Source organism: Lysinibacillus sp. FSL P4-0201 (assembly GCF_038593425.1).
Lineage (GTDB): Bacteria > Bacillota > Bacilli > Bacillales_A > Planococcaceae > Lysinibacillus > Lysinibacillus capsici.
Window position 1 is genome coordinate 2,533,640 of sequence record NZ_CP151995.1, and the last position, 56,005, is coordinate 2,589,644.

Annotated in this window: 76 protein-coding genes and 1 pseudogene (1 of these 77 only partly in view); 19 read left to right on the plus strand and 58 right to left on the minus strand. The window is 35.2% G+C overall.

Annotated elements, in window-relative coordinates; all coding sequences use genetic code 11:
• The 11 genes from MKY76_RS12635 to MKY76_RS12685 form a co-directional block, all read right to left on the minus strand.
• Positions 1 to 242: the beginning of a putative phage tail protein gene (locus MKY76_RS12635; RefSeq protein WP_342556635.1), read on the minus strand. It extends 415 nt beyond the left edge of the window; the window shows 242 of its 657 coding nt (coding positions 1–242); the start codon lies at positions 240 to 242; its stop codon lies off the left edge, out of view.
• A complete protein-coding gene (locus MKY76_RS12640; protein ID WP_342556636.1) occupies positions 239 to 1,330 on the minus strand; it encodes a baseplate J/gp47 family protein in 1,092 nt (363 codons plus the stop codon). Before MKY76_RS12640 ends, MKY76_RS12635 begins: the two co-directional genes overlap by 4 nt.
• Entirely contained in the window at positions 1,323 to 1,739 is a 417-nt protein-coding gene (locus MKY76_RS12645) for a DUF2634 domain-containing protein (RefSeq protein WP_342556637.1), read from the minus strand. The genes MKY76_RS12640 and MKY76_RS12645 overlap by 8 nt, the downstream gene beginning before the upstream one ends.
• On the minus strand, positions 1,733 to 2,173 hold the full coding sequence (locus MKY76_RS12650) for a DUF2577 domain-containing protein (protein WP_342556638.1): 441 nt from the start codon (positions 2,171 to 2,173) through the stop codon (positions 1,733 to 1,735). Before MKY76_RS12650 ends, MKY76_RS12645 begins: the two co-directional genes overlap by 7 nt.
• The gene (locus MKY76_RS12655; protein ID WP_342556639.1) at positions 2,170 to 3,135 is read right to left on the minus strand and encodes a hypothetical protein; all 966 of its coding nucleotides are present in this window, start codon (positions 3,133 to 3,135) and stop codon (positions 2,170 to 2,172) included. Before MKY76_RS12655 ends, MKY76_RS12650 begins: the two co-directional genes overlap by 4 nt.
• Position 3,136: 1 nt before the next feature.
• Entirely contained in the window at positions 3,137 to 3,835 is a 699-nt protein-coding gene (locus MKY76_RS12660) for a LysM peptidoglycan-binding domain-containing protein (RefSeq protein ID WP_342556640.1), read from the minus strand.
• Positions 3,832 to 6,360, minus strand: a complete 2,529-nt coding sequence (locus tag MKY76_RS12665; protein WP_342556641.1) for a tape measure protein — start codon at positions 6,358 to 6,360, stop codon at positions 3,832 to 3,834. The genes MKY76_RS12660 and MKY76_RS12665 overlap by 4 nt, the downstream gene beginning before the upstream one ends.
• A 41-nt stretch (positions 6,361 to 6,401) precedes the next feature.
• Positions 6,402 to 6,764 (minus strand): hypothetical protein, encoded by a 363-nt coding sequence (locus MKY76_RS12670; protein ID WP_342556642.1) that lies wholly within the window; start codon positions 6,762 to 6,764, stop codon positions 6,402 to 6,404.
• Positions 6,765 to 6,881: 117 nt separating this feature from the next.
• Positions 6,882 to 7,145, minus strand: a complete 264-nt coding sequence (locus MKY76_RS12675) for a hypothetical protein (RefSeq protein WP_342556643.1) — start codon at positions 7,143 to 7,145, stop codon at positions 6,882 to 6,884.
• Between the two features lie 165 nt (positions 7,146 to 7,310).
• The gene (locus tag MKY76_RS12680; protein ID WP_342556644.1) at positions 7,311 to 8,051 is read right to left on the minus strand and encodes an ORF6C domain-containing protein; all 741 of its coding nucleotides are present in this window, start codon (positions 8,049 to 8,051) and stop codon (positions 7,311 to 7,313) included.
• Between the two features lie 14 nt (positions 8,052 to 8,065).
• The gene (locus tag MKY76_RS12685) at positions 8,066 to 8,326 is read right to left on the minus strand and encodes an XRE family transcriptional regulator (protein WP_342556645.1); all 261 of its coding nucleotides are present in this window, start codon (positions 8,324 to 8,326) and stop codon (positions 8,066 to 8,068) included.
• A 148-nt stretch (positions 8,327 to 8,474) separates the two neighbouring features.
• On the opposite strand from MKY76_RS12685, the gene MKY76_RS12690 reads away from it, so the two are divergent.
• Positions 8,475 to 9,212 (plus strand): hypothetical protein, encoded by a 738-nt coding sequence (locus MKY76_RS12690; RefSeq protein WP_342556646.1) that lies wholly within the window; start codon positions 8,475 to 8,477, stop codon positions 9,210 to 9,212.
• Between the two features lie 433 nt (positions 9,213 to 9,645).
• On the opposite strand, the gene MKY76_RS12695 is transcribed toward MKY76_RS12690, so the two are convergent.
• From MKY76_RS12695 to MKY76_RS12785, 19 genes are all read right to left on the minus strand, one after another.
• Positions 9,646 to 10,047, minus strand: a complete 402-nt coding sequence (locus MKY76_RS12695) for a phage portal protein (protein ID WP_036075119.1) — start codon at positions 10,045 to 10,047, stop codon at positions 9,646 to 9,648.
• Between the two features lie 14 nt (positions 10,048 to 10,061).
• Entirely contained in the window at positions 10,062 to 10,529 is a 468-nt protein-coding gene (locus MKY76_RS12700) for a phage tail tube protein (RefSeq protein ID WP_205443772.1), read from the minus strand.
• Positions 10,530 to 10,546: 17 nt separating this feature from the next.
• A complete protein-coding gene (locus tag MKY76_RS12705) occupies positions 10,547 to 11,842 on the minus strand; it encodes a phage tail sheath subtilisin-like domain-containing protein (RefSeq protein WP_342556647.1) in 1,296 nt (431 codons plus the stop codon).
• The gene (locus MKY76_RS12710; protein WP_342556648.1) at positions 11,842 to 12,039 is read right to left on the minus strand and encodes a hypothetical protein; all 198 of its coding nucleotides are present in this window, start codon (positions 12,037 to 12,039) and stop codon (positions 11,842 to 11,844) included. Before MKY76_RS12710 ends, MKY76_RS12705 begins: the two co-directional genes overlap by 1 nt.
• Positions 11,993 to 12,451 (minus strand): DUF6838 family protein, encoded by a 459-nt coding sequence (locus MKY76_RS12715; protein ID WP_342556649.1) that lies wholly within the window; start codon positions 12,449 to 12,451, stop codon positions 11,993 to 11,995. The genes MKY76_RS12710 and MKY76_RS12715 overlap by 47 nt, the downstream gene beginning before the upstream one ends.
• Positions 12,444 to 12,842, minus strand: a complete 399-nt coding sequence (locus MKY76_RS12720; protein WP_342556650.1) for an HK97 gp10 family phage protein — start codon at positions 12,840 to 12,842, stop codon at positions 12,444 to 12,446. The genes MKY76_RS12715 and MKY76_RS12720 overlap by 8 nt, the downstream gene beginning before the upstream one ends.
• A complete protein-coding gene (locus MKY76_RS12725; protein ID WP_342556651.1) occupies positions 12,842 to 13,234 on the minus strand; it encodes a hypothetical protein in 393 nt (130 codons plus the stop codon). The genes MKY76_RS12720 and MKY76_RS12725 overlap by 1 nt, the downstream gene beginning before the upstream one ends.
• A 1-nt stretch (position 13,235) precedes the next feature.
• Complete coding sequence (locus MKY76_RS12730) at positions 13,236 to 13,580, minus strand: hypothetical protein (protein WP_342556652.1); 345 nt, start codon at positions 13,578 to 13,580, stop codon at positions 13,236 to 13,238.
• Between the two features lie 11 nt (positions 13,581 to 13,591).
• A complete protein-coding gene (locus tag MKY76_RS12735) occupies positions 13,592 to 13,774 on the minus strand; it encodes a hypothetical protein (RefSeq protein ID WP_342556653.1) in 183 nt (60 codons plus the stop codon).
• A 12-nt stretch (positions 13,775 to 13,786) separates the two neighbouring features.
• Positions 13,787 to 14,803, minus strand: a complete 1,017-nt coding sequence (locus tag MKY76_RS12740) for a major capsid protein (RefSeq protein WP_342556654.1) — start codon at positions 14,801 to 14,803, stop codon at positions 13,787 to 13,789.
• A gap of 29 nt (positions 14,804 to 14,832) precedes the next feature.
• Complete coding sequence (locus MKY76_RS12745; protein WP_342556655.1) at positions 14,833 to 15,147, minus strand: hypothetical protein; 315 nt, start codon at positions 15,145 to 15,147, stop codon at positions 14,833 to 14,835.
• Positions 15,148 to 15,159: 12 nt separating this feature from the next.
• Positions 15,160 to 15,747: a phage scaffolding protein gene (locus MKY76_RS12750; RefSeq protein ID WP_342556656.1), complete on the minus strand. Its 588-nt coding sequence runs from the start codon at positions 15,745 to 15,747 to the stop codon at positions 15,160 to 15,162.
• A 75-nt stretch (positions 15,748 to 15,822) separates the two neighbouring features.
• Entirely contained in the window at positions 15,823 to 16,836 is a 1,014-nt protein-coding gene (locus MKY76_RS12755) for a minor capsid protein (RefSeq protein ID WP_342556657.1), read from the minus strand.
• The gene (locus MKY76_RS12760; RefSeq protein ID WP_342556658.1) at positions 16,829 to 18,274 is read right to left on the minus strand and encodes a phage portal protein; all 1,446 of its coding nucleotides are present in this window, start codon (positions 18,272 to 18,274) and stop codon (positions 16,829 to 16,831) included. Before MKY76_RS12760 ends, MKY76_RS12755 begins: the two co-directional genes overlap by 8 nt.
• Before the next feature lie 9 nt (positions 18,275 to 18,283).
• On the minus strand, positions 18,284 to 19,558 hold the full coding sequence (locus tag MKY76_RS12765) for a PBSX family phage terminase large subunit (protein ID WP_342556659.1): 1,275 nt from the start codon (positions 19,556 to 19,558) through the stop codon (positions 18,284 to 18,286).
• Positions 19,551 to 20,378 carry a phage terminase small subunit gene (gene terS / locus MKY76_RS12770; protein ID WP_342556660.1) on the minus strand — a complete coding sequence of 276 codons (828 nt, stop codon included), beginning with the start codon at positions 20,376 to 20,378 and terminating at the stop codon, positions 19,551 to 19,553. Before terS ends, MKY76_RS12765 begins: the two co-directional genes overlap by 8 nt.
• A gap of 179 nt (positions 20,379 to 20,557) precedes the next feature.
• Positions 20,558 to 20,824 (minus strand): hypothetical protein, encoded by a 267-nt coding sequence (locus MKY76_RS12775; RefSeq protein ID WP_342556661.1) that lies wholly within the window; start codon positions 20,822 to 20,824, stop codon positions 20,558 to 20,560.
• Between the two features lie 219 nt (positions 20,825 to 21,043).
• Positions 21,044 to 21,598: a hypothetical protein gene (locus tag MKY76_RS12780; protein ID WP_263081756.1), complete on the minus strand. Its 555-nt coding sequence runs from the start codon at positions 21,596 to 21,598 to the stop codon at positions 21,044 to 21,046.
• 468 nt (positions 21,599 to 22,066) lie between these two features.
• A complete protein-coding gene (locus MKY76_RS12785) occupies positions 22,067 to 22,552 on the minus strand; it encodes a sigma-70 family RNA polymerase sigma factor (protein ID WP_257522291.1) in 486 nt (161 codons plus the stop codon).
• A 439-nt stretch (positions 22,553 to 22,991) separates the two neighbouring features.
• Between MKY76_RS12785 and MKY76_RS12790 the strand changes: the two genes are divergently transcribed.
• From MKY76_RS12790 to MKY76_RS12800, 3 genes and pseudogenes are all read left to right on the plus strand, one after another.
• On the plus strand, positions 22,992 to 23,279 hold the full coding sequence (locus MKY76_RS12790; protein ID WP_257522292.1) for a hydrolase: 288 nt from the start codon (positions 22,992 to 22,994) through the stop codon (positions 23,277 to 23,279).
• Between the two features lie 462 nt (positions 23,280 to 23,741).
• A pseudogene (locus MKY76_RS12795) lies at positions 23,742 to 24,224 on the plus strand (bclA protein); the annotation flags it as partial.
• A gap of 222 nt (positions 24,225 to 24,446) precedes the next feature.
• Positions 24,447 to 24,992 carry a collagen-like protein gene (locus tag MKY76_RS12800; protein ID WP_342556662.1) on the plus strand — a complete coding sequence of 182 codons (546 nt, stop codon included), beginning with the start codon at positions 24,447 to 24,449 and terminating at the stop codon, positions 24,990 to 24,992.
• 196 nt (positions 24,993 to 25,188) lie between these two features.
• On the opposite strand, the gene MKY76_RS12805 is transcribed toward MKY76_RS12800, so the two are convergent.
• From MKY76_RS12805 to MKY76_RS12870, 14 genes are all read right to left on the minus strand, one after another.
• Entirely contained in the window at positions 25,189 to 25,932 is a 744-nt protein-coding gene (locus MKY76_RS12805) for a hypothetical protein (protein WP_342556663.1), read from the minus strand.
• Between the two features lie 2 nt (positions 25,933 to 25,934).
• A complete protein-coding gene (locus MKY76_RS12810; RefSeq protein WP_342556664.1) occupies positions 25,935 to 26,480 on the minus strand; it encodes a Holliday junction resolvase RecU in 546 nt (181 codons plus the stop codon).
• A complete protein-coding gene (locus MKY76_RS12815; RefSeq protein ID WP_342556665.1) occupies positions 26,470 to 26,658 on the minus strand; it encodes a DUF6011 domain-containing protein in 189 nt (62 codons plus the stop codon). The genes MKY76_RS12810 and MKY76_RS12815 overlap by 11 nt, the downstream gene beginning before the upstream one ends.
• 12 nt (positions 26,659 to 26,670) lie before the next feature.
• The gene (gene ssb / locus MKY76_RS12820) at positions 26,671 to 27,255 is read right to left on the minus strand and encodes a single-stranded DNA-binding protein (protein WP_342556666.1); all 585 of its coding nucleotides are present in this window, start codon (positions 27,253 to 27,255) and stop codon (positions 26,671 to 26,673) included.
• Entirely contained in the window at positions 27,248 to 27,550 is a 303-nt protein-coding gene (locus tag MKY76_RS12825) for a DUF6877 family protein (protein WP_342556667.1), read from the minus strand. Before MKY76_RS12825 ends, ssb begins: the two co-directional genes overlap by 8 nt.
• Positions 27,537 to 28,658: a DNA replication protein DnaD gene (locus MKY76_RS12830; protein ID WP_342556668.1), complete on the minus strand. Its 1,122-nt coding sequence runs from the start codon at positions 28,656 to 28,658 to the stop codon at positions 27,537 to 27,539. Before MKY76_RS12830 ends, MKY76_RS12825 begins: the two co-directional genes overlap by 14 nt.
• Before the next feature lie 190 nt (positions 28,659 to 28,848).
• Positions 28,849 to 29,568 (minus strand): ERF family protein, encoded by a 720-nt coding sequence (locus tag MKY76_RS12835; RefSeq protein WP_342556669.1) that lies wholly within the window; start codon positions 29,566 to 29,568, stop codon positions 28,849 to 28,851.
• A 104-nt stretch (positions 29,569 to 29,672) separates the two neighbouring features.
• Positions 29,673 to 29,837 (minus strand): hypothetical protein, encoded by a 165-nt coding sequence (locus tag MKY76_RS12840; RefSeq protein ID WP_342556670.1) that lies wholly within the window; start codon positions 29,835 to 29,837, stop codon positions 29,673 to 29,675.
• Between the two features lie 184 nt (positions 29,838 to 30,021).
• The gene (locus MKY76_RS12845; RefSeq protein WP_255409617.1) at positions 30,022 to 30,156 is read right to left on the minus strand and encodes a hypothetical protein; all 135 of its coding nucleotides are present in this window, start codon (positions 30,154 to 30,156) and stop codon (positions 30,022 to 30,024) included.
• Positions 30,157 to 30,216: 60 nt separating this feature from the next.
• On the minus strand, positions 30,217 to 30,492 hold the full coding sequence (locus MKY76_RS12850) for a hypothetical protein (protein WP_342556671.1): 276 nt from the start codon (positions 30,490 to 30,492) through the stop codon (positions 30,217 to 30,219).
• Positions 30,480 to 30,755 carry a helix-turn-helix transcriptional regulator gene (locus tag MKY76_RS12855; protein ID WP_205443823.1) on the minus strand — a complete coding sequence of 92 codons (276 nt, stop codon included), beginning with the start codon at positions 30,753 to 30,755 and terminating at the stop codon, positions 30,480 to 30,482. The genes MKY76_RS12850 and MKY76_RS12855 overlap by 13 nt, the downstream gene beginning before the upstream one ends.
• 135 nt (positions 30,756 to 30,890) lie before the next feature.
• Positions 30,891 to 31,199 carry a hypothetical protein gene (locus MKY76_RS12860; protein ID WP_342556672.1) on the minus strand — a complete coding sequence of 103 codons (309 nt, stop codon included), beginning with the start codon at positions 31,197 to 31,199 and terminating at the stop codon, positions 30,891 to 30,893.
• On the minus strand, positions 31,196 to 31,933 hold the full coding sequence (locus MKY76_RS12865; RefSeq protein ID WP_342556673.1) for an ORF6C domain-containing protein: 738 nt from the start codon (positions 31,931 to 31,933) through the stop codon (positions 31,196 to 31,198). Before MKY76_RS12865 ends, MKY76_RS12860 begins: the two co-directional genes overlap by 4 nt.
• An 86-nt stretch (positions 31,934 to 32,019) precedes the next feature.
• The gene (locus tag MKY76_RS12870) at positions 32,020 to 32,244 is read right to left on the minus strand and encodes a helix-turn-helix transcriptional regulator (protein WP_312126315.1); all 225 of its coding nucleotides are present in this window, start codon (positions 32,242 to 32,244) and stop codon (positions 32,020 to 32,022) included.
• Between the two features lie 166 nt (positions 32,245 to 32,410).
• On the opposite strand from MKY76_RS12870, the gene MKY76_RS12875 reads away from it, so the two are divergent.
• From MKY76_RS12875 to MKY76_RS12915, 9 genes are all read left to right on the plus strand, one after another.
• Positions 32,411 to 32,773, plus strand: a complete 363-nt coding sequence (locus MKY76_RS12875) for a helix-turn-helix transcriptional regulator (RefSeq protein ID WP_342556674.1) — start codon at positions 32,411 to 32,413, stop codon at positions 32,771 to 32,773.
• 473 nt (positions 32,774 to 33,246) lie between these two features.
• On the plus strand, positions 33,247 to 34,305 hold the full coding sequence (locus MKY76_RS12880; protein ID WP_342556675.1) for a DUF4236 domain-containing protein: 1,059 nt from the start codon (positions 33,247 to 33,249) through the stop codon (positions 34,303 to 34,305).
• The gene (locus MKY76_RS12885; protein WP_342556676.1) at positions 34,302 to 34,913 is read left to right on the plus strand and encodes an excalibur calcium-binding domain-containing protein; all 612 of its coding nucleotides are present in this window, start codon (positions 34,302 to 34,304) and stop codon (positions 34,911 to 34,913) included. Before MKY76_RS12880 ends, MKY76_RS12885 begins: the two co-directional genes overlap by 4 nt.
• Positions 34,914 to 35,468: 555 nt before the next feature.
• The gene (locus tag MKY76_RS12890; protein WP_342556677.1) at positions 35,469 to 36,683 is read left to right on the plus strand and encodes a hypothetical protein; all 1,215 of its coding nucleotides are present in this window, start codon (positions 35,469 to 35,471) and stop codon (positions 36,681 to 36,683) included.
• The gene (locus MKY76_RS12895) at positions 36,628 to 37,149 is read left to right on the plus strand and encodes a hypothetical protein (protein ID WP_342556678.1); all 522 of its coding nucleotides are present in this window, start codon (positions 36,628 to 36,630) and stop codon (positions 37,147 to 37,149) included. The genes MKY76_RS12890 and MKY76_RS12895 overlap by 56 nt, the downstream gene beginning before the upstream one ends.
• 17 nt (positions 37,150 to 37,166) lie before the next feature.
• Positions 37,167 to 37,748, plus strand: coding sequence for a hypothetical protein (locus tag MKY76_RS12900; protein ID WP_342556679.1), 582 nt, complete (start codon positions 37,167 to 37,169; stop codon positions 37,746 to 37,748).
• A 93-nt stretch (positions 37,749 to 37,841) separates the two neighbouring features.
• Positions 37,842 to 38,342 (plus strand): ImmA/IrrE family metallo-endopeptidase, encoded by a 501-nt coding sequence (locus MKY76_RS12905; protein ID WP_342556680.1) that lies wholly within the window; start codon positions 37,842 to 37,844, stop codon positions 38,340 to 38,342.
• Between the two features lie 136 nt (positions 38,343 to 38,478).
• Positions 38,479 to 39,648, plus strand: coding sequence for a tyrosine-type recombinase/integrase (locus MKY76_RS12910; RefSeq protein WP_342556681.1), 1,170 nt, complete (start codon positions 38,479 to 38,481; stop codon positions 39,646 to 39,648).
• Between the two features lie 951 nt (positions 39,649 to 40,599).
• The gene (locus MKY76_RS12915) at positions 40,600 to 40,842 is read left to right on the plus strand and encodes a hypothetical protein (protein ID WP_342556682.1); all 243 of its coding nucleotides are present in this window, start codon (positions 40,600 to 40,602) and stop codon (positions 40,840 to 40,842) included.
• Between the two features lie 368 nt (positions 40,843 to 41,210).
• Here the strand turns inward: MKY76_RS12915 and MKY76_RS12920 are convergent, their stop codons facing one another.
• From MKY76_RS12920 to MKY76_RS12950, 7 genes are all read right to left on the minus strand, one after another.
• Positions 41,211 to 41,801, minus strand: a complete 591-nt coding sequence (locus MKY76_RS12920) for a DUF4355 domain-containing protein (RefSeq protein ID WP_342556683.1) — start codon at positions 41,799 to 41,801, stop codon at positions 41,211 to 41,213.
• A gap of 257 nt (positions 41,802 to 42,058) precedes the next feature.
• Positions 42,059 to 42,577, minus strand: coding sequence for a hypothetical protein (locus tag MKY76_RS12925; RefSeq protein WP_313869755.1), 519 nt, complete (start codon positions 42,575 to 42,577; stop codon positions 42,059 to 42,061).
• Positions 42,578 to 42,689: 112 nt separating this feature from the next.
• Positions 42,690 to 43,052: a hypothetical protein gene (locus tag MKY76_RS12930; protein WP_232540661.1), complete on the minus strand. Its 363-nt coding sequence runs from the start codon at positions 43,050 to 43,052 to the stop codon at positions 42,690 to 42,692.
• A 537-nt stretch (positions 43,053 to 43,589) separates the two neighbouring features.
• A complete protein-coding gene (locus MKY76_RS12935; RefSeq protein WP_313869758.1) occupies positions 43,590 to 43,868 on the minus strand; it encodes a hypothetical protein in 279 nt (92 codons plus the stop codon).
• Positions 43,869 to 43,872: 4 nt separating this feature from the next.
• A complete protein-coding gene (locus tag MKY76_RS12940) occupies positions 43,873 to 44,181 on the minus strand; it encodes a hypothetical protein (RefSeq protein WP_326140931.1) in 309 nt (102 codons plus the stop codon).
• 65 nt (positions 44,182 to 44,246) lie between these two features.
• A complete protein-coding gene (locus MKY76_RS12945) occupies positions 44,247 to 44,774 on the minus strand; it encodes a GNAT family N-acetyltransferase (protein WP_313869760.1) in 528 nt (175 codons plus the stop codon).
• Between the two features lie 72 nt (positions 44,775 to 44,846).
• Complete coding sequence (locus MKY76_RS12950; RefSeq protein ID WP_342556684.1) at positions 44,847 to 45,281, minus strand: hypothetical protein; 435 nt, start codon at positions 45,279 to 45,281, stop codon at positions 44,847 to 44,849.
• A 138-nt stretch (positions 45,282 to 45,419) separates the two neighbouring features.
• Here MKY76_RS12950 and MKY76_RS12955 point away from each other — a divergent pair, with 138 nt between their 5' ends.
• The 3 genes from MKY76_RS12955 to MKY76_RS12965 all read left to right on the plus strand — a co-directional run bounded on the left by MKY76_RS12955 (position 45,420) and on the right by MKY76_RS12965 (position 46,942).
• Positions 45,420 to 45,656, plus strand: a complete 237-nt coding sequence (locus MKY76_RS12955) for a hypothetical protein (RefSeq protein WP_313869762.1) — start codon at positions 45,420 to 45,422, stop codon at positions 45,654 to 45,656.
• A gap of 103 nt (positions 45,657 to 45,759) precedes the next feature.
• On the plus strand, positions 45,760 to 46,269 hold the full coding sequence (locus MKY76_RS12960) for a DUF3231 family protein (protein WP_342556685.1): 510 nt from the start codon (positions 45,760 to 45,762) through the stop codon (positions 46,267 to 46,269).
• 256 nt (positions 46,270 to 46,525) lie between these two features.
• Positions 46,526 to 46,942, plus strand: coding sequence for a DUF3888 domain-containing protein (locus MKY76_RS12965; protein WP_342556686.1), 417 nt, complete (start codon positions 46,526 to 46,528; stop codon positions 46,940 to 46,942).
• Between the two features lie 1,373 nt (positions 46,943 to 48,315).
• Here the strand turns inward: MKY76_RS12965 and MKY76_RS12970 are convergent.
• From MKY76_RS12970 to MKY76_RS12990, 5 genes are all read right to left on the minus strand, one after another.
• Entirely contained in the window at positions 48,316 to 49,128 is an 813-nt protein-coding gene (locus MKY76_RS12970) for an aminoglycoside adenylyltransferase domain-containing protein (RefSeq protein WP_342556687.1), read from the minus strand.
• 454 nt (positions 49,129 to 49,582) lie between these two features.
• Positions 49,583 to 50,404, minus strand: a complete 822-nt coding sequence (locus MKY76_RS12975) for a DUF2785 domain-containing protein (protein WP_342556688.1) — start codon at positions 50,402 to 50,404, stop codon at positions 49,583 to 49,585.
• A gap of 65 nt (positions 50,405 to 50,469) precedes the next feature.
• Entirely contained in the window at positions 50,470 to 50,790 is a 321-nt protein-coding gene (locus MKY76_RS12980; protein ID WP_342556689.1) for a hypothetical protein, read from the minus strand.
• A 106-nt stretch (positions 50,791 to 50,896) separates the two neighbouring features.
• Positions 50,897 to 51,067, minus strand: coding sequence for a hypothetical protein (locus MKY76_RS12985; protein ID WP_158539189.1), 171 nt, complete (start codon positions 51,065 to 51,067; stop codon positions 50,897 to 50,899).
• Positions 51,068 to 51,437: 370 nt separating this feature from the next.
• Positions 51,438 to 52,037 (minus strand): undecaprenyl-diphosphatase, encoded by a 600-nt coding sequence (locus MKY76_RS12990; protein ID WP_342556690.1) that lies wholly within the window; start codon positions 52,035 to 52,037, stop codon positions 51,438 to 51,440.
• A gap of 282 nt (positions 52,038 to 52,319) precedes the next feature.
• Between MKY76_RS12990 and MKY76_RS12995 the strand changes: the two genes are divergently transcribed.
• Entirely contained in the window at positions 52,320 to 52,523 is a 204-nt protein-coding gene (locus MKY76_RS12995; protein WP_231595622.1) for a hypothetical protein, read from the plus strand.
• Positions 52,524 to 52,544: 21 nt separating this feature from the next.
• Here the strand turns inward: MKY76_RS12995 and MKY76_RS13000 are convergent, their stop codons facing one another.
• Complete coding sequence (locus MKY76_RS13000) at positions 52,545 to 52,793, minus strand: hypothetical protein (protein ID WP_054550260.1); 249 nt, start codon at positions 52,791 to 52,793, stop codon at positions 52,545 to 52,547.
• Positions 52,794 to 52,977: 184 nt separating this feature from the next.
• Here MKY76_RS13000 and MKY76_RS13005 point away from each other — a divergent pair, with 184 nt between their 5' ends.
• Positions 52,978 to 53,175: a hypothetical protein gene (locus MKY76_RS13005; protein ID WP_054550261.1), complete on the plus strand. Its 198-nt coding sequence runs from the start codon at positions 52,978 to 52,980 to the stop codon at positions 53,173 to 53,175.
• Between the two features lie 215 nt (positions 53,176 to 53,390).
• On the opposite strand, the gene MKY76_RS13010 is transcribed toward MKY76_RS13005, so the two are convergent.
• Positions 53,391 to 53,711 carry a DUF1827 family protein gene (locus MKY76_RS13010; protein WP_048392662.1) on the minus strand — a complete coding sequence of 107 codons (321 nt, stop codon included), beginning with the start codon at positions 53,709 to 53,711 and terminating at the stop codon, positions 53,391 to 53,393.
• A gap of 593 nt (positions 53,712 to 54,304) precedes the next feature.
• On the opposite strand from MKY76_RS13010, the gene MKY76_RS13015 reads away from it, so the two are divergent.
• Positions 54,305 to 55,522, plus strand: a complete 1,218-nt coding sequence (locus MKY76_RS13015; RefSeq protein ID WP_103118236.1) for a type I restriction endonuclease — start codon at positions 54,305 to 54,307, stop codon at positions 55,520 to 55,522.
• Positions 55,523 to 56,005 lie beyond the last annotated feature (483 nt).

Below are 56,005 nucleotides of genomic sequence, written 5' to 3' on the forward strand. Positions count from 1 at the left end.
GCAAGTAACCTTAGCTTACGAAACTTTAATGTTTCACTTTTCAAGTCCGCACGAATCCCGAAATCTTTTTCTCTCATCGCAACAGCTGTCTCGCTTGATGTTAAAATAAACTGATCATTTTCTACATCAAAAAGAGCTTCGTCAAGTTGGTCCCAACATACTGTAACTGTGTTGGACATCTCGCGAAACTCTCTAATATTTCTATAGTAAGGCGGTAATTCCTCTAAAAAGGGATTGGTCATATACTCACTTCCCTCAGTATAACTTGTGAGAGAACAGGGATATCTTCAATCAAATTGATGTTCTTATCAAGCCCATTTAACGTGGTTGAAGCAATATCCTCTACTCCTTCGATTTCCAAAAGTCTCGCTTCAATATGGGTAATCCGCACATTTATGTCTAAATCCTTATACCAAATTGCACGTAGTTCTGCAAAATATTCTTTTAAAGTTTCATTTATTTGTGCCTCAATTTGCCCAATTGTTACCCCATTAAGAATTAGTTCACTTTCAACAACAATATCGTTTTTTCCTACACCTTCAACCGTGACCCCATGGCCAATAGGTGCCGTGCCGTAACCCTCACCTTTGAACTCGATTGGATCTATAATCTCTTGAACATAGGAAACAAACTCTGGTGTCGGTACATTAAAATCAGAATCAATAATAATAGCTTTTACTGTTCCTCCTCCAAATGGCGCACGTCGTAAACGGACACCACCTACACCTTGAATGGCCCTTAACTTTTTCTTATAATCAGCACGATTCCCTCCAAAAGCTTTCTCACGAATATGGTCTAGAAACTTTTGATAAAGGGATTCGTCTGTTTCATCATCTTCACCAGGCACAAGGACATCTGCTAAAATCGCTTTCCCTAACTGATTGTTTGCCTCTAAAGGGAGCATTTCACCATAATCTTTATTTCCAACGGATCCAGCTGTTTGAGCTTCTGCTTTAAAATCACCCGCTTCTATCCGTTCAATTATCGTATATACAATTTCATCTAAACGATATTGGCTACTTATTGACACATCAAGTGGTTGTCCATCACCATCTGTAAACAAAGCACGACGAATAGCTTTACCTGCTTTTTTTCGTTCAACTCCATGCTCATTTACACGTTTTTCAAGATCTTCACCATCTGCTGTAGCAGCAAAAGTGCGACGATAGAGCACAGCCATATCCCAATAAGTCTCAGCAAGTTTCAACGCTGATGGAGCAAGTGCATCGTATATGACACTACCCTCTCGCTTATCAACGTCATCTGGAACCCGTTCAAGCAATGCTGTTAGGATACTATCAAAAGATTGAGCTTCTAAGTAATCAAGCAATTCTTATCGCCTCCTTCAAGAGACTTACATCACCATAAATAGTGCGAGCAATAAAAGTCACTAATACATCTTCCTTTGAAGTAAATTCAAGGCTGAAATTTTCTAATGATGTAATACGCTCATCTTGTAAGACTGCATCATGAATACGCCTAGCTAAGTCCCCACGTACATATAATTCATCATAACCAACCATATTTTGAAAACCGTAGTTATTTGTATAGATAAGATGATGGAAGCGGATCGTATTAAGAGCTTTAAAAATTGCTTGCTCCATTGCTTTCTGACCATCAATAAATCCTCTACAACACCCTTTTTTGAAATCCAAGTGGTATGTTCGTGTCGGTAATTCAACGGTATCGATTACCTCAATTTCTGGTGTTATTGTTATTGCCTCTGTTGGGACTACCATACGCTATCACCTTCCTTGTATCTGTCGGAAACAAAATATTTTTGACCGCCCTGTACCCTATGCAGCACAACTTTATCACCAATTTTAAGTCCATCTTCATAAATAAACTGTGCATACTTCATCTCGTATTTTTCATAAGGATTAGGTGCAGATTCACCTATATTTTTCCGTGTAGAACTTGTTTGTTTCAATGCATCTCCTATACGACCACTAGAAAAATTTTGTACATGTTCATAAGAAAGCGAAACTATACGTTCATGCCTTGTCAAATGCTCTGCAACAAGCAAAAACTCATCCGTTAAGATGAGCTTGGAATGGACTTCTATTTTCAGGGGCTTCGATTCAATTACTTCACCTACAACAATATTAACTGGATTGGATGCTTGGAAGGCAGCCATGGCTGTTGTTTTGATTAAATCTAGTAAACTCATCATATCACCTTCAATTCTAATGACATTGTATGAACTTTAGGTGTCCACTCATGGGTACAAGCATCCACCAAAAACAATTGCTTTAACCCTAGCTTTTCGATGAAGATAAACACCATTTTGCCTGCTCGTACACGCCAGTCACCTAAACATTTCAAAGATAGTTTCTTTTTTTCTTTATTGTGTACAGCTAGTAACGCATCTAACAGACTCTCAACTTGCGCTTTCGTCATATTTTCATCTACTTTTTCGTAATACTGCAATTGTCCCCATTTAGCGATATTGTTACTATCCTGCGCTATAAATACCCGTCTCTTTGATGCCTTTTTATCATCTAAAACGAGCTTAATGCGATTGTAACTATCATCTATAGAGATGGAATAATCATAATCATACAAAAGACTTTCTTCACCTATATAAAAATCAGTAGGTGGGATTATTAAATCTTTAATGTTATGAAGCTCAAGTGAGCCAAAATCATCCATGAAAACAAAGCTTTGGTTGGTTGCGACAATAGCAGAATCAATATACTTCATAATGACATCTAATGCTTTTTTATCTTCCTCTATCATTGCTGGTGCTTTATAACCTGTCTTGGTAGATACACTTAATTTTAATTTAGCTTGGCTGCATATTTGAGCTATAGCCGCCTCAGACTGCATTGATTTCATGACAAACGTGTCATTGAACATTAAATACCTCAGTTGGTCATAAGCAGTAATCTTAAATTCGCTGCTTTTCCCCAGTTCAGCTTTAAATGAATAACCATAAAAAATTTTGTGCTTCTCATCAGTCACCCTTACAATCGCACCAGATATAATTTTATTTTCGAGTGGCTTAGGATTTAACAGATTAACATTCAGTTCAGAAGCTTTTCCTGTTTTTTCTGTTTTCCAACTAATTGACGTGACAGGGATTTCATATATCTTTCCATCACGATTGTCGATTAATACTTCTATACCTGTCACCTCATTTCTTAGCTGTCCACTCAGGCGGTATTTTTACTTTTAGGCCAATAGGTAATTTTCTTAACTCACTGTCCTTTATTCCATTCAACGATTGTAGAGCCTTGTAGTTTGCTCCATTCCCTGTATACTTTTGAGCAATCTTCCATAGAGAATCCCCTTTTACTAAACTATAAGTCTGCGGAACAGGTTTAGGATTATCTCGCGGAGCTTCCTTTTTAGCCACTGTTACTGGTTGTTTAGTGGCCACTACCTTTTTAGTAGCACTCTTTTTTACTACTTCCATCTTTTTAAAACCAAACGGCACATGTTTTTTAAAAGAAATTGTGTAATCCACATCTTCTGTGCCAAATTGATCCTTTGGTTCAAAGCTTTCAATTGTCACCAACTCATTAATAGAAAAGGAACCACCAACATAAATAAAGCGGATAACCGTTTCTGCGGCCATCCACTTGTTTATCTGGTCTATATATATTTGAGGTTCTCTGAACTGAGTTTCTGCATAGTGTGTATCATCAGCAGGGAAAAATGATGAGAAAGCAAACTCTGTTAGTTTCATTGGTTTAGGTACATTAACAGTTCCCTTTTTAGCGATAGAAAACTCTTCACCATCAGCCGTGTTTTTAAAAGGGAGTTCAGGCGGATTTACAGGGATACGAAAGCCCTCGGTATCATTCTTAGCACTAAGATAGATGCCTATCATGTATATACCCCCTCAACCGAACGATCTTGCTCATCTTTTAACCACTTCACAATTTGTTTGATTAGTTCCTGCAAGTCCACATCTTTATGAATATCACCTGAAAATTCGATTTTAGGTTCACTCTTAACATGCTGAACTATGGTCTTATTACTGTTTGTAATAGGTGTAGAAGATACTTTTTCTCGTACATCTTTTGAAACTGCAATATCATCTCTAGCTGGAGCATTTAATGTGTTTGATACAAGGTCATTGATTTCACCCGATTTCCCCCCTACTCTGGATAAATCATCATACTTATTAAGGAGTTTTTCCATCTTACTACCTGTTGTATCTTCAAAGTTATTATGGACTTGTAAATGAGGTGTAAGTGAAATAATGTTATTGATGGCCTTTCCTTCTGCAATATCTTTGAATACTTCAAGATATTCATCAGCAAGATTGATTTTATCCTCAATTTTTTTTACTTTATCGAGTTTTCCACCCTTTAATTTTCCTTTGTCGGGGTCGCCAGCTGCACCTAGACCTGATTCAGAAGGAGCGGTTTTTACAACGTCGTCCATTAAGCTTGCTTTATCAAGAAAAGGATTTTCTTTATTTTTATCATCTTTACCTAATCCAGCCAAACTTTTTGCCTTATCAACTAAGCCACTTACTTTATCGGCAGCTCCCATCATACCGTCGTATGCCCATTCGTTTGCTTTATTAAAAGTATCTGGGATACTAAAGAGCTTGGTCTTAGACAAACTAACTACGTTTTTATCACTGGTTGGAGCTTTAATATTTGCAGCAAAGTTCTGCCAATGCTTTGTAATGACATTTGATTTACCAGTCTGTAACTCTCCTATTTTACCGAATTTAACACCAGGTATTTTATTAACTAGGGTAATTAATCCATTTACGGCCTTGATGGCAATGTTAACGCCTGCAACAAAGGCATTCCCTAACGCTGTTGCAGCACTATCAAAACTCCCTGTCATAGCTGACATATTTTCCACTACCATCATGACCAAATCATAAAATAATTTTTTTACTGCATAGACGGGATCAATAAATAAATTAATAAAGAATTCGGCAAAAATTGTTAAGAAATTTGCTATATTTATAAATTGATTAAGGATATAGGCTCCTAATGCTGCGAAAATGCCTGCTACAAACCCAACTACCGTGGCAGTCTCTTCACCCCACATAACCATGGCCATCACTACTAAGGCAATTACGGTAATGATGGCAATAAGTACCCACGTTATCGGATTTGAAAGAAATGCAGCATTTACAACCCATTGAGCCGCTGCCCAAGCAAGAGTGGCTACTCTAATTAAACCTAATATTGCATATTTAGTTGCTAGTATTGCTACTATTGATCCTATAATCGTTCCTAAAATCACTAAAATAGGTACCACCAAACTAGCATTATCATACATAAACTGCCCTATAGCCCCAATCATGTTATACAATGCCTCAAGAATCGAGAATACGAATGATAGCCCTGATACAAAAAGATTAATAAACACCATTGCATGCCCTGCTAAAATTCCGAAAGCATTGGAATTTACAAATTGTCTAAAACGTACAAATAACGGCTCGAAAGCTCGCTGTGCCCAGTTATTAAAGACTGTCATAGCATCAGCAAATGTCAGTGGCATTTTATTGAATTTGTCTTCAATTTCCGTAGCTGCTGCAAACAAAGATTTTTTAATAATATCAGCAGTAATTTCACCATCTGACGACATATCCTTCAAGCCTTCCATTCCAACACCTGTAGCATCAGCAATCGCTTGACCTAGGAGCGGAGCATTTTCCATTATTGAACGGAATTCATCGCCCTGTAGTCGCCCTGAAGCCATCGCTTGTGTCAATTGGTACATACCTGCTTGTTTCTCTTGCGTCCCCGCTCCTGATACGCTAAATGATTTATTCATAAGCTCTGTAAAACGTAAAGCTTCATCATTGCTTGCAAAAGCATCTTTAGCTAATAGATTTAACTTAGCAACACTTGACGCTGTATCGTTATACGAACTTAAACTTCTTTGAGATGCCCTATAAATCTTGTCTTGTAACTCCTTCTGGGTCTGCAATCCGTCGTTAATATTAGCTAAACGGGCATTAGTATTTGAATAATTATCAGAAGCTTGTGTAAATTTACTAAACCCGTTAGTAATGCCTTGAATAGATAAGTACGCAGTTGTAAAACCCAATAGATTAGTTAACAACATACGTACGCTACTGGTGGCAGAATTCGCACTATCCCGGACTCCATTTAGACTATCTCTTAATCTATTTCCTGAAGTTTGCCCCTCGCTCCCTGCCAACCTAGCACTTGATCTTAAACGTTCAAAAGAAGCACTTGCACTTTCTATGTCTCGCCGAGCCCTCTGCAAACTGCGCATATCACTAGCTCTGTTAGATGCTGTGTGCATTTGTTCCATTGCTCTAATGATACTATTCATTGCTTTCATCATTTTTTGAAGAGTGCCAGTCATTTTATCTGTTAATGACATCGTTGTGCGTACAGACAGTTTAATCATCCTCCTCTCTAGCCAAAATAAAAAGCACTCAATAAGAGTGCTTAAAACATTTTTTGCATCAATAACTTATAAATTTTTTCATTAACTTCAATCAAACTTTTCTTGCCATCTTTGAACTCAATAACCAATGTATGTGTACCTTTATTTTTTGCAGATAAGCCTGCTAAGAGTCCGACAGGTCCTAATAATGCTCCGCCAACTAATCCCCGAGTCACGCCGCTTACTGCACTTTTTCTATGTTCTTCTGTAATTAATTCATAAGAATCAACAGTTTCTTTATTTAAAGGAAACTTTTTAGTAAATCCTGTGAATAAAAAAACCTCTTCTTTACTGAAGAACCCCTGTTGGCCAATCATTATGTTTTTTCCTTCATAATCTCCCGCAAGTACCTTATTTTGAGCCATGTGTATCCCTCCTCATACACAAATATACAGAATATGAAGAGATTACACTATACCATTTATATACACATCACCCCTTTCAATGAAAAAACACCCTTAAATGAGAGTGTTTAATATAATTTATATTACATAAACTGATTGATTTATCTGTAATTTACGTTTTTCTAATTCATGAAACAGTTTAGAAACAATTTCGTCATTCCCTAATTTATTCTCTAGAGCACCTTTCAGAGCAAAGTATAATAAACACACATCTTGCTCCTGCAATTCATAAACAACTTTGCTCCACCAATGTACAATGTTGTCAGACCATGGTGGTGTTACATTGAAAAAATCCGAGAAATCGAAAATAGCTTTTAATAACTTTCCATTAGTAATTTTCATAATGTCCTCCTATTAGGGGTAACATCCACTTCATATCGTAACAAATTTATGTTACAATTTGTTGTGCTGAAACATATAGAGTGGATGTCACTCAAATTTGTATCACGATCTAAGTTGGCGCTTAGATTGTGATTTTTTATTTTCTTGAAGCATTTATGATACCTCTTATGCTTTCACGAGTTTTAATTGAACTTGACGATTATACTGTTCTATCTCTAATCTCAAAGATGTTGATGGCTGCCACATAGAGATAAACTTTTGACCTTCCTCATAATTTATTTTTGGTAACTCACTGTAACGTGGAATACTAAAATATCTGTTAAATTCACCCCATAAAGATTTAAAAACTTTTCTACTAATCTTGTTGTATGCAGGAGAATCTTTTCCACCCAGGGCTTGCATTACTTTGTAAGCTCCTTTTTGCTGAATATTTTGCTGCTCAACCCCATCAATTCGCATTTGACTAACAACCTTATCTAACTTACTTTCAATCATATCTACACGCTCGCTTGTTTCAATGGACAACTTCAAATGTTCACGTCTTTGTTGTTCAACTGTTAAAATTGGTTGTGATAGTTGTTGAATGAATTCTTTCATTCTCTTAAATTCTTGAATGAACTTCACTTTCATTTTCATTGCCGAGGGAGTTACATAAGACATTACCACAATAGCAAAACCATCTTCTGTCAAATTATATTTTTGATACCATTGCTTGTTTTGAGGGTGTTGATATTGGGTAGCGTCAAAGTTGGCGACACCCCATTCACCTTCTCCTGCTTCTTTTAATTTAGTAATTTGATTTTCGATATCACGAACAACTTTATCATGTGCCTTCTCGAACATCTCAGCAATAGCCAAACTGTCAGTAACAACCTCGTTGTTTTCAATAAATACTAATTGATTCATACTAACTCTCCTTTTTATAAAATTAATTTCTCTAAAACATCTTTCGGAATTTTTTCCCGATATGCAGCCACTTTCAATTCTAATTTATCAATCCCCAATACTTCTGAGATTGCATCATTGATTCGTTCACCTGCTGGATTAATTTTTCCGTTTTGAAGTTTACTAAGATAAGATTTATCAATGTTCACTCCTTTCTTCTCTAATCTTCTAGTTATTTGAGCCAAAGAAAGATCTGATTCAATTATGCTTTTTCGCAGTATATCTGAATACTTCACTACCCAACCCCCTTATAGTTGTTTTCATAAAAACAACGTTGTTATATTTACCACTATATTTCGTTGTGTTATAAAAGTCAACTGCATAATATAACAAAATTTTGTTAATATTTATTGTAGTAATAAAAACAACGATAGGAGAGATCTCATGAATTATAGTGAACTTTTAAGCTCCTATATAAAAAATAGTAAAATGAGCCTTTCAGAAATATCACAAAAACTTAAAGAAAAAGGCTTTTCTACGGATAAGACATACTTAAGTAAATTACAAAATGGAAAAATTCCTGCTGCCGGAGAAAAAATCAATACTGCTCTTGCTGAAATACTCAATGGTGATGCAACAATGCTAGAATTATTGGCATTTGTAGATAAATCACCTGATATTATTAAACTGGTACTTACTAATTTCGATAAAGAGTTTCTTGAACTTCTTGCTGAATTAATGAAGAAATATCCGGAAATCCCAATTGATTTATTAGGTACAAACATACTAAATATTGAATACCCAGAAGAGATACAAAAAATAAATAACCATTCACATGAAATTATTTTCAAATTATTAAGTAGTGGACAGTCTGATTATATTAACGAATTAACACTAATAAGTTTAAAAGAAAAATTTGACGGTCTTCTTAATTTTAAAAAACACGAAAATAGTATTCGAGAAACCTTAAAAAACAAAGGCTTAGAATCTACAATTAATCTTATTAATACACTTATATCAAGTGATATTATTTCTAGGAAGTTACTATATACAAAGAATGAATCCAATGTACAAATTAAAGATACAGAGCTATTAGAATGGTATCAATCGCTTCCTCGAGCTGGTGAAAAAAAATTGCGCAAATTACGTGCTATATGGGAAATGATGCAAGATGATGAATAAACTATTCTTTTTATAAGAAGTTATATTTTTTTACCATTACCAACAAAGTATTGTTGTAATTGAACAATATTTTGTTAGCTACTTCTTAGTCACAAGCAGTTAGCAACTACAAAAAAGCACCGCAAACATACTGATTCCTCAGTTGTGTACGGTGCTTCCGACTATAATTTATAATTTAGTTGTAATTAATTTTATTATTGCTACAACTAATATTAAAGCAGCTTTTATAATTTGGCAACTATTTTTTATCGCTTTCAATTCTATTTCTTAGCCGCTTCTGCTTCTTTTTCCAGCTCTATATCCAAGCTCGCAATGATAAATGCCTTCTCTTTACGATCCATATTCAAAAAGCTATTGGGCAGTATATTGAACCGATGAAGCGCAACGTGTGCATAGAAAGCTAGTCCGTCACGCTCATCCTCACCGCCCTGTATTAGTTTTTTGCTTCTTCTATTTCATCTTCTAAAGCATGATCTAAACCACTAATCTCTGATACTTTTTCAGAAATTTGAGATGCTTCTCCAACCCAGAACATTGCACCAAACAATTGCTCAGCACCTTTTACTCCATATGATTTTTGTAACTCTGTATCGTTTAAATCCGGATAAATAATCGAAGCAACACTAATACCCCTGTTATAAGCGACTGGATCAAACACACGCTCTTGGCGCCCTTTTCTACCAGGCTTATTTTTAAAGCAACGGTCATTAATTAAATCGGACTCCGCAGATGTTAAAGGACGTAATTTAATTGATTCTGTAAATCTTTCTAATTTCAGTTCTACTGGATCTGCCTGACGTACATTTTCTTTCATAAAAGCTTTAAAATTACTCATTTATAAGTTCCTCCTTATTGGATAACACTGAATTGGTTTAAGATTTCAAAATCGTCAAATGTGAATGGGAATTCGTCTTTTAATGTATCAGCGCTATCTGCATCAAGCATTGCCAATAGGGTTTTGTCTGGTACAATGTTTCGAATATCTACTGTTTGTTTACCAGCTGCACTTGTAATATCTGCGTTGACGATTGTTGCATCAAACATCGGTGACTTCCCTGATCGCAAATAATCCGAAGCCATGGCGCGAATTTCTGGACGATGATAGTACATAGTCATCTCTCCAACACCTTTAGCTCCAACAATTTTCGAACCTTCCATGCGAGCATTTAGACGCTTTACTTCCACCTTGTTATATTCTACTTCTGCTTTAAATTTTAGAATTTCTGCAATTTCAAATGTTTGACCCTCAATATTAATAAACACCAAGCCCTCACGTGAGGACATAGCGTCTTTTGTTTGCATAACGTTTGGTGCCATCAAGCCTTACCTCCTTCTTATTTGCACTCTACACGCATATATAATTTTTCCATGGCATCAATAAACTTGATACCTAATACTGCTAATACTGCATCTTTTTCATCGCCCTGTTCAATCACTATATCTTCTGGCATGTATGGATCAATTACCCCTAGTCTTACATAAGGATCAAGAACAGTTTTCATAAGTTGTTTCTTAAATAAATCTCGGCCATTCGCATCATTATTCACTTTACCAATGAAGTATTTACGGAAAATATGACGAGCGTTGTTCTCGATAATCGACATGCCACGATCAATCTTCCCCTTCCGGAAATCCTGATTTTTTTTCGGTGTGAATGAACGGAATGTGTTAATATCTTGCTCCACCACAACCTCATCATTATTGAATGAATAGACAATATGGCCGTCTTTTAATGCTTGAATAATTTCATCATTGGTCATTGTTTCTGCCTCAATAGCCCCTGGATATGTCGCATAGGTAAGCGATCCTACTGTTGAAGCGGCAAATGCTGCAGCAAACCAATATACAGCATCTTTTGCTGTTAGCACTTCTCCACCATCCAAAGTGACGCCATTTTTAATGGATACGGTACTTTCATGGTCTGCTGCATTGTAATTGTTCGTTACCAATGTTACACGTTTACCTGCCTGCTCCCGAAATTCCTTCACTTTAAGAGCAAGCAAGGACTTGATGGTATGATCATCTGTACCGTATGCAACTGTTTTAAAATCTAAGGAATCTAAAGCTGAGGCAAACTCTGAAATAGATTCGTTCGTTGCTGCTACAGTTGCCCCACCCCCAAGTGTCAAAATCGCATCAGCTCCAGGAAGGCTTCCCGTAAAAATAACAAAGTCATTTGCTTTCAATTCCTCAAAACTCGCTACCTTTTGAGAATCTACTTGTAAAGCTTCAAAATACGTTTTAATAGTTACAGCACCATCTAAACCAACAGTGACGGTTACATGAATCTTATTTCCGTCTGAGCCACCAAATAGTGCTGTTGCTGTAAGTCCTTCTGCTGTGGCTTTTGCCTTTTCCCCTAAACCATTAATGTTATATAAGAAAATGTTACTTGTTGCTTTAAAGGATTCTCTTACTGGTAAAATCTCTGCAAGTGACTTGCCAAATAGTGCTTTGAATTTTGTATTGGTAGATAGTTTAATAAATTTACCTACCTCACCCCAATCAAGCGCAACAGGAATAGCTAATGCTCCATTTGAATCTAGCCCCATTGTATTAAGACTATTGGTTTCAAAGTTAATGTACGCATCTGGCCGTACCTTGTTTTGTGTTTCCCAAATACCACCCATTAAGCCTTCACTCCTTTCTTTTTCCATTCATCGACAAGTCTATCCGCTTCACTTTTGGTATAACTCTTACCATCTTCAAGCACTACCTCATACTCTAACCTTGCCTTTGTGGAAGAAGTGGACTCTAAAAAAGCAACCTTGGAGAACTTTTTATTCCCCGGTTGCTTCGCCGTTTTGTTTGTTGTCTCTTGTGTCAAAATCAACGCCCTCCAATGTTCTCATTTTCACTTCTTCTAATATGTCGTGTAGACGAGCTTTCACTTGATATTTCATAACTAATATTTCATCTACTATTTCACCTTCAATTTCATGTACATGAAACCTACCAGCAAGGTACTTAAAGTTGTTTTGCACGACTTCTAATACATTTAGGCATTCTTCGTCTGTATCGTCTGTAGCAGGGAAATAGACCATGCTAAAAGAATAGGTTCGATTGGCTTGATACTTCATACCTCGCTCTTGGTGTACATTAAAAATACGTACTAAAAAAGCAGGTACTTTTAAGCCCTGCTTCACTGGTTTATCGTACACTTTCATTGTTGGGTAAAGAGAACGTATTTGCCTAATTGCAAGTGTCTTAATACCTTCTGTTACATTTACATCACTCACCTAGAATACGCCTCCATTCTTTCTCAATTTCACGCTCCCAAATTCGTGGCGCCAGCCTTTCCATTTCTTGTTCTGTCAGTTCTAACATAAACTGACCATCCACAAACCCTACTGTACGGCCAGCTATTACAATACGGTGGCCTTTCTCTACAAAAAGCGCATACTCCAAATTGTTATAGATAATAATTTTGTACGTATCGCCTTGCTTAATGATGTGATACTTCCAGTTATTGCGTAAATCACCCGTACCAACAGGCGTGAGCATTTTAACCTTACGGATGGTTAATTGAGCAATTCTTTCTGCCACTTTTTTATGGATCTTGCCCGAAGCAATGGTGAGCTCTTTCATCTTTTCTGCTAGTTGTTTCACTTCTTCAAATTCAAAAGCCATTAAGCATACACCTTCTTCTTCAAAAGCACTTCCTGATGTGTTACATAAAGAAAAGACTCTTTAGTAGACGTAAATTCATCCGTCATGATCAGCTCGCAATCTTCAAATAGCTGAACCGTTATTTCATCCCCAGCTAAAATATCAACGGTTGAAGAAAGAAACAGCTTGGCATCATATAGGATCTGATTTGCTTCTCCTTCCACAGTATTATTAAGTGTCTGCATTCCTACTGTAGATAAACGGCAAGGCACATTGGCATGCTTTGTAACCCATTTCTGTCCGGTTGAACCATTAGGCTTTTCATACTCTTCATACCGCTTCACTGTCGCCTCGCGATCATACATGAGCTCAACAGACTTTGTAGCTACAGCCAATAGCTTTCGAATGTTCAATCTACCACCTCAATTTCCGGAAGCGGTTAAGCTGAGATGTGTAGTTAGTGAGTATTTGCATAGTTTCTTGTTCACTTGTCGTTGTACTGGAACCTAATTCAACGGTGACATCGCCCTCTTTAACAGACTTTGCAACAGCAAAATCGGATGGATTTAACGATTTCATTTCATAGTTGATTAGATCAAGTGTCATATTCGCATGCAAGAATTTTATGTCGTCCGGAATGTCACTTCGGTTACAATACGTTTTAATCATTTGAGCTACCTCTTCAATTTTTAGAAGTAGCTCCTCTGTAGTAAATGTATCTGGTTGAACTTTACTTTTTACGATATCAAATACGTTCAAGTTAAAACCTCCTATTCAGTAGGTTCCGTAGATTTCGTACTGCGTTTCTTCGATGCTTCTACTACTGATAAGATTTCAAAACTAGGATGCTCAGCGTGTTCACTAAGTACCTCTAATTCTTCACCAACTTTGTACACTTCGTCATTATAGCGTACAGGGAAGCTGTTCTCTTTGACTTTCACAAGAGTTTTCATTTAGCAACCTCCTTATATTGTTTGAGCTTGGAAAACGTTATCGGCAGCATGGAATGATGGAATAGCTGTAGCGGCTGCTTTTGTCCAAGTCGAAACTGGGTCTTGTCCTTCTTCAAACACCATTGTGATGATTTTACCCACGCTTGACACGTCTGCACATTCTCGCAACATACGACTTTCTTCTGGTGTTGGTCCATATAACGTTTCACCTAAAGTTCCATCACCAAACATGACGAATTTGTCTTCATCAAGGTAACGATGTGATGTGTAAGATCCATTGGCTGCTTGCTTACGATACTTTGCATCATATACTGCAATGACAGGCAAATCATGTTGTTGTAAAAAAGCGTTTAAATCTTGTCGTGTTGGAATACGACCTGAATCTTTACCAAATAAAGCAGCAATGATTTTAGCATTCCGTAAAACCGAACGAAGTATTTTAGTAGATGTTAATGCTCGTGTAGGTTTATCAGTTAAAGTATCTGCCCAACGTTCCATATCACCGATAATGTCAGCTGAATCAGCTGTCCATAGCCCAGCACCACTTAAAGCTTCTTGGTGGTCAGGCGGCACATGGTAATTGACAGACATATTAAGTCCATTTTCATTCAACGTCACTTTACCTTTTGATAACGCTTCGATCCGCATTAATTCAACACGGGCGCGTACACCATTCACAAGTGTATCAACATCATTAAATACATTTTGCATTAAGTAATTCTTTTCTGCTTCATTGCGAGGTTGAGCCAATGCAATTAAATCTTTCTCAGTAATTTGCATTTTACGTTTAATATAGGCTGCCTCTAAAGCTTGCTTAGAAGCTTCACGACTACCAATTTCAGCCTCTGTGTCAAATGCATGTACTGATGCAATTGTCGGTAATGAACTTCCACCTTTAATCATGTCAAACTCAAGCGTAGAGTGCTTAACCTCTGGGAAAAGTGTTTCTCCTAGTAACGGCTTATACTCCCGTGTTTTTGAGTAATCAAGCATAGTTTTTTGATTGAATAATTCTAATACATCTGGCATATTTGTTTACTCCTTTCAAATGGCCGTTATTAACGGAATGTAATATTCTTTAAAGTTGTTTTCGCTTCTTCTGAAGGTGCCGTGTGTAACCGAGCTTCTAAAATGTAAGCTTGATCAATTAACGAACCAGGTTGTGGTCCGTTTGTTACATCCACATCGGTATACAAAATACCTTTCGCAGTACCGTCATTTGCAGGTAGTACTGTCCCTGCTTTAACAATCTTTTTACCGTTTGAATCTGCAACTACGCCTACATCACTTACCTGATACGTGAACGATTGCACCTTTGATGATGCTAAAAAATTTACACGTTCTGCTTTTTGTACATTACTTACATATGGCATATAATGTCCTCCCTAATCCCAAATAGTTTTTGATTCACTTGACTGACTGCGTGTGTTTAATTGTTGAGCGATTTGAGCACTGATTGATGTAGATGGTTTATCGTCAGTTTTACCTTCACCCGGTTTAGTTCCCTTTGGTAGCGGCTTTTCCTCAGTTTCAGGTGTAAATAAAAAGGCTTTAGATTCGCGCAGTGTTTTAATCTGCTCATCTAAGCCTTTTTTTACGTTACCTTCTTCGTCCAATTCAATTGTTGATTTATCAATAAGACCTGTAACGAGATCAGTATCATGTACTTTACTGGCAAGCGCTAATTTCAAGGCACTTTTAAGTTGAGTATCTTTGATTTTCGCTTCATATTCAGCCTTGTCAGTTTCGTTTTGTTGCTGCAGCTCTTCAATTTTTGTCTGTAACCCAGCAGCATCAATTTTTTTCAAATCATTTAGCTGAGTATCACGGTCTTTCAATTGAGTTGTTAGGTCCTTTACTTCGTTGATTTTATCGTCAAGACGACTTTTAGGAACCATTGTACCAAAACCTGCTATTACTTTATCTGCCTGTTCCTCTGATAAACCTAAAGCAATTAAATCTTCTTTTTTCATCGTATAGCCTCCTATTTCGCCGTTCTAGCTTTGAATCTTTTACGTCTGCAAAGCGAAAAAGACGCAAGATCAATTTTATGAAACATACCTCTCTTCCCATTCTTTATAGTTCATTTTCTTAATCCTACCGTTAGCAGAATTTCTTGTTTCATAAGCCATATACTCAGCTTCAGCAAAATATGGAATAGTCGTAGTTCTGCAACGCGCATGAAATGGGGGTGCATTAGTACCTGGCTGGTAATTCTTCACAAAGTAAATATTCATATCCTGCTCTTGGCAAATTTCAGATGTGCGATTGTCCAAAGTAGCAAGGATTTGATAACGTTCCAGATCCGCTTCAATGTATGAGTTATTAGCGGCAATGTTATGAAAGAAGTTAGCTTCTGTTCTTACCAGTGCCTCTGCCCGACTTAATACCACGTCAGTAGCTTTGCTGATTTCCCTTGAGGTTTTACTAAGAGAGCGGCCTTGCCTAAATGACTTTTCTAACTCATTTCTAATCGTAACCATAGTTGCCGCTTCATGACCCCAGATACGCTTTGAAAACTCCTTACCTGACCAGTTATAGGTTAGTACTTCTTTCATAACGCTATCCGTTAACCTAGTGATAGGCTGATAAACAGCAGTGAATGTGGCAATGTCATATAACCCTTTATAATAAGAGTTTTCGTATACTTCTGTTAAACCTGTATACGTATAAGCTTGTAACCCATTCGCACCACCATATAACTCAAGCATCTGCAATTGAATCTGTAAATGGAGCATCTCTAATCGAGAGATACGAGCCCGATAGCCAATTGCTTCTAATATGCGATCATATTCTCGATTCCCTGACAACGAAAGAGATTTGTATTGTTGCAATGTAATATTACGAAAATCTTTTAACTCTTTGGCCGTTAAATACTTCTTAGCCTCTGCATAGGAAATTTTATTATCAATAGCATAACGAGAATAAAACACCTCAATCTGCTGTATGATGTTCACTTGTGCTATGCGTAGCTGTTCTTCCATGCGAGCAAGATACTTACTGGCAATAAGCTGTGATTCCAATTCACGTTGTGCAGCACGATTTTCCCAATACTTACTCATTGTCAGTCACTTCCAATTTAGACTGGCGCTGTTTCTCCAAAGTCTCTTGATACTCATCTATCTCTTTCTGTTCTTCAGCTTTTTGTTTGGCTAACCTATCTTCAACTTCTGGCGTGTACCATGGATGATTTTCGCGGTTGGTTTGATCATCAATAATCCCTACTGACTTCTCGCACATTTCAACCGCTTCTACTTCATTAATAATAATGTCACGATTGAAAACAAACTTTACTTTTTCTTCAGTAAAATCGCCCTCTCCAATCATTTGAAAATAATGTGTAATGAACCACATCATGTGCTCGATACTCGACTGCATTTCACTCTCTAAAATATTGCAATCCATATCTAAATCACTGTAGCGGAATTTAAGTGCTACCCCAGATGCATTGCCCAAATTTTCATGTAATGAATCAACTCCACGGCCAAGCTCATAAATAGCTCTACGTGTACGTTCAAGTTCTTTTTCGTTAGCTTCAGTTTGAATCTCAGCCGATAATTTATCAACATCACCATTTTCATCCGTTTTGACTGCACGATAGACATTAAGATCGTGAAGAAACTCTTTTAAATCGACTCCACCATAGTTAATGAGTTTATAGATAAAATTAGGAATATCCGCAAGCACATCTGCATTTGTCGAAGCTTGTGTATTGTAATTGTCGACGAGTGATTTAATCAGCTCAATCAAAGGCTGCTCTTCTTCGTTATACCTGAAATGAATAAGGGGTATCTTTTCCCACAGCACCGGTTGATCACCTAATAAAAAGTGATAGCCTTGTTTTCCTCCCGCTGGAACATCTGGGATGAGTGTCGAACCTTCAAATACGTAGTGATCAATCCCATCACTGTGATAATGTTCTACCTTTTTCAACGTCTTTTTGGTCGTACCATCATAATGATTGGTTTCATACACCCGTATAAACGACTCAATTTTCATATTTTCAGAGTCAGCATAAAACGGTATGATTTGCTCGGATGGAAACCGCATAAAGCTCAGCTGCCCAACTTCATTAAAGTAAGGATGTAGGTAAGCAACACCTTTGTTAATGGCCTCTTTTCCTACTTTACGTAAGCGGTTAATCATGCCAGCATCAAATATGTCATCTAACTTTTTCTGATAACCTTCATTTTCACTAGTGACTGAAGGTTGCTTCGAAAGAACATAGCCAATCTTTTGATCAACAAGTTTCTTCACGTAGCCATGTATCAGCTTTAAGTTGGACTTCCACTCTGCATCCCGCTTCTTTTCTTCAATGTCCATCTTATTTTTGTAATACCTGTCACCTGTTAACATGAGCTTCCGTTTCGGAGAATCCTCCCACTCCTTTATCTCATTAAGCAACACTTGTTCATTTTTAATAACGCTTTCCACCATTCGTTTTATCACCTCCTCCATCTGTTCATGCCAACGTGGTCTATATAAATCTTCAATTAGCATTTAATCACCTCACTTTAGAACGGATAAACCACCTTTTTTAAATACGACCGTGTTAACAAAATATCTATCACTATCCATCTGGTGATCATTATGTTTTACTGGCTTATCCTCGCCACGATCTGCCGCTTTTTCATCCCAAATGTAAGACGAAAACTCACGAAAGGTTTCTTTACAGCAATCGTTATACTTGATTAAACCGTTAATAAGCGCATTGCCAACATTTCTAATACCTTCTAACACATCGTTTTTCGCCTTTATCACACGTATACCATTCTGTTTTAGTAGTGTGATGAATGAAGAAGCGGACGGGTCAACAATAACACCTTGGAAGTTTTCAACGCCTTCTATGAATTTTAACAAGTCCATATAATACTCTTGGTCCGTCTTTTGTTTACTTCTTTTACGACCGTCATAATGATATTCCTTAACCTTGTACCAAATCCCATCAAAAAAGCCCCACAGACCAAATGTTGTAGGGTTCTGTGTGCCATAGTCGACACTCACATAGTAATTGGAATATTTGCGTTGCTCTGTTTTCACACTGTGTAAAGCCTCATCAAACATATCGTAAATGATACCTTCAGCAAGTACCCATAACCCAAGTATAAATCGTTGATAGAACACACCTTTATACATGCGTTTATACCGCTCTTTTATGCGTTCTGACAACGATAAGTTATCATCCATTGTAAAGTGTAAGTGCAACATATTCTTATCTTCTAATTGGTCCAGATATTCTAATTTGAACCAATGGTAAGGACCAGCTGGGTTACAGTTAAACCAAAACTTAGCTCCATCAACAGAACATCGAGCAGTTGCTTGGTTAACAAATGATTGAGGCATCAGTGCTACTTCGTCAAAGAACATTCCAGCGAGTGTAATCCCTTGAATAAGATCCTGTGACGCCTCATCTCTTCCACCGAAAATATAAAAATAGTTCACCTTGCCATTTCGAGTGACAGTGAACATATTTTCTGAACGATATTCTTTTACTTTATAACCACGGGACTGCAGCATCCGCTTCAAAGGTTTGAAAACGTTACGCCTGAACGAACCGATTGTTTTACCGGCCATACCAAGGTTTTCATCATCAAACGTTTCCATTGCCCACATAACGAACGATAGAGACATAACGATTGTTTTCCCAGCACGAACAGAACCATCACAAATAAGTCCATCTTTATCCTTGTGAGGGGAATCAGATTGCCACCATTTGAGTACTTTGAGTTGTTTCTTGCTAAACGGCTTGAATTTGAATAGAGCGGGTTTCTTCCGTTTACTCATCCCAATCCACTTCCGTTCCCTTCAGCGCCTCTAGGAAGCCATCATCTTCGAACTCATCTTCGTCATCACCATTTTCTTTACGAATAGCGATTTCCGATAGTTCGATGTCTGCTTTTGTTTTCTCCATGTTAAGCTGCATCTGTTCCAGTTTGATCCTGCGTTCATCATCATAATCCGCCATCTCAACAAATTGACGAATAGAAGAACGCAACTCCCCAATTGCTCTCGATTGAGCAGTGAGTAGTTGCGCCTGTCGTTCCCAAGAAAATTGGAAGTTATATTCCACCTCATCCAATGTACGTTCGTATTTTGATTCAGTTTTACCATCTTCATTCGTTGTCTCAACTTCTGAATAGCTATACTTTTCTTTTTTGATTTCTTTAATCATTTCGTCTTTCGATTCAACATGCATGATTCGTTGAGCCCTAATGATTGCAGCATACTGTATTTGTATTTGATCCCAAATTAAATCAGCAGGAGAACGCTCGTTCATCGCTTCCATGATTTCGAGTGTTTCTTCTGGCAAGAACTTAGCAAAGAAGCCATGAGTTGTTGCATTCTGATTTTGCTTAGGTGCACCATGGCCCTTTGCGTTATTGTTGCCTGCAGGAGCACCTCTACTTCGTTTAGTAACGTTACCATTGGATTTAGTAACGTTACCTTTCAATTGGTCATCCCATTTATCTTGGTTCTTCCACTTTCGAATTTGTGAGTCGGATAAATCTAGTTGTTCAGCAATATCCTTCAAGAGCGATTGCCCTTTGCTTTCAAGCCACATTTGAAACGCTTCATCACGTTTCGGATTTCTCGGTCTAGCCATATCTCATACACCACCACCTCCATCGTCATTTGTTTGTTTTGTAATCACCCCATTATGCTAGTTGCTAATTTAATGAAAATAAAAAACCACGCTCGAATGAACGTGACCTGAAAGCTATATTTTATTTATAAAACTAAAAAAACACTTTGAAACATAAAGTTTAAATGAACTTCTGTATTTTATTTATACGGTAATGTCTCTATGGAATCACCTTTATTACAAGTAATGAGCTTAGCCTTAAATTCTATACTTGTTGAAAGTTTCTGCAACTTCCTTAATTCGATAGCCAACTTTTCTACTCCAACCAATCCTTCACTTTGCAATTCAGTAATGACCAACTCAAGTTGTTTTAATGACTGTTGAATTAATTCTATATTTTCCCTATATTTTCCTAAAACCTTTTCAGTAACCAATATTTCACCCTGATTGTTTGTGTTTTTAATCATTTGAGCGACTCTTCCTTTCTCTCTATAAAGTCATCATTACGGTGTGGTCTTTGAAACACGAGATATTAATAAACATCTTAGGATATGGCATGAAACCATCTATTTAATCATATTTAATTAGCACTATTATAAAGTGGTTTAACTTATTTAACAATTTAATTTATTTTTATTAATTCATAATAAAAAGCCATACCTACTGGATATGGCTTGGTAATTTATTTAAGGAAGTACATACATAACTGTTACTGCTGCTCCAAACGGAAGTGCCCCATCCCCTGTTACAATCCTTACAGATAATAGGTCGCATTTATTTATAGCATAGTTAGCTGTTGTTGAACCACAACAATTGGGGTTTGCAGCAGTATTTGGCCCTGTTACTGATGCAATAACACCTGTTGAAATCGGGTCAGTAAAACCACAGCTTCTACTAATAACTACTTCAGCCGTTACTGTATCTGCAGCTGTTAATGGATTATCACGTACATTTAAAACTAATCCAGTTATAATTGCGTTTTCTGGTATAACAACCGTATTTCGCGGGAATAGCGCGGACGCGGTACCTAATCCTAAATATTGACCATTTGCTATTGCTTCATCTGTTGCTAAATAAATTTCACACACTCTTGCGTTATTAATTGGTGGTGGTGGAGTTACTCCATTCATTTCTGGTATACATGGTGCTTTGAATCTAAAGAAACACTGATTTTTTTCACAACCGCACATATTGTTTGCATGGTGGTGATTCCAAGCTTTATTACAATTTCTACATCCCATTTTTAAAATCCCTCCTTGTTTTTACTACACTATTCAATTAGGGATAAAGGAAATAGACAATTATACTATGTACAATTCATTTAGTTAGTTTTTTATAATAATACAAAAGACCACTAATAATTGTGGTCTTTTAACAAGGGGATAAAAAAATGTGTTTAAATAATTCTAGTGGTTACTCAAGCCACTTCTACATCCTATTCCTCACAAGACGTTTCTCATAGGTAAAAGCCTATGGCATATACACAGATTATGGTTCTAAATAGTGCATTACCGCGAACTTTATTGTTAGTTAATTGAATTAAATGGAAAGTGGACAAAAGTTCACATAAAAACCACTTCTTTATTATTAATTAAGACATCTAATCACTTAAAAAATATAGGCTGGCCGTTGGTCTGTTTTCCTCTAATATTTAGGTTTTTATAAATACCAAGGGAGGAAAACCTTATCGCACCGTCCTGCCTCCCATTTTACATTGCAAATTTTTCGTAGGTCAAAATAGTACTTATTTGGCTATTTTGGCTAATCTGGCTAAAAATGATTTGTTTCTTTAACCGCACATAATCTTTAGATGCTGATAGATGTTCAGCGATTTGTCTGTACGTCATTCCATCAAGTAAGCAATCATAAATGGTTTTAAGTTGTTCATCGTCAATTAGATTGTAAGCTACCTCTAACGCGTATACATAAGTACGTAGCTTTTCTAATCGCGCTATCTGACCACGTTCACGTACATCCATTCTTTTAAGCTCTTCTACGCTACGAATCAAACTCCCTTTTGGCATTGCTGCATCTATTCCATACTGAGCTACCCCCCAAGAAACCATTGAGCTTGAACTACCATATAAAACTCTTTCTAACCGATTAATTTCTTTCTTCCAGAAACGATAGTTTTTCACTAGATAATCAATGTCTGCCTCTGACCATACTTCTTTTACTGTTTGAGCTGTTAACATAGGTTTGGCCTCCTAAGTTGTGTTATAATGACTTATCTGTGAGGCCATCAAAGGGCATAAACCATTTCTAGCTGTAGCGTGAGTCGACGCTACGGCTTTTTTCTTTTTTTCAAAAATATCTCGAACATACTAAACCTAGAAGTTTGGTAAGTATAATTATTACCAAACTTTTTCATTAAATTTAAGTAAATATTAGTTTATTGTAGTTTATAAAGATACTTAGTTTATTCTGCGTTTCATATTAACTTTTAATTCCAAAATAGTTATAAAATAACATTAGACTATTAACTATACACAAATGTTTATATTTGTTCTGTACTTTATTTATAAAATTATTTATTGCAGAATAGACAAATTACCAGCCAATTTACAATCCTTTTCATAGATTAAGAATATAAGGTTACGATACCTTAAATCTATTATGAAAGGAGGGTATACGATGAGTGTTAATAGAAATCCAGCAGCTAGAAAAAAATGCTCCTCTTGCAATTCAAGAGTAAGTAACGTTTCAAATGAGAGCAATCGTTGCATAGGCTGTGCTTGTGACCAATTAAGAGATTTAAAAGTTAATTCTCGAGTTAACATCTTTTTAAAGAGTGGTAGAGAATTTAATAATGTAAGATTTCTTTCCTTAAACAATGAAGATTGTTGCGCATATTTTCTAGATGGCTCTAGAACTCTAGTTGTAAACTGTAAAGATATTGAAGCTATTCTATTACCAGTATAGTAGTTTTAATTTTAAAGAAGTCTATTCTTCTATGGGTAGGCTTCTTTTCTCCAAACAAAGAGTTTTAAATTTAGCCTACATTAAGACATAACTTTTTATTTTTCCAAAGGCAATAAACTATAAAACCCAAGTTACCTAAGCATATGAATAGTAGTGTTAAGCTAAACTAGTTTAACAGGAACCTCCTGAATTGTTACTTAGGGTCACTCACACTCAGTGACCCGTTTTTAGTTTATTTCCTCATATTGTTCAGTAAGCGCTACTCACATAAAGTATCTTTATTCAAACCTAAATAGGTTTTAATCCAATCTCATATTTCTTTTAAACATATTATAAAAGAAATAGTGGGGTGAAATTATGTCTAAAAAAAAGAAAATTACTAGAATAAAGCCTAACGGTTATTGTCCGCCAGTTAAGTACACAGCACTTAATAGTTGCTGTCCTTCAGCCCCCTCCTCTTCGTGTCTTTGTGACTGTTGTGTTTTTCCACTTCAGTCCGTCTTACAGCAGCTTGTTGGGCAAACTGTAATTCTTGGCACTGTTGCAGACGCACCAAATGTACCTCCTCTATTTTTTTTATTCACAATTACTGAAGTGAATGATTTTTTAGTTACTGTCACAGATGGTGTGACAACCTTTGAAGTAAACATTTCTGATGTTACAGAGGTAGGATTTTTACCACCAGGACCTACTATCAACTTGTTGTCACCTGTTAATTCAGGGTGCGAATGTAATTGTCGCGAACGACCGATCAGACAATTGCTAGATACACTTATCGGTTCTACAGTTAATCTTTTAGCAGTTAATGGTTCTATTGCAGCAGATTTTATTGTGGAACAAACAGGTCTTGGCATAGTGTTAGGTACTTTACCAATAAGTCCTGAAACAATCGTTAGATTTGCAATTTCAACTTGCAAAATAACAGCTGTAGGGCAGACTAATTGAATAAGGGATGATATTAAAAATATTTAGTGAGTCGTTAAATCAGTAATTTATTCTTGAACTAACAGGGGCTTGTTGAATAGCTAGAAAGACGTATCCAGCTCATACGAGTGGTCTTTTTTTAAAATAACATTAATAATGAGTCTAAATGATTAATTGATTGTAGCCTATTGCCCTTTACTCCATATTTCACTTTAATAAAATACTACGAATGGAGGTGAAAAAATGGATAACTGTAGTAACTGTAATAAACGTTCCTGCTTGTGCGGAAGCCAAATAGGACCATTCAAAGCAGTGGACCTCTGTGGAATTACTGGTCCTATTCCTCCTGTAATACCAACAGCATGTAGTGGTCTATGCGAATACGGATATATATATAATCTAAGTCCTGAAACTGTCGCTGTAGAAGCAGATATTATTTTTGATTCAACAGGTATAGTTACACCGGGAATTACGCATGCTCCTGGAACCTCTCAAATTTTTGTTACTAGACCAGGAATCTACGAGGTTACTTTCATCGTATCAGGTGTTGAACCTAACCAATTCACACTATTTTTAAATGGTGCACCGGTGACGCAGGCAGTCTATGGTTCAGGAGCCGGTACTCAACAAAACACGGGTCAGGTAATAATTTCTATACCATCCGGCGGGTTTCTTACACTTAGGAACCATTCTTCTGCAGCAGCAGTAATCCTTCAAACTTTAGCAGGAGGCACACAAATAAACGTAAATGCTTCAATTATCCTTAAATTGCTAAGTCCTATTATCTAGAGATATAAAGACAGAACTGAAAAATAATAGATTTGTGTTAGGAGTGATTAACCTTTTGGGTAGGAATTACTCCTTTTTTCTTTTAACATCTATACACGCTTCCTTTACTGAACAATTTCTTTCAACTATTCCCCCATTTCATCCCCTTTGACTTAACTTTCTTAAGTCTGATTGTTTTCATATGTCTATCCCATTTTCAAAACAAACTCAACTGCTCATATTTTTGCTTCTTGACAGGTAATTTCACTGTTTCAGATATTTCGCACTCAATTTTTGTCGTTTGGTTCACCTTTTCCTGCTTATCGTTCACCATAACCGCTTCTAGTACGGTTCTCGATCCAACTTTTCTAATAGCCTGTAGTTCCTCTCCTATTAAAAGCACGCTACTTATGACCTTCCTATCTACAAGCTCATTTCTTTTAATTGATATGCAACCATAAAAATTCTCTATCACCGTTGCCTGCACACCATTTTCATAATGTTTATGCCTGATAAGTGATGCATCCACAATTTCTACAATATCGCCAACCTCAAATATGGTAGTGGTTTCTGTTGCTGATTCTTCAAAAGACACAATACGCTCAAAACATTCTGTACGTTTATATGCGCCGATTGGAGGACCATCTGGACGATGTTTAAAAAACACACTGTAGTAACCATCTGATTTTGGCTCCGTAATGATGTATTCCTCGTCAGTTCGATAGAAATGTGATGGTGGCTTCACTACAAGGGCCAAATATTTATTAAGTACTTGAGCTGGCGCATCAATAGCAACATCCACTAACTCAAAGTGATTCTTTTGGTAGGTTCCAAAGTGAGATCCGGGTCTAGGGAAGCGGCTAGCACAATATGCATGACCGCCATGTGGGAAAAGATAGTAAAGTTCACCTTTTGTGAGATTAGTAGAACCTCCAGTATCAACACATTTTCCCTGTAACATCCTCACCACCTACTTTCGATAAATGGCAGCAAGTAGTGCAATGTATAGCCGTCTATTGATACTGCTTCGCTTGCATGTTCTTCAAATGTTGCCAGTGGAATCGATTTACGCCCACCACTTTGAGCTGTCTGCCAAGCTGCTTGAAGCGGTGGAAATGGTAAGCGATAGTATTTATCCAACTCGCTGAAATACACAAGTAGAAAAGTGATAGCGCCTTTTTCGTACCAGGAACGGAGCAATTCGTATTGATGATCATGTAAGTTTTGGAGCGGAAAACTTTTGCCCTTCGTTTCCTTTGCATCAAATACCACTGCTCGTCCATTACAGACACCTGCATAGTCCACCCATTCAGGCTTTTCCTTCCGTCCTTCTACTTGGGAGCCTTTATCCTTTGTAATTTGTACAGGCGTTGGAATTTTACGAATATCAGCTAATCCCGCATTACGATATTTTGTGTTGGCCATATCAATGACACGTTCTAAATACTTGCCACGGTTAGCATGTGTTACCGATTTCGCACGCTGCTTAGTTGATTGATTATAAAACATTCTGCGCCCTCATTTCTTCATGATTTTCTGCCTCTAGCACGTCAAAAATGGTGAGCTGGTTCTTCAAAAACTCTTGCTCAAGATCATTCAAGTGCCGCTTCCAGCAAGTAAACCCATACTGTCTTACAATGGATTCTCCATTTTTTAAGGGTCTGTTGCATCTTTTACAACGACTCATCCTATCAGCCTCCTAAAATGGCAAATCATCGTCAGACACTTCTATCGGTCCTCGACTATTCGCAAATGGGTCCTCATCTACTCTTGTATAGCTAGATTGATTCATAGGCGATTGATTTTGCTGATAAGCACCTTGCCCTGGCATAGCACCACCGAATTGCTGTTGCGGCTGTCCACCATTATATGTTGGCTGGTTGTTGCCGTAAGCTTGTCCGCCATATTGAGGCTGCTGTTGTTGCGATGGATATGGATTAGGCTGCTGTTGTCCACTAGCTTGACTACGTGACTCTAAAAATTGGATACTGTCTGCTACAACAGTAGTGATATATACTCTTTGTCCATTCTGATCCTCGTAACTATGCGTTTGAATACGACCTTCTAAACCAATCAGTGCCCCTTTGCGCTGATAGTTTGCTAGATTTTCAGCTGCTTTCCGCCATGCTTGGCAGTTAATAAAATCTGCATCACGCTCACCATTTTGATTGGCAAATGTACGGTTAATGGCTACTGTAAAGCGGCAAGATGCAATCCCGTTCGGTGTGTAGCGTAACTCAGGATCTTTTGTAAGACGGCCAACTAATACGACACGATTAATCATTGTTTGAATCCTCCCTTTTTGTGGCGATACCAGCATGCACATTGTTTTCTAAATATCTAAGTTGTTGCATTGCATAATGTGGACAATTGCTGTCACTTAACCGCTTCTGTACATCTTGTAGGACTGGAAGCGGGAACTGATACTTACTGACAAGCTGGTTAACACGCTTCGCTACTTCATCATGTGTCACTGCCCGTACTAGTGCTTGGTCAGTGCCATTAGTAAAAGTACCTTTTGCCTGAGCAACATTGGCGAAATGGTCACGCATTTTCATATGCTCTTCATGTCTGCTCAAATTTTTCTTCCACCTTCCCTAACGTTGCTAAGATTTTTTGTCGTTCTGCTTCAAAGTAAGCTTTCTGTTCTTCCGACGGCTCCGCCTCTACATCCGTAATAAGTATTGATGATTCGATGATTTCTCCATTTTGTGGTTTTTCAAGTTGCCGCTCTATAAACCATTGTGGAACAATCTCTCTCCGCACCCGTTGATATTGCGGAGGAATACTTCCGTTAGCTTTCTCCCTTTCCCCTTTGATTTGAAGGATTAATGTGGTTGCTTTTTCACGTAGTTTTTTGGTTGAAAGAATATTTGATTGCCAGAAGCTGTTGTTTTGTGACCAATCAATTAAGTATTCAATTTGTTGAGCAGTCCGTTGATCTCGTTCCATCATGAGACGAATATGATCAGCCCAGCTATTCAAATTTGGCTTTTTAAAATTGGCATCGTTAGCAAGAATTCTTTCATAAAGCCTATTTGCTAATTGATATTCAACAGAAGATTCGTCGTAAACTCGTTTGCGACTAGTATTCTTTTTAGTAATCTCTGTATTTGTAATCTCTGTAGTAATCTCTGTATACGTATTACCCTCAGGGGCAATAGGTGTTTCCCGTTTGGGTAATACCCTATTGCCCATATCGGTAACACCCTCTTTCCCATTTGGGCAATACCCTGTTACCTTTTTGGGTAACACCCTATTACCTAAAAAGGTAATACCCTCTAAAAGTCCTATGTCTAAATCGATAAATAATACATTGGATAAATTTGTTCCATTGGATGTGATTGTCCGAAAATCACGAGTAATTAGACCAAGTTGCTCCAAACGATCCATAGCTTCTCTGACTTGTTTTTTGCTAAAGCCAAATTGTTCAACAAAGCTATCATAAGAACGTTGTAGCGCATCCGCTTTAAACTTCTTTTTTATGCCCAGTAAACGCCCTGATGCCTCTTCTTTCACATGTGTAGGGCGATACCAATAAACAATTTCACTGAGCAATGTGATAGCAATTAAATCAGGCTTACCTGTGCTTAATCGGATGTTTTCATACCATGTATGTGGGATGACATTCCCTTCTAAATGCATCTGTCCAATCGCATCTACTGTTGTATTTCCTGTTGTAAACATTTGGTTTGCCCTCCTTATAAAAATCCATCTGTTCGCTTACAAATGGCAAAACTGCCTTTGATATCGATCAACTTGTAATCAGGGTAGCCCTGCCATATGTACCGGCGTACAAGGCGATATAATTCCTTTTCATCGTCTGCCGCCTGTTCAAAAATCCAATGTGGTAACAACACTCTGTGCGGTACAGAATTCATTGAGGCACTTGCATCTTGATAGCACGTAAATATTGAATTAAGCTATCTGCTTCTTTCATTGTTAATAAATCCGAATTCTTATCAGGGATTTTGCATCTTTGCATAGCACCGTTATAAACTGTGTTAGGATCGGAACCATATGCTGTGGCAACTTCACTCAACAATTTTGCTATTTCATTGAACTGTTCCTGAGTCCTTAAACCTGAGTGACTAGGTTGATTTTTTTGTTGCTGTGGCTGACCACTGTTACTTGGCAGTTTTGGAGGAGCTTGATTCATATATTGATAATCGTTGCCGCTTGCTCCATTTGCATCATCATCCTTCTCGGTAGCCAGTCCTAACATAGCCGACAAGCTATAGCGCTTCATATAAGTAATCTGACCACCGAAATCTTGCATGCTGTTGGCTGCTGGGAATTTGAGTGGATAAGATTTCACATACTCTCCTGATTCATGCAGGAATATGGTTTCTACACAAGCCATTGTTAAATTGCCTTCAACGGTTGTATAGCTGTTCTGAATGATGGATAAATTATTTTGAACAAATATAGGTCTGACAGCATCCAAAATGCCATTGAGATCCGTGTATTCAAACGTATATGAACCGCCATTTTTGGTGCGAACATTTACTTTTGCATTATGTTTTGGTGTTTGAATAGTAGCCCATGCTTTAGCTAATGCTGCCGAAATATTTACATTACTCTCGGAAAAAAGCATATTCTTCCCCCTAGTTAGTTGATTTTTTGAAATCTTGGGCGTAAAATACAAAGTAACTATTTTTGCAAATATTTTTTTCAGACCACTGTTTGCGGCAGTGGTTTTTACTTTGTATAGGATTGAGCATAGAGAGTTGAACGTTCTACAAATCTCAATATCACAACTTCTCCATCTTTAGCGATTCCTTCAAGCCCTGTGTTCTTTACTTGTAAAAATCTAAATTCTTTTTGATCTGATAAACGCTTGAAGTAAACACGTATTTCAATCACCCACTTTCTGATGGAATCCCATCAAGCAGCCTATAACTGCAAAGCAATCCGTCAAGGGGAGGTACGGGTTATAGACTGCTTGACGAGAGCGAGTATCGTACTCGCAATCATCAAGTTTTGTGATATAATTATCGAGACTAATATAGTACTGCTGTTTAATCGCGCCAACGATTAAGCAGCTTGTTTATTGCCAGCAAGCAATAATGATTGGTACGCCAATAGCAACCATGACAATTCCGCATTTCACACAGAACTCCTTATGTTCTTGATCCCGGCCGTCATCTGGCATATACAAATAATTTACTAGCCATTTCACCATGCTGACCACCACTTCCCTACTGACACTAAGCGTTCTTGCAATGACAAATTACTCCATTTATTAACTTTTAATATTTTCATTAGCAAGTTTCTTCACCACCTTTAGGGAAATACCTCGCCTACTAAAATCTTGAATTAACCCACCAAAATTTTTGTTATCTTGTAGCTGGACTTCTAAACGTCTGATAGCATGTTCTGCCTTTTTAATCCGCCAAGCACATTCAGCTGCTAAGTTGTATGTACCGTGTTGTCTATGAAATGCCTTAGCTACTTGTAAATCCTCAATGCATGCTTTCTTTGCGGCTATTTCTAACTCCAATTTCTTTACATGATCCAATTGAAAATCCCTCCTATAAACATTGGTACTGTCTGTAAAAACTGCATTGCTGCATCTGCACTAAATAACGCTGCTACTACTGTGTCCTGTGAATTTGTAATTGCTGCAGTTCTGGCTAAAAAATTAACTTCGCAAGCGATGATATTTTGCTCGATACGACTGATAGTTGACTGCGTAGTATGCATAAGTTCCGCAAATGCTTCCTGCGATAATTTTGCTTTCTTGCGGCACTTTCTGATTAACTCTCCAACATTTACATGCAATGAAATCACCTCCTTATGCAGAAAGTGCATATTATGCTTACCACGCATGGTTTCTCTATTAAGTTATCTTTATAGTTGAGATATGAGATTGTTTGCCCCAATCTCTTCTACATACCTGTCCGAGTAGTTGTTTTTTTAGTAATCTTTATTCAAAATTTCATCGAGCACTTTAGCTGTGGGCTCTGCTAACCAAACCCTTTTGTATCTAGAGCCTAATTGTCTTTGGTGCTCCCTAATTCGAGGGTCACAAAGAATATATTTTTCTAATGACGCTTTACTAAATCTAGTTTCTCGAACTAGATCATCGATATCCCAATACAGTGTTCGTTTTCTAATGGTTGCTTGTACTATTTGATCGTACCTTTCTAATAGTTCCTTTTTAGAAAGGCCAGCGTTCTCCAGTACTAATTGAGTAATGTCCAAATCGTTTTTAATCACAGTCATTTGGCACCACCTTCAACAAGTTTTAATCCCTGTTGGTTGTATGCGTTGATTTCCATTCGTAGAGTTGTAGATGGCTGCCACATAGAGATAAATTTGATACTTTCAGCAAAACGTGTTTTAGGAATTTCTCCATACCTCGGGACTTCAAAATGATTTTTGAAATCTCGCCAAAAAGCTGAAAATACTTGACGGCTTATTTTTTTGTAGGCAATCGATTCTTTGCCACCTAAAGCAGCGATTACAACTTCTCGCCCACGTTTACTAATCTGAGACTCTTGATTGCCATCAATACGCATCGTTTTATAGAGTGATTGAACGGTTTCTTTCACTTCGCTCACCTCGACCTTTAATGTTTCAATCTCTTCTGATGTCTCAAGTGATAGTCTCATCGAAGCTTTCAACTGCTCTTTTTCTGATAACGGCGTTGGATGAAGCTGTTCCTCCAACGCATTAAACGCTTGGATGTACTTCAATTTGAACTCTAATGACTTAGACCCAGTGAAGCCCATTGCTAAAAGTGTGAAGCCATCTCGATTCACGTAAAACATTTTGTATGACTGCTTATTTTGCGGATGTTGATAAGAGCTTTCAAAGAATAAATTCTGGGTCTGCTCATTTTTGAGCAACCCTTCTATATCCCGTAAAACATTGCGATGCTCTTTGTTAAACGATTCCGCAATTTGCAAAGATGTTGTAACAGCTTGGCGGTTTTGAATGACGACTAATTGGTTCATGATAAAACCTCCTTTGTTAACTTATATACAAATTTATAGGCTTGCATTGTTTGGGTTCCGTCACTTATCAAGACCAATACAACTTTTTAAATTGCTGTTTTAGAAATTTTTTGTTCAAAAAAATTCTCTTCACTACATCTAAGTATTGATGCTAATAATGGAAGTTGCTCTGCCTTAAATGCATAAACGCCATTTTCATACTTTAGGTAAGTAGATGCATTCTTCATTTCCATTGCATTTGCTGCTTCTTGAAGTGTCATATTTAGTTCTTGTCGGCGTTGCTTGATAAAGTCTAAACTAAACACTTTCACAATTATCACCTCACTTTAAAATTGCTATTTTAGCAACTCCTTAAACATAATATAGCATTGCTATTTTAGAAATTCAAGCATTTTATTTCTATTTTAGAAATTATTTTATTTCTAAAATGGAAACATGGTATATTTAGTAATATGACTCACTGAAAGCGGTGAAAATATGAATATTGGAAAAAAAATAATTTCATTGCGGGAAAAGCGAGGTTGGACTCAAAAGGAGCTAGCTAATCGAGTTAATCTTAATGTTAGTGTAATGAATAGAATTGAGTCTAACGAAAGGCCAATTAAAGATAACGAACTATTGAATCTAGCTAATGTATTAGACGTTAGCACCGATTATCTTCTTGGCCGTATAGACAATTCAACCCCCACAACAGAAGAAAAAGACGAAGCCGAGTTCGAGGCTTTCGCCAACAACCCTACCCTGCAAAAATGGTACAAGGAGTTGCCTAAGTCTAAAGAAGAAGATTTGGAGAAGCTTCGTAAGATGTGGGAGATTTTGAAGGATAACGGGGAGATATAGAAACAATCTATATTATTTAGGGAGATTTTTAATGGATATAGAGGTGTTAAAAGAAGGAATAAATATCTACTTCCTTACCCTATGATAGAAGGATACCGAGGACGTGTAAGCAAATTATATGCCGAAGAACACGAAAATAGTGATTCATTCTATTTTATAAATCCATTCAAACTTCATGTACTTTTATATGATAAAAACACGCATTTACTTTTCTCAGAAAGTGATGATGACCAAATAGACATTTATTGACTGCTCACACATTTCAATAGTAACAGCAGAACCAAATAATGTACAAACAAGGACATGCGGCTACGCCATGTCCTTTATCACAACCCTAGGATGTAAAATAAATACTATATTGGATAATAAATATTTTTTTATATTTCGAGTTATATTAACTTACTATTTCGAATCAGTTTCTATACATAAAGTTGTAGCCTGACAAATTAAACTACATAAGGAGGTTTGCGTAAATGGGATTTCGTTTTAGAAAAAGTGTCAAAATAGCTCCTGGTGTGAAAGTGAATTTTGGTAAAAGAGGTACTAGTTTAACTGTAGGAAATAAATATGCACGTACTACATTCGGGAATGGTAGACAGACAAATTCTATTTCCCTTCCTGGCACGGGGCTTTCCTACTCTACCTCACAAACGACCAAAAGAAAAAAACGACCACAGAGAGTCGCTTATGAGTCTACTAACGTTGTAGTACCTGACATGTCACAAAACATACAAGAAGTCGAAAAACACAATGCATACGTCGCTATGCTAACTTCTGTTCATTTAGAAGTAGCAGATAATGTCGATTGGCACTTAGTTGCTACAGAGGACATATCGTACTTGTTAAATGAAGGTCCTAATGTAACATCTATTATGGATGAAATAGCTAACTACAAACCTACTTGGCGTGACAAACTTTTCAATCGTGTTGCGGCTAAGAAATTATTAATTGAAGAGCGCATACCCGAAGCTAAAGAATTAGATCTTACAATCCATCAAAAAAAGCAAAGGTTAAAAGATATTGCTCCTAGAATTTTGAATGGTGATAGCAATGTTTGGACTATCGCCTTAACTGATTATGCACCATTTGATGATATCGAAAGTTTTGGGAGCCATTTAAGTTTTGATATTCATGCCAATGAACTCATCGTGAATTTTACTGTCGGGAATGAGGATGTCGTGCCTAAAGAAACGTTGACTCTAACATCAACAAATAAAGTCTCTCGAAAGAAAATGGGTGTAATTAATTATTTGGCACTTTATCAAGATTATGTTTGCAGTTGTGTTATTCGAATTGCTAGAGAAGTATTTGCCATTCTCCCTACTGATTCTGTGCTTATCCATGTTTACGATTCTAGTCAAGCTGAACCATTACCAAGAATGGGCTGTATACTTTCAACACGTGTAAATAGAAGAGAACTAGAGTATTTAGACTTTGAAAATATAGACTGCTCTGATACCGTCGAAACATTTGAACATAATATGAAATATCTTAAAACAAAAGGGTTCAAGCTAGTGGAGGAATTAAGATGAATGGTTGCTTATTGTTGATTTTAGCTATAATTGCATTGGTAGTATTAATAAAATACCCTTTATTTATTATAGGTGTTGTTTTAATTCTATGGGGACTACGTGAATACAAAATTAATAAACATCTTAAAGCAAAATCTAAAGTAATACCCGCTATTATTATATTTGGTTGTATATTATCCCTTTCTGGATGCGTCCTAACTATTAATGGAGCACAAGAAGAAGAACGTCAAGCGGAATTAAAAAAACAAGAAGAATTAAAGAACCAACAAGAACTAGAGCGCAAGAAAGAACAAGAAAAGCAAGAGGAATTAGAGCGTCAGAAAGAATTAGAAAGACAAGCCGAATTAGAACGTCAAGAAGAATTAGAAAGACAAGCCGAATTAGAACGTCAAGAAGAAGCTAAAAAACAAGAAGAGTTAAAACAACAGCAAGAAGCCGAAGCTGCAGTGCAACAATCTAACTCACAGCAACAAAACACACCACAAAAAGAGTACTATCGAAATTGTACAGAGTTGAGAAAAGTTTATCCAAATGGTGTAGGTTCTGATCATCCTGCTTATGCTTCAAAGCATGATCGTGATAATGATAATTGGGCTTGTGAACGTTAAAATATCCTATTAAAACCCTACTTGTTATGGAAACATAAAGAAAGGACCGCATAAAGGCGATCCTGATAACAAATTGATGGCTGCAATAGCATTCGCCGATGATACAATTTACGATGCTGTAAGTAACTTCACAAAAGAGGGTGACGCTATGGATAAATTCTTAGGAAACCTTCAGAAGGTGCAACGCATAGGTATTGAGTAAGGAAACAATAATATACCCACGAGCGCCCAGCACCCTAAGTATAGCTAATTATTAATCTAAAAAGGACATGATAATTTCATGTCCTTTAAAAGCACTATAATTGGTAGTATTATTCATTTATGTTTTATATTATTTTTTTGCCATTGTTATAGGTATATTTACGCAAGAATTATTGACTACTAATATTAAAAAGATAGATTTAATACTTGAACTCCTATGAGGTATTTTTATTCAGAGGATAAAAAAAATACGCTTAAACTGAACTTGGTTAGGCTTTTGAAAGATAACCATAGGCATGCCTTTTAAGTATCTAGAATATATTTTTATAATTACAAGAATGAGGGTGTAAACTGGTGGTATTATTAGCTCAATCAATTCAAGATAATATTTTCAAATATCGATTCCAATATTTTTTAAATCAACATAATCAAAGAAAAACTGGTAATGCAAATGAGATAAAAGAACGTATACAAACTTTACTGGAAGTCCAACGCTTCAAAGAGTCATTTGAACAATTTCTTATACAAGAATTTAAGTATGGTAAGAATAAACAGATATTTTACTCTCACCTTTCATTAAGTGATGTAACATTATTACGTGATATGGATAAAATTGTACATTTCCTTGCTTTAAAGGAAATTCTCGTTACTTCTTATAACAATCTACTTAAACTTGAACCTGTGGATAATGATATATTATATCTTGATGTTATTAATAAAAATAATCGAATTCAATCTATTGAAATGTGTATTTATAAAGAAATAGCATCGAATAGCGAAGAAGGTGAAATACTTACTAATTATGTTTGGGTAGAATTTAATATTCTGGATAGATATTTGAATGTAAGATTACGTCCTCAGGCAAATATGGCAGATAGATTAACACCTAGAAAACTATATGAGCAAGTTCTTGAACAATTACGAGACTTGTTTAAGGTAATATTAAAAACAAAGATGGGCAACTCAGAAGAAACGCTTTATAAAATGTATAAGGAGTACATTACAAAATCAGAACTTCCTTATAGAGAACTAGTAGAGAATATGTCTCCTAAAATTATACAAGCTAATAAAAGTATACTTTCTTCACTACAAATTCCTGAAGACAGTGAATTATTTAATCATATTATTGGCAGGTATAAGCGATTAATTGAACGTATGTTAATAGTTGAAGACTTAGAAAATTACAATACATGTCATAATGATCGTGAGGCAATGGTTGAACGTATATCTGTTGCAGACGACTCTGGTGCAACTGCAAATGTATTATCTGGTGATGAGGATGGATTAGATGTAGCTACAATTTATTTTGATATAAGGGAAACTATTGATAGTTTAGGTAGGTTAAAAAAATTATGGATTAAATGGTTCTTTAGAGGGCAACCAGTAGACCATCAGATTTCTATGTTTGATGAAGAAAGCGAAAGACCTTTAATTAATTTCCAAAGTTATAGTACTAAAATTGAATGTTTCCCTACTTTTATTTTAATCTCATTTATGAAGGAGCAATATATAAATGAAAAAATCAGCGAACATGTATTTTCCTGTTTTAGAAGATTTGAAGAGAGTTAATAAAATAGAAATCGATTTACTTGATTGGTGGGTAGGTACACGAAAAAAGAATACTTGGAAGTATTTAAATCCACTTCAGTTTAGTGTAGATTGTGGAATTAGTGACGAAACAGCCTTGAACTTATTTGTTGAATGTACTTTACAGGAAGATGTAAAACTTTTTGAAGTAAGAACATTATTAAGATGTCCTCAATGTCGAACAGTTATATCTAAAGAAAATGGAACATTTAATATCGAGAATAAATTTCCTAATAAGTGCTCAGATTGTCGTGAATCAATTGATTATGAACTATTAAAGGATGACATTGAAATATATTTTTCACTTTTAGTTCCCCCATCCCCCACCACAATTTCTAAACACATGCCACTAGGTGGAGAAGCTAAGAAGGTAGTTGCACTAACGATTCAAAGTGCACAACAAATAAGTTCAAATGGGGCTTTAGCAAAGTTACTAGATTTTAATTGAAATGTTTGAGGTGTGAAATGTCTAAAAAACTTCAATTTAGTATAAAAGAAATTGTTAGTATACTTTTATTAACCGTGATTGTGTCATTAATTGTTTTTATGTGCGTGAGTATCGCTTATAACTATTTAGACTCCTCTCCTGAAATTGCTTCTGCTTTAATTGGTGCAGGCGGGAACTTTTCAGGAGGTGTTTTAGGTGGAATAGTTGCTTATATTGTTGCAGCATATCAAATTAAGAATTCTACAAAATTTGAAGATGTAAAATTAGCTAGGAAAATATCATCACTTTTGCTCCTTATAAAAGCTGAATTAAATCACAATATGAAATTAATTTCTAATTGTAAAGAAGATTTTGCAAATAGGAAAAATTTGGAACTCTTAAATACCATTACAATTGATGCATGGTTAAACAATGCTGATAAATTGGGAGAAAAAGTGTCAATAGAATTAATAGAAAGTTTGATAAATTGCACCGCTTTGATTAGTACATATAAAAGTACTACTGATGCTATAGAAGAAAATCTATCCAATGGAGTAATCCAGAAGATTACAGATAACATTCAAAAAATAGAAATAGAAATTACAAATTTAAAAGGTTAATAGGATTAACCCTACTTTTAAATAGTAGGGTTTTGTTATACAATAAAAAAGAACACACGTTCTTTTTTATTGTCTTTATAGGGGTTGATTTACATGCACTATACACATCTCGAAGACTATGTCCAACAGTTCTACACTCGCCTAGGCATTACAGACCCTACCCTGCTGCATGTTGAAGAAGTGGCTTTTAGAATGGGATTAAAAGTTTTTTATTGGCCAGATAAGAGTCAGGCCTTATTTATTAATGGACGGCATTATATTTTTCTTAATGAAAATCAATCGCCACAGCTACAATGGCAAGACTTTTGCCATGAGCTATCACATGTCCTATTACATACAGGTGATCAATTTCATATGTATCCCCTATTTCGCGAGTACCAGGAATTCAAGGCCAACAGTTTTATGTACCACGCTTGTATTCCTACTTTTATGTTGGAGGCTTTGTCAATAGACGATCATACACCACAAACAATTATGAAAGTAATGCAAATCTTTAACGTAGAATACAATTTTGCTTATAGGAGATTAACACAATATAACAATAAACAGATTATGCAGAGGTTGCATAACATGGCCTGTCTAAATATGAGATGATGAATATAGGACAGTTCATAAGTGAGTTTAATATAGGTTATCTGCTTCAAATTACTGTGAAAGGAGTGATGTTCTAATTGTCCTTAAACTCTAATCAATGTACCTGTCCGGGTCAGTTAGATAGGAAGTGGACGATATGGTTAGAAAGAAACTTAATAGTACTAAAAAGGAAAATATTTATTGGTATTATGATTCAAACAAGCAGAAGAAATATGCCTACCGTTACAAATTTTATGACCATACTGGAGTACGTAGAGAAAAAACAAGACAAAACTTTAACTCTAGTATCGAAGCTGAAAAAGCATTAACAGCATTAAAGGCTACTGTTTTAAATGGTGGAGAAAAAATAATATTTAATGAAAACATGACAATTGCTCAATGGGTAGATATTTATTTTGATCGTAAAAAATCAAAGTGGAAAGGTACCTCCCCTAAAACTTATCGTAACGTAATTGAAATTTACATTAAACCTTATATTGGTAGATATAAGCTATCTCGACTGTCCAAAAGTTTATACCAATCTGAATTTATTGATAAATTATCTTTAATAGCTGCTCCAAAAAGCATTCAAATGTATCATAATTTTTTCATTGGATGTATTAATGCTGCTGTAGAAGATGATATTTTGGATAAAAACCGCATTGCGAAAGCTGAATTACCTAGGATAGAAAAAATTAATAATGATGAAGTCGAGGGCAATTATTTAACTCCGACTGAGCTAGAATACTTACTTAAATGTGTAAAGCAATCTTGTGATATTTCAAGATATACTTTAATTTCTATTCTAGCAGCTACTGGTATGAGACGTGGCGAAGCTGGAGGTTTACGTTGGTCCGATATAGATTTTAAGAATAATCTAATTTACATCAATCGTACTCGTGATTTTTATGGGGAGCGCTCTGCTAAAACACTAAATAGTATCCGTTGTATTGATATGACTGAGGTACTAAGTAAACAATTAGATCGTTATAGAAAATGGTGTATCGAAAGAAAATTAATTTTCGGGATTCAACATAGTGAGGATGACCTTGTCTTTATAAGTAAAACATGCAAGCCTCTTAATCAAAATGCAGCTAGATTAACGCTAATCTTAATGCATGAATTATATGACGTTAAACTCATCTCTCCTCATGGTTTACGACATACATTTGCTACCATCTCAATTGCATCCGGTACACCGCCAACAACGATTGCCAAAATCCTTGGTATGACTACTTCTACTCTTTTAAAAACATACGCCCATTCGTTTGCAGATCGAGAGAAAAAAGCAATGCAAGTTCTAAGTGAAATAGTTAATTTCGATTAAAACACTATTTTTCATTTAAAATGGGGCACTTTTTGGGGCACCAATGCGGTTAGCCCCTCCCCAACCCTTGATAATCAAAGGGTTTATAAAAAAATAACTATAAGCATAACTTATGACCTTGGTTTCTATCCTGATGTTTTTAATTTTTTGATGTGCATAATATCAAGGTTTTGTATTAATGAAGGTTTCTATACCTGTCTAACGAAGCATATCTAAGTGTATTTAACTGGGGCACTTTTTGGGGCACTTGCTGGGGCACCTGTAACTTTTTTTAAAATGGTGCCCCAGTTCGTAAAAATGTAGATAAAGAAGGTTTGGACAGGTACTATTTTATAAGGAAAGAACTATATATAAATTCCTTTAAAGTTAATAGTATTTCTTTGTCACAATCTGTGGCATTTTTTTGATTAAACAAATTTCTACTATATAAATACATTTTTATTATGGTACCTTCTAGTGGTTCATCTCATTTGTAGATGCTAAAGAATTTTGTTTGCTTTCTCACATTGCTTCAGTAATGCCTTCGCAATTTATTCCAAATCATATTACACGATTCATGTGTTTGGGCGCCTATTTCCTTGTTGGTTTTTTACTATCATATTTGAAAGCCTTTAAAATCTTTCTTTGAAATTAATGCTTATAATATTTCATCTCTTTTGACCATTCCTATTACGTTATAACCCTGTGTCCTTAAAGCCCATCGTCTGTTAGTACTTCGTGTTCTTCATGTGCTAAATGTAAGCTTGATAAACCAATAATGGGTACATTATCTGGCTTACGTTTAAAAAATTTTTACTGGCACTATTACTTCAGCTCATAATCTTCGTCCGTTTTTACAGATTTTTACACAGGGATGTTATAAATAGATTAGTGACTATTATTGATATATACAAACTATGCCAAATTCCCTAAAATGGTAAATAGTAGATAAACAAATTGAGGTGAATATCGATGAATAAATGTCCTAATTGTTTAGCCAATAATTCTTTTACGAAAGTACAAAAAGATGGATCTGTTATTGAGATATGTGAATATTGTAATACTATTAACGAGGTTACTACAGCAACAAAGGCGATTATTACACCCGAAAACAAACCCAAAAGCATCGATCCCGTTGACACGGTTGTACATGTCGTTTATTTTTTCTTTTTTGTCTTCATTTTCTGTATTATTATTTTATTGCTTGATCAATGAAGCAAAGCCCATTTACTCGTAGTTAAATGAGCGCCTGGGCTTATACAACTTTTCTGTTTTACACTCGTTGTTATAAATGATCTTTAATGATCATCAATCCTAACAAATCAACAATCTCCGTACACGTACTTGTACATACGTTCTACCTACTACAATCAACACGGAAAGGGTTTTAATTTCATTAAGCATGACTTTTGCTTCTGTAAATTTCACCTCTTTTACTACCTCTAAGCCATTCAAAATATCCAATTTGAATTGCGCATCGGTAATCTTTATCCTTGCAAATTAATCAAAAGGGTCTCTATGTGTAGTACCATCCTAGTTAGCATTGATTTCTTCAGTAGTCATTTTCAGTACTGCCTCTTTTGTCAATGCTGTAGGGTTACCGCCTTTTGGTGGTGGTGGCGTTCCTCCATCTTTGAAGCGTTTATCAACTTCTGCTTGTACAGCCGCATTAATTCAGCTTCTAAGATGCCTAAATTAGCAGTTGTCTTTTCTGCATCCTCACCTACAAAGAACTCTACTAATTTAGCTGGTAAACTCTTTTCTGTTGCAGTAGACAACGCTTGATTAACTAACTTTTCGCGCGTAGCTTCTTTTTGAGACTGCTCAAATTGTGCTTTTAAGTCGCGTAACTGTTTCGCTTCCTCCGATTCAGGTGGGTAACGCTTGGAAATCTCATCTTCTAATTTCTTTGGAAGAGTTTTAGTTTCGTACGTTTTAATCGCATCAGTTACTCGAGTATCAGCAAATGATTGAAGCCATTTCTTACCCTCATCATCGTCGTTTAGAAATGATTGAACCGATTCAAGTGTCAATGTAGCCCCTTGACCGTTTCCTCCTGATGCTGGCTCCGGTGTAGGTTCAGGCGTTGGCTCTGGATTAGGATCTCCTTCTCCCGCAAGCATTTGAATATCTAAGGGTAATAAAGTTTTAAGGTTGAATGGATTGTATTTCATGTTTTCCTCCTTGCCCAATTTAGTTATTCAATTGAATCCCTAAACAGTTCAAAAGTGTATTTGTTCTCGTTCTTTATAGCGTCTGCGAGAATAAAGACAAAAATAAAAAGCCATTCAAAATGAATGACTTGTGTAGATTTTTTTATGAGAACAAGTCTAAAGAACATGCTTGAAAAAACAAATTCCATAATATGCTCTAATATCCGTAGAAGTTTGAAACCAAAGCTACACTAAAGTACCTCTAATTTTAGTATTCATTAGAAACTAGATACATATTTGTCAAAGTAATATTCAAATATCTCATAAGTGACTTGTGCTTCACTGATATTTACTTTAAGAAGATTTTCAACGTCAATTACCTGAATTTCTTCTATATTTTTACTGTATTTAGAATTTTCATAAGCATTAAGCATGTCATAAAAAAATTCACAATGGATTGAACAATGATAACCGTCACTATACCCTCCAGCATTAATAAGAAAACTTGCCCAAGATATTTGACGGTGCCTATATTTCAAAAATAAACAAGCCAAATAGAAATCATTTAATTCAGGAAATTTTTCAAAGGGTTCTGAATATGCAAATTCATTTACAATTCTTACTGCATTGTTTTGGAATTTTGTTAATGAAAGTTCTATAATCCAGTAAGGAGGACTTTCAGATTTATCAATAATATCATCACAAAATAAGGAATAATGCTTATATGTTATTAAGCCAGAATCAATCATCTCCCCTATTTTCCAAGCAAGAGATTTGTTCAAATTAATTTGCAACATTATCCCTCCTTTATTTTTTTAATTATGTGCTTAAAAAACTCACTACCGTTGCTTAACTAAACTGCTCTGTTAGTTTCTCAAATGGAGTTTGATTCTAGAAATATGGGCCCTCTTAATCCTCTAAATACGAAATAGGATATGGAGAGTAAACTACTGTATCTCCATCTTCATCTCGCTTTAAAATTATGATAAAATCTGCCCCATTACTATCATCCCCTCTAGGTATTGGAGTAATCAATGGAGGGCACCTTAATTCATTATATTTTTCTAATGTCCCATTAAAGTTATTAAGAGCAAACGTGACACGTTTATCTATAAGAGCAAATAATTTATCTACTCCACCTGTTTGCATATCAAAATAGTCAGGGTTCTTCTCTCTTTTTTCAATTAATTTCTCCTTGTATTCATTAACTGTTAAAAAACAAAACTCCCAATCAAGTGGAAGAAGCCCTCCCCCTAGCCAATAAATATTCACTATTTATACCTCCTTACCAATAATTTTAGTAGCCTTTAAAACCACCTATCAATTTTAACATAATTATCCAACGATGAAATCACCTATAATAAAACATGAAGGTTATCCAAATAACTCAAACTTCACCATTAAACTGTTTTCTCCAACCTTCGTAACTCACGAATGGTATCACAACGCTAGGAGGCTTAATCTGTTTGTATGCTTTGTTAAAAGCTTGTTTGTATGTCAAACCTAATTCGGACATATAAGCATCAATATGAGCAGCCAATTTCTTTTGGTATGGTATATCATCATGTAGTCTCTGCCTCACCTGTACTCTGGTAACTTGCCATTAACCATATAAACCGTATGGCAGCGACACTGGATATCCATTGAAGCAATGCCCCATAACCTCGGTGCTTTTGATTTCCACTTACCATAGTGATAGTAGCCATCTTTATCAGCTTTCTGGCCGTCTAGCTTTCTATGAGACTTACGAACCCTTATATCAAGTGACGACGACATCCACACCTTAGTTAACCTTGCTGTTTTACTCGCCTATTCCTCAATAGCTAAATCTACTTGTGATCTAACTCGACCACCTTCTGTACGAGCAACTAGGATAGCTTTTTTCCTTGTCCAACCCATAGCATTTTCAATCCTGATTGCCATGTCTGTATAGCTTTCACCAGCTTGTAGGCTCTGTGCTATCTCAATGTTTAATCGCCTGATAATATCGTTTCTATGAGCCTCAAATATCTTTGGAAGAGTAAGAAACTCAACAGGATTAGTTAACGCTGCTTGAATCACCTCAGCAGATGGTGTTTTAAAGCCCATTTCCTCACCTGTAGACTGTTGTAAGAGGTAAGTATCTCTCGATGTAAAGACGCTCCTGCGAAGCTTGTATGAGCTTAATAATCTCTTTGTAATCAGCGTTCAACTGTTGAGCAATTAACTTCATCTCTTGATTAAAGCGATTGTATTTGTTAACGTCTGTCCAAGTAGCTTGACCGTTCTTACCGAACTTCTTATGCATCTCAAGCATTTGAAATAGTATCGTCTTTAATCGTCGTGCAAAAACAATCTCAATATCCCTCTCAGCTTTAGCTTCTAAATCATCTAAGATATGATTGATTTCCTGTTGATTCATGACTCATCAACTTCTTTCGAATCTTCGTCATCTTTATTCAAAGGTTCAAGCCCATTAAGATATTGTCACTTTTTGGATAACGGTTTCAGCATATTTATCCCTGCAATTTCAAATCCAAGCTCTTCATATAATTTTCGTGCTCCTGTATTATTACCGAAAACATGAAGTTTAAAATAATAAATTTCTTTTTGTATTAAGAAGTCCTCTAAATGATTCATTGTTTCTGTTCCAAAGCCTTTACCCCTGTATTCTTCGAAAATATAAATTTCATATAGAAAAGCACTTTTCTTTTCTTCCTCAATTTTTAACCAAACAAAGCCTATTACCTTTTCTCCTCTTTGTATATCAAAAATGTGATGATTAGGTGTTTCAATTCCATTTGGTAGTAAACCTTTTAATTGTTTGAGTGCTTTGGTAGAAGGCTCATCTCCCTGTTCATGTATATTTTCAGATAAAACATCCGAAAATCTTTCAATCTTATTTTGGAAGTAATTCTCAAATTCATCTTTTGACATTTTTCTTAATACTATCTCTTCCATTATTGTCTGTCTCCTAGATATGTTTGACTTATCTATAATGTAACATTCATTCATCTTGAACTGAACTGCTTCGTAAGTTGAAAAATCAATACTTTTAGAATTAACTAAAAAGAAGTAGCCCTTCAGCTACTCCATCATTTGTTCCCATATATTATTTCTAACCCTAAATATCGTCGTACTGGATAATTTCATGCGCTTACCAATCGCTCGCATACTATCCCCATCAAGCAATCTATGAAGTACCTCAACCTCTCGATCCCCGTGGACTAATGGAATACGTTTTTGTATCTCCGCAATCTTTTGCTCATACTCCTTAATTCGATAATTTAGAGAATATACACGCCGTTGTACTTCTGTATACACTGGATCACTTGTACCCCCACTAGCTTTAGGCAATGTTGCCTCAATCCCATACATAGCCATTTTCGCCCCAATGTAGCTATTGTTATAAGCTTTCGCTACTGACTGTCTTGCTTCCTCAATCGTTTCTACCATCCATGGATAATTCTCAATCAACTGAAGTAAATTTTCTTTTGTAACTTTAATTTGCCCTTTTAACATTGGGTTGCCCTCCCGTGTTATAATAATATTGTAAGCACCGTCAAAGGGCATAAACTAATTCGAGCTGTAGCGTGTGACGACGCTGCGGCTTTTTCTATGTTATAATTTACAAAAAAAAATACATAATGAGGTAATTCAATGGACATATTTACAGATATATCGAGTGGCAGCAGTCTGTTGTTTTTTATACCACCACTGATCTTACTGCCAGTTGTTATGATAGGATGTGCAGTGATTTATAAAATCCTATTGGGCAGTATTTTGCCAAAGAAGGTTTACAACTTTTTGCTTGGCCCAATTGCCCTTCTTGGATTCTTTATTTGGGCTATCCCAATGAACATGGGATTTTATGAGTTTTTTAGAGCGATGTTTTAATAGCTCTATCATTTAATCCTCATATTGTACAGTAATGAATTATTTTTAAAATTTTAACCATACTAACCTTGCTTTAGCTAAAATTAGAAAAGGATGTGTAAGTATGGGTATTCTTGGTGGAAATCCAAAAGATGAACCGTTACATTACGGTGAAGTATTTGCTGTTTGGACAAATTTAATCACAGATTATGGTATAATTTCTGGCTACCAAACGTTTTATAATCATGCTGGTGACGAAGATCTCAAAAAAATTATTGAAGATATCATCGAACTTTGTAGAGATGAAGTAAAGCAATTAGAAAAAATTTTAAAAACGAATGGAATTGCTTTACCTCCAGCTCCTCCAGAGAGACCAGTTGCAAGAATGGAAGATATCCCTGCGGGTGCTAAATTTAATGATCCAGAAATTAGTGCTGCTCTTAGTGCTGATCTAGCTGTTGGATTAGTTGCATGCAGTCAAGCAATGGGGACTTCTACTCGAGAAGATATTGCTTTAATGTATGGTCAATTCCATGCAGCGAAAGCTCTAATCGGCGCTAAACTGCTAAGACTTAATAAAAATAAAGGTTGGTTAGTTCCGCCACCATTACATGTAGATTATCCAGAAAAATAATATTTTTACACGACAAACCGTTTCCCTAGTTTTAAACTGGGGTTTTTTCTTTGTCATAAATGTATAGGTAATCTTTATTGGCACAAATTAATTATTGAGTGTATCGCACGCACTTGCTGTGGCGCTGGTTGACCGTCACGGCCTCCAAATTAATTAGGGTCACTACCAGCTCTGTGACCCTTTTTTAGTTTCTTTCCTCATATTGTGCAGTAAACTACTGTTGAAGCTACATAATTTAAAGAGGTGTATTTTATAAATGAAAAAAGGTTTATCTGCTTTGATAATTTCAATTATTCTTGTTTTATTTTTCCTTCCAGAGAGAGGATTCGGGATAAATGAACCCACTCAAGACTCTAATGCACTTAGAATGCAGGATATGCTGATGCTCATGCTTACTCCTTATATTGAAAAAGATTTGACTAACTATTATTATCCAAAGATTTCAAAGGATTTTTCACCTCAGGTTACTCTATGGAAAATTGAAGTTATCGAAACTAGAAGAGTGAATGATTTTCGTGGCTTTATATTGCAAATTACATTTGAAATTGAACCTACAGGCATTCAGTATAATCCCATAGGGAAGGATCGAATGACCTATGAAATATCTTATGGACCTGAAGTTAAATTGATAAATCACACTCACCTAAAGACTTATAAATATCCACCAGAATAGTCAATTCTGTCTCCTGGTGGAACTATATGTGGACCATTATAGATATTGATTCTTTCACTCTTTATCCTCCTAAACATATCTTTCATTTCACTCCCTTTGACTTAACTTTCCTAAGTATGATTGTTTTCAAATGTCTATCCCATTTTCAAAACAAACTCAACTGCTCATAATTTTGCTTCTTGACAGGTAATTTCACTATTTCAGATATTTCGCACTCAATCTTTGTCGTTTGGTTCACCTTTTTGCTTATCGTTCACCATAACAGCTTCAATAAAATATATGTAATAACTTTTTGCTCTCAAAACTACACAAACCCCGCCCTCTCACCTCAAAGCATTTTGGCTGTTTGATGCAGTTTTCAAAGCAAAATAAAAAACCTTCATCCTAAAATGAAAGCTTAAATAGTGTGGTAATCCTATTGTCGAGTGCTCACTTTTGACATTCTGGCAGAGCGTACCACGTTATTTCGTATTGTATTTTAGATTTAAAGTGCATTTTCGTGCACTTTAAATCTATAGTAAGTTTGACGAAGTTCACATATAAACCACTCCTTTCAAAATTCGAACTATAAAAACAAAATTAATTTATAAATACAAAAAGCCACACCTTATTAGATGTGACTCGCAATAAAAAACTTATACTAATCTTAAAATTACAATAGAGGCACTGATAACCGAACTACCACTAGTTGTAGTATTTAATAAAGATATTGGAGTGGTATCAATACTTCTTAAAGTAAGAACATCCATTGCATTTAAAGTCGTGATCACTTCACCAGTTTGCCTTGTGGTAGGAGAATTACCCCCATAATTGGAACCTGCTATTTGGTTGTTGCCATTGAACAAAGCAAATGCAGAAGAAGGCGTACCTATAGCGAACACTTCATAGATAATAAGGTAAGTACCCAATTGGTTTATTATGATAGGTGTTGTTCCTGGTACATGTGTGACAAACTCTGCAGGAGTAATATTGCCATGTGTATTGAAAGTAATTTGACCATTATTCGGAATATCTGGTTGAGCAGTTGTATCATAAATATAAGCAAACTCTGGAAACCCCGTACCAACAGGTTGTTGTGGTACCTGTACTCCTTGATGGACATTCTTGTTATTACAACTTTCTTCACAATCTTCATGAATTCTGCTAACTCTTTTTAAAAATATAGACCAGCCATGTATGTCATGCTCCGAACTAATTTGCTCGGCGCAGGTCGGTCTGTCTTTCCCTAATAATTAGTAATTTATAAATACCAAGGGAGGAAAACCTCACCTCACCGTCCTGCCTCCCATTTTACAAGATAAATTTTTGAATACCTAATGTGTAACGTATATAACGTTTGTAACATGTATCACATTTAAACATTGATTAGTTTATTATTTTTCAATATTATTGCAAGCATCAAGTATGTAATTCATGAATTGGATAGTATCATCAATACGTTGTTTTTTAGATTTATAATAACGTATGTTCAATCCTTCTTTTATACTAATAGCTTCTTTTATAAGGTTATGCCATCTTTCTGGTATATGATTGATTGCATATTTACTAGCATCTACCTTTGAAACAATATCGCATTCTCTAAGTGTATAAAATTGACGTAACATCCCTGTAATAGACCACTCTACTTCCATATCGACAAATTTATTTGGTAACAGAAGAGCTATGGTCTTATATTTTTTTATTGTCTTCAATCGATTTAACCAATAGGTATTCATATTTTCTAAAACATATTCAATTAATATACTTTCATCAACATTAAAAACTAATGTGGTAACATCTGAACCCTTTATAGTGATTCCTTTGTTTTTTAAAATCCACCAAGTAATAGGGTTAGTACAATCATTACTCCATTTTGTTTTACCTTCATTTACGTATAAACAATTCTTTATCTCAGATTGTTTCTTACCAAAATCTTTATCTAGTAAATAACACCCATCCATTACTGTTTTCTTATATTTTTGATTTAGTTTTTCATGAAGATCAGATATTATTTTCACATCTGATTCAGTTAGGGATCGATTTACAACAGCAATAAAGTCAATATCACTAGAACCTTCTATGTAAGCATGAAGAGCAATTGAACCATGTAAATATAATGCATCCAGTGTATTAGGAATTTGATTTTCAAATAACGATAAATATTCATTTAAAAAACTTTGAACTTGGATAGGAACTTTAGAATCCACAGAAACTCTCCTTTTAATTCTAATCAATACTTATATTACTAAATAAATAATATAATTCCTATTTTTGATAAGGATTATTAATAGAAATTCCATTTGCCACTAAAAAAAGAGGACATAGAGCCCTCCCTTTCTTACGCCAACATCTGATAAACAATACTATTTTTTAATTCTTCGAATGCTCGTTGCTGATAAAGCCATATGTTGGCCTATTCACCGTTGCAAATTGCCATCTAACATCCAGTTCAACACTTGGACCTCTCTATCACCAGTAACTCTTACGATTAGATTTTGTACCTCTAAAAGCTTCTTCTCATATTCTGCAACATGTTTTATATTTTATGCAGAGGTTGCATAATCTGAAGATGATGAGTGATAGGGACAGGTCATAAGTGATAGCTACCAAGAGAGTAATTTCATTATGAAGATATTCTTTTTTTATTCGACACTTTTAAAATTAGGAATAGTATACTTTTTCTACTTTATATAATGTCTGCTCGATAGTGGAGCAGAGAACGGCATCCGCTTTGTAAAATTTAACTCGAAAGTATAAACTTTTCAAAAAGTTCTTTATATTATTTTTTTGCTTAAAGGCAGGGAGAAATTCTGAATTTTTCTCCACATCACCAAAACTTTGAATCCACTGCTCTACACAAGTCTGACTAAGTATTTTTCTATTTAAAACACTAATTATGGATTTGACCATTCTCTCATCTTCCCCATCGGAGTAAATTCGCTCTGTTATAGTCATCTTTTCGTAAACCAAATCGAGGATAGTTAAGAGGTCGCTTTTATCCAGTTCGGAACATTGAGCCAAATCATCTAAAGCATCTGCTGCATGGGCTATGGCATGAGCCCAGCCTTTTTCTTCATCATACCCACGGTAATCTCGCTCTTCTTGTACATTGTAAAATACTTTCTCTTTTATGTGATGAATTTGCTCTCTTGAGAGAAATGGTGATTCTCTATGCCTCGTTAAGAGGAGCGGTATGACTAGCATGGAGAAAGACCGAGTGAAGACAGAGTCTGTATTTGTTTCACCAAGCTTAAAAAGCAAATGGTTTTTATCCAAAACAACCGGTAAAAGTTTTTCTAGTTCGTTTGCGGTGAGAGATTTATCAGGAATCCAGTGTGATAAGGTTGTATAAATTAGCTCATCACGTAGTTGGGCATCCAAAGAGCCAATGTTATTTATCATTTCTAGTATCAACTGAAATCTATCGGGAGGTGCTTGGTACCCATTTTCTTTTATTACTATCAACTTTTCTTTTAAATTCATTTTACACGCTCCTATTAGAAAAATTTGTTTGAAATCAACCCTTTATTGATTGATTAGTAAAGTATTCAACTTATGCCTTTTCTTAATTCGCTCAGTTTTTCTACAACAAAATCATTCAAATCTTTTAGTAATTTATTTGAATCATTTATGTAATACTTATTATGCCATCGGAACGTTTCTTCTAGTTCATTTAAATTACCTATCGAATCTAATCTATTAATTATTATTTCGATATTCCGATTAACTGTATGTTCGTAACCATTAATTTGGTCTGATAAAATTCCGATGTAAATATTTTTTATAATTAAAGTATTTAAACAAACTGTTAATTCGTTTCGCAGTTTTTCGAGTTTCAGATTGTTTTCGACCAAATCCCTTTTAGCCATATCATAAATTCCGTCATCTTTACGTTTTAAAGAAAATCTATCCTCATATGTGTTCATTAAGATTTGGTGTGTTTTAGTTAATTCTGAAATTATCCATTATTTTTTTTTAGATTTGAGTAGATTTTATAATTTCATGGTTCAACTCTTCTGCTTTGGTAAGGATTAATGCAATGTAATCTCTATCCCTTGCCTGCTTATCTTGTTTTTTTAACGAATCCTCCACTGATTTTTTGTTTGCTTCGATAATGAAATAAGTAGTTACAATTACTCCTACCATTCCTATTATCCCACCCACTATACTACCTATAAGTCCATTATCAACATTTAATCCATCGATCATTATTGTATCAATTACGAATGATGTCCCTAAAATTAGGAAAACAAAAAAATATGATTCCAATAAAAATGTTTTAAATTTTATCTGACATTATTTAACCTCCCACTAAATCATAATCTGAGAGATAATAAATTGGAACAATTTTCTACAAATTCCACTTTCAAAACATCACCAAACTCTGCCCTCTCAACTCAAAGCGTTTTGGCTGTTTGATGCAGTTTTCAAAGCAAAAGAAAAAGCCACAACCCATATAAAGTGTACCCTTTGTAAAGGGTACACTTTAATTTTAGACGTGACCTTTAATATTATTTTACATTAGATTCTTTTTATGTAATTTTCTTCTAATTACTTTTTCAATGGATTCATATTTGGTAATTCCATTTTCTATTAGTGTTAATTTCGGAAGTGTAAAGTAAATTATTATTGCAGAAGTAATTCCAATAAGAGCACCTACCATTACATCTAATGGATAATGAACTCCTACCCAAATTCGTGAAATTCCGACTAATATAGCAAGCAAAATCCATAGAATCCATTTTCCTTTTTTAAATAACCAAAAGGACATACAGAATGAAAAAAATAATATGGTATGATCGCTTGGAAATGAATTATTTATTGCTTTTTCTATCAACTGATTTGTATTCGAAAGGACAGCAAATGGTTGGTGATTAAAATGTAATAACCCTGCAAATTTCCCTATAATTTCAGCCAAAACGAAAGCTATGCTTGCGCACATGAGCATTATTTTATTTTCTCTATCTTTGGTAAACCAGAACAGAATAACAAAAATAGCTAAGAAAATAACTGTGTATTCAGCAATAATAATCATTGGTAAATTGAAGAATTGAAATTCTTTTCCTAAACTATTAAGCATTCTAAATAAATCATTATTTATTTCTAATATATTCAAGACATTCTCTCCTTTATAGCTTATAAAGCTATGTTAAGAAAAAATGTATCTTTAAACCATCGTAAAAGGTGACAATTAATTGCTTAAGCTAACATTATTGTCACTTTGATTTGAAAGCCTTTATGATTAGTTGTATCAATTGCTCGTTTCTGACATACACGTACAAGTGAACGTGTTTATTTTACATATTCATAATGTATATTGACTCAATCTGAATAGTGAAATATTTACCAATTTATGTTATCCTTATATAAATTATTAGGAAGCCTCGGGGGTTGTTTTGTGTTGAAAATACATTCTACAAATAGATATATCATATTTATTTTTGGCATTACTTTGATGATAACTGGATTAGGAAGATTATCTGGTTTCTTTGAATATGATTCAGTTATTCCAAATCAATCTGTTGCACTACTATACATATCTATGGGCGTTTCTGTAATGTTCATTTCTTACTTTGTTAAACCCAAAAAAGAAAAAAGTTAAAAGTTTACCATTCCAGATCTTTCAAGCATGTTCCTCATATTGTGTAGTTAGAAACTGTAAACAACCATCCTTGAAATATCTCTTTAATTCTCTTTTCCTAACAACCATTTCTTTATTGTTATTTACTAATCTTACATACTTACTATTCTTTGTTAGCATGAAAGTATAACTTTCGTCTGTTTCTCCTTTAAAACCTATGATATAGGTTCTGCGATACTCTAATTTGTTAGGTAGCCAACCCAGTTTATGCCGTAACATAAATGGTTTCATAAAACATACCCCTTTATTATAAATTCATATAATTTACTGACAGCCCATATTGACTTTTGTACTTCTTCCATCAACCTCAAATACTCATATTGTGCAATAATCAAACCGAACCATATTTTCAAATATTACCTAATCATGTTATCCTTTTGTAAGTTATTACCTAAATATCAGGAGTTGTTATAAAATGAAAACACATTCTAAAATTGGACATATCATATTTGTTTTAGGCATCTTATCGCTTTCAATCGGATCAGCGAGATTAACAGGTGCCCTAGAATACAATTCATTTATTTCAAATAAATCTGTTGCAATACTTTTCATTGCTATAGGGGTTTCTGTTATGTTCATTTCATTCTTTGTAAAACCTCTAAAAGTTAAATAACTTTACAGAACAATATCTTTTAAATATCTAACTCCAATTGACCTGTTATTTCTTGTACATGATCATTCCAAGCAAGTTGATAATTACTTGCTATCAGAGTTAGCTGGAACAAATTTAAAAGCCTCTAACAGTCGAAGGGATAGTTGCAAACTACGTTTTAAAAAGACCATTAACGATATAACCAGTACTCATATTATTTTATAAGTGACCTGACTTTACTGAGAAAGTGAATTAATATCTTTATTACGAATATGAACAACTCCTGTATTACTAACTTTTATATTCACTTCTGTAATGCCTCTTTTTAATATATGTTCTATTGCATATCTAATCTCCCATTCTTTAACCTGACCAAGATCATTTGAAATACTAGCATGGCTGGATTTCTTATTTTCACTATGAATAATGACTGTCCCTTCACATTCATATACCTTTACAACACCACCCATAAAACCAGAAGCAATAGTTACAACATCAACTCTTTCCTTTGTTATATCTCGAAATGCTTTAGTTGGAAAATTATATATTTTCGCCATTTTGACCTCTCCTTCTACGGAACGTTTGTTTGTATTTATATTAGAACAAACATTCGCTCTTTAGCAAGGAGAAATTTATAAAAATAAAAAAACTTTGTTATATGATAGTGATTAAATTCCTTCTTCTAATTACTATAAGAACTAAGATTTAAAATATTAAAAACAAAAAAATCCAGGCTCATAATTAATTGAGTACCTGGGCTTTTTTGTCGTCGGAGTATTGCTTTTTTAGATTAACACTTCTACCTGTACAACTTCTGAACAAAATATCATTCAATCTTGGATACTTATATACAAAATTTTTTGAAAGAAGAGGTACACAAGAGTAAGAAGCTTGAAAAACAAGTATTAATTAAGGATGTTACCTCTATTGGAAATATTATTTATTTATGCTATATTTTTATAATGAATATAGGTATATTTACGCAAGAATTATTGACTACTAATATATAAATGGATTAAATACTTATACTCTATTGAAAAATTTTTATTCAGGAAGCAAACTTCACTTGGCCAGGGAAGATAATCTATTTGACTACAGTGTACAAAATAGTTGCTGTGCATTAATTCAAACACAAAGGGAGAGGGTACAAATGAATCTTAAAGAAACAATAGAAGTATTAAACAATGTAATATCCGAGAATAGTGAACTGATTAAAAACGAAGAATCTACAAAACAATTTCTTGTTTTACCATTACTTAAAGGGTTAGGTTACGATACCTATAGCCCCCAAGAAGTTACTCCAGAATTCACAGCTGATTTTCATAAAAAAAATGAAAAAGTAGATTATGCTATTTCTATCAATGGGCAACCTCGAATTTTTATTGAGGCAAAATCGATCAATACGAAAATCAATAAAAGTGCCCCACAATTAAGTAGATATTTCAGTACATTTCCAAGTGTTAAATTAGGGATTTTAACAAACGGAATTGAGTATCACTTTTTTACTGATTTAAATAACTCAAATATAATGGATTCTAAGCCCTTTTTTATCTTCAATATTATAAATCATAATGAAGAAGATTTTGAAAATCTGATTAAGTTTTCTAAAAATCTGTATGATGAAGAAACCGTAAAAACACTTGCCGAATCGCTAATATATTTTCAATCATTTAAATCTGTAATTAAAGAAATTTTTGAATCCCCAAATGATGATTTTATCAAATTTGTTATTAAAGAACGGTTTAAATTTAAGGTAACTCAGCAGTTTATAAACACCTCTCGCCCTTTAATAGTGAAGAGTATTCAAGAGGCAATATCTGAAGTAATTAGTGAAAAATTTAATATAGATACTTCACGATCTTCTCAAGAGATTGCCAGTACTAGTATAGAAGGTATTACAAAAGAAGAGAAAAAGGTTTACTACACTCAGGATGAAATTGATTCACTAGGGAAATTTGAAGAGTTTGAGGGAGTAACAATTGTATTACCCAATCCAGATTCTTACATAAAATTATTGAAGTTAACATCAGAAGAATACTCAGTTGAAAAAGGTAACCCATTAAGTGATTTCTTTATTTCTTCCGTTGTAACCCAGGGTTCTATGATTGTTGGGTATTTAGTAGGTCAGTATGTTAATCAAATGGAAGATATAAAACTATATACCGTTAAATCTAACGAAATAGCAAGGTTTTTGGATGAAAACCCTATTCTCAAAGAGACAGGTTTTATTAACGCCCGATTAGGTTCTCGATTAAATAAAAAGAATAATGAAACAACATACTTCTTAAAAAGTTGTCTAAATAACCTTTCGTTTAGAGATATACCTAACCTTATTTCTAGAATAGAAGACACAGAGAAGTTTTTTTAAAGCGCCATATTAGTAATACTACTCATTTATTAATCAGAAGTTACACTAAAAAATAGAATAAGTTATATAGATGGTTGTTTAATAACAAAAAGTAAAAAACATCTGATTTATAATTTTACAAGAACTTCAACGTTTCCACCTGGACAAATTTATCATGTTGAATGGGATGGAGATTTTAAATACGCAGGATACCTAACAAGATTTGATTATGCATACGATCCTGATGCAGGTATTTACTTTGCAACATATAAAGGAAATATTAAAATTCAATAAAATCGTATAAACACCTAATCCCCTAGAGTTTTAATAAAGCATAAATAAGCATTTCTGGTCACTTTTAATAGAAGTGACCTTTTTCTTTCGATTAATCCTCGGTTAACTTAATTAATTGTCTATCTTCTCCTCGCTAGTACGCTTTTAATGTCATGTAAAACTTGATTAATTTATCATCAATCTTGAATTGTTTGTCGTTTATCACTTTGT

Coding starts and splice junctions, on each gene's coding strand:
- MKY76_RS12645 (WP_342556637.1), bottom strand. CDS start 1,739: ATGGTAGTCCCAACAGAGGCAATAACAATAACACCAGAAATTGAGGTA.
- MKY76_RS12650 (WP_342556638.1), bottom strand. CDS start 2,173: ATGATGAGTTTACTAGATTTAATCAAAACAACAGCCATGGCTGCCTTC.
- MKY76_RS12660 (WP_342556640.1), bottom strand. CDS start 3,835: ATGATAGGCATCTATCTTAGTGCTAAGAATGATACCGAGGGCTTTCGT.
- MKY76_RS12665 (WP_342556641.1), bottom strand. CDS start 6,360: ATGATTAAACTGTCTGTACGCACAACGATGTCATTAACAGATAAAATG.
- MKY76_RS12670 (WP_342556642.1), bottom strand. CDS start 6,764: ATGGCTCAAAATAAGGTACTTGCGGGAGATTATGAAGGAAAAAACATA.
- MKY76_RS12675 (WP_342556643.1), bottom strand. CDS start 7,145: ATGAAAATTACTAATGGAAAGTTATTAAAAGCTATTTTCGATTTCTCG.
- MKY76_RS12680 (WP_342556644.1), bottom strand. CDS start 8,051: ATGAATCAATTAGTATTTATTGAAAACAACGAGGTTGTTACTGACAGT.
- MKY76_RS12690 (WP_342556646.1), top strand. CDS start 8,475: ATGAATTATAGTGAACTTTTAAGCTCCTATATAAAAAATAGTAAAATG.
- MKY76_RS12695 (WP_036075119.1), bottom strand. CDS start 10,047: ATGAGTAATTTTAAAGCTTTTATGAAAGAAAATGTACGTCAGGCAGAT.
- MKY76_RS12700 (WP_205443772.1), bottom strand. CDS start 10,529: ATGGCACCAAACGTTATGCAAACAAAAGACGCTATGTCCTCACGTGAG.
- MKY76_RS12705 (WP_342556647.1), bottom strand. CDS start 11,842: ATGGGTGGTATTTGGGAAACACAAAACAAGGTACGGCCAGATGCGTAC.
- MKY76_RS12720 (WP_342556650.1), bottom strand. CDS start 12,842: ATGGCTTTTGAATTTGAAGAAGTGAAACAACTAGCAGAAAAGATGAAA.
- MKY76_RS12735 (WP_342556653.1), bottom strand. CDS start 13,774: ATGAAAACTCTTGTGAAAGTCAAAGAGAACAGCTTCCCTGTACGCTAT.
- MKY76_RS12740 (WP_342556654.1), bottom strand. CDS start 14,803: ATGCCAGATGTATTAGAATTATTCAATCAAAAAACTATGCTTGATTAC.
- MKY76_RS12745 (WP_342556655.1), bottom strand. CDS start 15,147: ATGCCATATGTAAGTAATGTACAAAAAGCAGAACGTGTAAATTTTTTA.
- MKY76_RS12750 (WP_342556656.1), bottom strand. CDS start 15,747: ATGAAAAAAGAAGATTTAATTGCTTTAGGTTTATCAGAGGAACAGGCA.
- MKY76_RS12755 (WP_342556657.1), bottom strand. CDS start 16,836: ATGAGTAAGTATTGGGAAAATCGTGCTGCACAACGTGAATTGGAATCA.
- MKY76_RS12760 (WP_342556658.1), bottom strand. CDS start 18,274: ATGCTAATTGAAGATTTATATAGACCACGTTGGCATGAACAGATGGAG.
- MKY76_RS12765 (WP_342556659.1), bottom strand. CDS start 19,558: ATGAGTAAACGGAAGAAACCCGCTCTATTCAAATTCAAGCCGTTTAGC.
- terS (WP_342556660.1), bottom strand. CDS start 20,378: ATGGCTAGACCGAGAAATCCGAAACGTGATGAAGCGTTTCAAATGTGG.
- MKY76_RS12775 (WP_342556661.1), bottom strand. CDS start 20,824: ATGATTAAAAACACAAACAATCAGGGTGAAATATTGGTTACTGAAAAG.
- MKY76_RS12780 (WP_263081756.1), bottom strand. CDS start 21,598: ATGGGATGTAGAAATTGTAATAAAGCTTGGAATCACCACCATGCAAAC.
- MKY76_RS12785 (WP_257522291.1), bottom strand. CDS start 22,552: ATGTTAACAGCTCAAACAGTAAAAGAAGTATGGTCAGAGGCAGACATT.
- MKY76_RS12790 (WP_257522292.1), top strand. CDS start 22,992: ATGAGTGTTAATAGAAATCCAGCAGCTAGAAAAAAATGCTCCTCTTGC.
- MKY76_RS12800 (WP_342556662.1), top strand. CDS start 24,447: ATGGATAACTGTAGTAACTGTAATAAACGTTCCTGCTTGTGCGGAAGC.
- MKY76_RS12805 (WP_342556663.1), bottom strand. CDS start 25,932: ATGTTACAGGGAAAATGTGTTGATACTGGAGGTTCTACTAATCTCACA.
- MKY76_RS12810 (WP_342556664.1), bottom strand. CDS start 26,480: ATGTTTTATAATCAATCAACTAAGCAGCGTGCGAAATCGGTAACACAT.
- MKY76_RS12815 (WP_342556665.1), bottom strand. CDS start 26,658: ATGAGTCGTTGTAAAAGATGCAACAGACCCTTAAAAAATGGAGAATCC.
- ssb (WP_342556666.1), bottom strand. CDS start 27,255: ATGATTAATCGTGTCGTATTAGTTGGCCGTCTTACAAAAGATCCTGAG.
- MKY76_RS12830 (WP_342556668.1), bottom strand. CDS start 28,658: ATGTTTACAACAGGAAATACAACAGTAGATGCGATTGGACAGATGCAT.
- MKY76_RS12835 (WP_342556669.1), bottom strand. CDS start 29,568: ATGCTTTTTTCCGAGAGTAATGTAAATATTTCGGCAGCATTAGCTAAA.
- MKY76_RS12845 (WP_255409617.1), bottom strand. CDS start 30,156: ATGGTGAAATGGCTAGTAAATTATTTGTATATGCCAGATGACGGCCGG.
- MKY76_RS12860 (WP_342556672.1), bottom strand. CDS start 31,199: ATGACTGTGATTAAAAACGATTTGGACATTACTCAATTAGTACTGGAG.
- MKY76_RS12865 (WP_342556673.1), bottom strand. CDS start 31,933: ATGAACCAATTAGTCGTCATTCAAAACCGCCAAGCTGTTACAACATCT.
- MKY76_RS12875 (WP_342556674.1), top strand. CDS start 32,411: ATGAATATTGGAAAAAAAATAATTTCATTGCGGGAAAAGCGAGGTTGG.
- MKY76_RS12880 (WP_342556675.1), top strand. CDS start 33,247: ATGGGATTTCGTTTTAGAAAAAGTGTCAAAATAGCTCCTGGTGTGAAA.
- MKY76_RS12885 (WP_342556676.1), top strand. CDS start 34,302: ATGAATGGTTGCTTATTGTTGATTTTAGCTATAATTGCATTGGTAGTA.
- MKY76_RS12895 (WP_342556678.1), top strand. CDS start 36,628: ATGAAAAAATCAGCGAACATGTATTTTCCTGTTTTAGAAGATTTGAAG.
- MKY76_RS12900 (WP_342556679.1), top strand. CDS start 37,167: ATGTCTAAAAAACTTCAATTTAGTATAAAAGAAATTGTTAGTATACTT.
- MKY76_RS12905 (WP_342556680.1), top strand. CDS start 37,842: ATGCACTATACACATCTCGAAGACTATGTCCAACAGTTCTACACTCGC.
- MKY76_RS12910 (WP_342556681.1), top strand. CDS start 38,479: ATGGTTAGAAAGAAACTTAATAGTACTAAAAAGGAAAATATTTATTGG.
- MKY76_RS12915 (WP_342556682.1), top strand. CDS start 40,600: ATGAATAAATGTCCTAATTGTTTAGCCAATAATTCTTTTACGAAAGTA.
- MKY76_RS12920 (WP_342556683.1), bottom strand. CDS start 41,801: ATGAAATACAATCCATTCAACCTTAAAACTTTATTACCCTTAGATATT.
- MKY76_RS12925 (WP_313869755.1), bottom strand. CDS start 42,577: ATGTTGCAAATTAATTTGAACAAATCTCTTGCTTGGAAAATAGGGGAG.
- MKY76_RS12935 (WP_313869758.1), bottom strand. CDS start 43,868: ATGGGCTTTAAAACACCATCTGCTGAGGTGATTCAAGCAGCGTTAACT.
- MKY76_RS12940 (WP_326140931.1), bottom strand. CDS start 44,181: ATGAATCAACAGGAAATCAATCATATCTTAGATGATTTAGAAGCTAAA.
- MKY76_RS12945 (WP_313869760.1), bottom strand. CDS start 44,774: ATGAATGAATGTTACATTATAGATAAGTCAAACATATCTAGGAGACAG.
- MKY76_RS12950 (WP_342556684.1), bottom strand. CDS start 45,281: ATGTTAAAAGGGCAAATTAAAGTTACAAAAGAAAATTTACTTCAGTTG.
- MKY76_RS12955 (WP_313869762.1), top strand. CDS start 45,420: ATGGACATATTTACAGATATATCGAGTGGCAGCAGTCTGTTGTTTTTT.
- MKY76_RS12960 (WP_342556685.1), top strand. CDS start 45,760: ATGGGTATTCTTGGTGGAAATCCAAAAGATGAACCGTTACATTACGGT.
- MKY76_RS12965 (WP_342556686.1), top strand. CDS start 46,526: ATGAAAAAAGGTTTATCTGCTTTGATAATTTCAATTATTCTTGTTTTA.
- MKY76_RS12975 (WP_342556688.1), bottom strand. CDS start 50,404: ATGAATTTAAAAGAAAAGTTGATAGTAATAAAAGAAAATGGGTACCAA.
- MKY76_RS12980 (WP_342556689.1), bottom strand. CDS start 50,790: ATGGCTAAAAGGGATTTGGTCGAAAACAATCTGAAACTCGAAAAACTG.
- MKY76_RS12985 (WP_158539189.1), bottom strand. CDS start 51,067: ATGGTAGGAGTAATTGTAACTACTTATTTCATTATCGAAGCAAACAAA.
- MKY76_RS13000 (WP_054550260.1), bottom strand. CDS start 52,793: ATGAAACCATTTATGTTACGGCATAAACTGGGTTGGCTACCTAACAAA.
- MKY76_RS13005 (WP_054550261.1), top strand. CDS start 52,978: ATGAAAACACATTCTAAAATTGGACATATCATATTTGTTTTAGGCATC.
- MKY76_RS13010 (WP_048392662.1), bottom strand. CDS start 53,711: ATGGCGAAAATATATAATTTTCCAACTAAAGCATTTCGAGATATAACA.
- MKY76_RS13015 (WP_103118236.1), top strand. CDS start 54,305: ATGAATCTTAAAGAAACAATAGAAGTATTAAACAATGTAATATCCGAG.